General features: G+C 60.1%; 58 protein-coding genes (1 of these 58 only partly in view). 27 read left to right on the forward strand and 31 right to left on the reverse strand.

Annotated elements, in window-relative coordinates:
• Positions 1 to 68: 68 nt before the first annotated feature.
• From GOX63_RS15325 to GOX63_RS15335, 3 genes are all read left to right on the forward strand, one after another.
• Positions 69 to 218 (forward strand): hypothetical protein, encoded by a 150-nt coding sequence (locus GOX63_RS15325; RefSeq protein ID WP_170327198.1) that lies wholly within the window; start codon positions 69 to 71, stop codon positions 216 to 218.
• A 65-nt stretch (positions 219 to 283) separates the two neighbouring features.
• Complete coding sequence (lysA, locus tag GOX63_RS15330; RefSeq protein ID WP_170327197.1) at positions 284 to 1549, forward strand: diaminopimelate decarboxylase; 1266 nt, start codon at positions 284 to 286, stop codon at positions 1547 to 1549.
• 36 nt (positions 1550 to 1585) lie between these two features.
• On the forward strand, positions 1586 to 4129 hold the full coding sequence (locus tag GOX63_RS15335; protein ID WP_367647210.1) for a TIGR02302 family protein: 2544 nt from the start codon (positions 1586 to 1588) through the stop codon (positions 4127 to 4129).
• A gap of 18 nt (positions 4130 to 4147) precedes the next feature.
• On the opposite strand, the gene GOX63_RS15340 is transcribed toward GOX63_RS15335, so the two are convergent.
• Positions 4148 to 4936, reverse strand: coding sequence for a zinc-ribbon domain-containing protein (locus tag GOX63_RS15340; protein WP_170327196.1), 789 nt, complete (start codon positions 4934 to 4936; stop codon positions 4148 to 4150).
• Positions 4937 to 5119: 183 nt separating this feature from the next.
• Between GOX63_RS15340 and GOX63_RS15345 the strand changes: the two genes are divergently transcribed.
• Genes GOX63_RS15345 through GOX63_RS15360 form a run of 4 tightly spaced genes read left to right on the forward strand, consistent with a single transcriptional unit; the run spans position 5120 to position 8025 of the window.
• Positions 5120 to 5797, forward strand: a complete 678-nt coding sequence (locus GOX63_RS15345; RefSeq protein WP_170327195.1) for a cell division ATP-binding protein FtsE — start codon at positions 5120 to 5122, stop codon at positions 5795 to 5797.
• On the forward strand, positions 5794 to 6693 hold the full coding sequence (locus GOX63_RS15350; protein ID WP_170327194.1) for a cell division protein FtsX: 900 nt from the start codon (positions 5794 to 5796) through the stop codon (positions 6691 to 6693). Before GOX63_RS15345 ends, GOX63_RS15350 begins: the two co-directional genes overlap by 4 nt.
• Entirely contained in the window at positions 6693 to 7433 is a 741-nt protein-coding gene (locus GOX63_RS15355; protein WP_170546304.1) for a lysophospholipid acyltransferase family protein, read from the forward strand. Before GOX63_RS15350 ends, GOX63_RS15355 begins: the two co-directional genes overlap by 1 nt.
• Complete coding sequence (locus GOX63_RS15360; protein WP_170546410.1) at positions 7420 to 8025, forward strand: pyridoxamine 5'-phosphate oxidase family protein; 606 nt, start codon at positions 7420 to 7422, stop codon at positions 8023 to 8025. The genes GOX63_RS15355 and GOX63_RS15360 overlap by 14 nt, the downstream gene beginning before the upstream one ends.
• Before the next feature lies 1 nt (position 8026).
• Here the strand turns inward: GOX63_RS15360 and GOX63_RS15365 are convergent, their stop codons facing one another.
• The 11 genes from GOX63_RS15365 to mdh all read right to left on the reverse strand — a co-directional run bounded on the left by GOX63_RS15365 (position 8027) and on the right by mdh (position 21173).
• Complete coding sequence (locus tag GOX63_RS15365; protein ID WP_170327191.1) at positions 8027 to 8875, reverse strand: TerB family tellurite resistance protein; 849 nt, start codon at positions 8873 to 8875, stop codon at positions 8027 to 8029.
• 161 nt (positions 8876 to 9036) lie between these two features.
• Positions 9037 to 10425 (reverse strand): dihydrolipoyl dehydrogenase, encoded by a 1389-nt coding sequence (lpdA, locus tag GOX63_RS15370; RefSeq protein ID WP_170327190.1) that lies wholly within the window; start codon positions 10423 to 10425, stop codon positions 9037 to 9039.
• 73 nt (positions 10426 to 10498) lie between these two features.
• Positions 10499 to 10768, reverse strand: coding sequence for a hypothetical protein (locus GOX63_RS15375; RefSeq protein WP_170327189.1), 270 nt, complete (start codon positions 10766 to 10768; stop codon positions 10499 to 10501).
• Between the two features lie 2 nt (positions 10769 to 10770).
• Positions 10771 to 12276 carry a 2-oxoglutarate dehydrogenase complex dihydrolipoyllysine-residue succinyltransferase gene (odhB, locus tag GOX63_RS15380; RefSeq protein WP_170327188.1) on the reverse strand — a complete coding sequence of 502 codons (1506 nt, stop codon included), beginning with the start codon at positions 12274 to 12276 and terminating at the stop codon, positions 10771 to 10773.
• A gap of 3 nt (positions 12277 to 12279) precedes the next feature.
• Entirely contained in the window at positions 12280 to 15237 is a 2958-nt protein-coding gene (locus tag GOX63_RS15385; RefSeq protein WP_170327187.1) for a 2-oxoglutarate dehydrogenase E1 component, read from the reverse strand.
• On the reverse strand, positions 15234 to 15776 hold the full coding sequence (locus GOX63_RS15390) for a DUF805 domain-containing protein (RefSeq protein ID WP_170327186.1): 543 nt from the start codon (positions 15774 to 15776) through the stop codon (positions 15234 to 15236). Before GOX63_RS15390 ends, GOX63_RS15385 begins: the two co-directional genes overlap by 4 nt.
• Positions 15773 to 16489, reverse strand: coding sequence for a hypothetical protein (locus GOX63_RS15395; RefSeq protein WP_170327185.1), 717 nt, complete (start codon positions 16487 to 16489; stop codon positions 15773 to 15775). The genes GOX63_RS15390 and GOX63_RS15395 overlap by 4 nt, the downstream gene beginning before the upstream one ends.
• Positions 16490 to 16498: 9 nt before the next feature.
• A complete protein-coding gene (gene sucD, locus GOX63_RS15400) occupies positions 16499 to 17380 on the reverse strand; it encodes a succinate--CoA ligase subunit alpha (protein WP_152456828.1) in 882 nt (293 codons plus the stop codon).
• 84 nt (positions 17381 to 17464) lie between these two features.
• On the reverse strand, positions 17465 to 18658 hold the full coding sequence (sucC, locus tag GOX63_RS15405; protein ID WP_170327184.1) for an ADP-forming succinate--CoA ligase subunit beta: 1194 nt from the start codon (positions 18656 to 18658) through the stop codon (positions 17465 to 17467).
• A gap of 221 nt (positions 18659 to 18879) precedes the next feature.
• Positions 18880 to 20070, reverse strand: a complete 1191-nt coding sequence (locus GOX63_RS15410; protein ID WP_302478374.1) for a DUF1963 domain-containing protein — start codon at positions 20068 to 20070, stop codon at positions 18880 to 18882.
• A 140-nt stretch (positions 20071 to 20210) separates the two neighbouring features.
• Entirely contained in the window at positions 20211 to 21173 is a 963-nt protein-coding gene (gene mdh / locus GOX63_RS15415) for a malate dehydrogenase (RefSeq protein ID WP_170327182.1), read from the reverse strand.
• Between the two features lie 160 nt (positions 21174 to 21333).
• On the opposite strand from mdh, the gene GOX63_RS15420 reads away from it, so the two are divergent.
• Entirely contained in the window at positions 21334 to 22089 is a 756-nt protein-coding gene (locus tag GOX63_RS15420) for a sulfite exporter TauE/SafE family protein (RefSeq protein WP_170327181.1), read from the forward strand.
• On the opposite strand, the gene GOX63_RS15425 is transcribed toward GOX63_RS15420, so the two are convergent.
• A complete protein-coding gene (locus tag GOX63_RS15425; protein WP_170327180.1) occupies positions 22086 to 22385 on the reverse strand; it encodes a hypothetical protein in 300 nt (99 codons plus the stop codon). The genes GOX63_RS15420 and GOX63_RS15425 overlap by 4 nt on opposite strands.
• Positions 22386 to 22554: 169 nt before the next feature.
• Between GOX63_RS15425 and GOX63_RS15430 the strand changes: the two genes are divergently transcribed.
• The 11 genes from GOX63_RS15430 (at position 22555) to GOX63_RS15480 (ending at position 30057) form a co-directional block, all read left to right on the forward strand.
• A complete protein-coding gene (locus GOX63_RS15430; RefSeq protein WP_170327179.1) occupies positions 22555 to 23412 on the forward strand; it encodes an HpcH/HpaI aldolase/citrate lyase family protein in 858 nt (285 codons plus the stop codon).
• Positions 23413 to 23418: 6 nt separating this feature from the next.
• Entirely contained in the window at positions 23419 to 23973 is a 555-nt protein-coding gene (locus GOX63_RS15435) for an NnrU family protein (RefSeq protein WP_170327178.1), read from the forward strand.
• A gap of 12 nt (positions 23974 to 23985) precedes the next feature.
• Positions 23986 to 24192 carry a DUF1737 domain-containing protein gene (locus GOX63_RS15440; protein WP_170327177.1) on the forward strand — a complete coding sequence of 69 codons (207 nt, stop codon included), beginning with the start codon at positions 23986 to 23988 and terminating at the stop codon, positions 24190 to 24192.
• Positions 24192 to 25220: a MaoC family dehydratase gene (locus GOX63_RS15445; RefSeq protein ID WP_170546309.1), complete on the forward strand. Its 1029-nt coding sequence runs from the start codon at positions 24192 to 24194 to the stop codon at positions 25218 to 25220. The genes GOX63_RS15440 and GOX63_RS15445 overlap by 1 nt, the downstream gene beginning before the upstream one ends.
• Positions 25221 to 25275: 55 nt before the next feature.
• Entirely contained in the window at positions 25276 to 25938 is a 663-nt protein-coding gene (locus GOX63_RS15450) for a DUF1194 domain-containing protein (protein ID WP_170327175.1), read from the forward strand.
• A 213-nt stretch (positions 25939 to 26151) separates the two neighbouring features.
• Complete coding sequence (sdhC, locus tag GOX63_RS15455) at positions 26152 to 26535, forward strand: succinate dehydrogenase, cytochrome b556 subunit (protein ID WP_170327174.1); 384 nt, start codon at positions 26152 to 26154, stop codon at positions 26533 to 26535.
• Between the two features lie 11 nt (positions 26536 to 26546).
• The gene (locus GOX63_RS15460) at positions 26547 to 26918 is read left to right on the forward strand and encodes a succinate dehydrogenase, hydrophobic membrane anchor protein (RefSeq protein ID WP_170327173.1); all 372 of its coding nucleotides are present in this window, start codon (positions 26547 to 26549) and stop codon (positions 26916 to 26918) included.
• Between the two features lie 25 nt (positions 26919 to 26943).
• Positions 26944 to 28752, forward strand: a complete 1809-nt coding sequence (sdhA, locus tag GOX63_RS15465; RefSeq protein ID WP_170327172.1) for a succinate dehydrogenase flavoprotein subunit — start codon at positions 26944 to 26946, stop codon at positions 28750 to 28752.
• 12 nt (positions 28753 to 28764) lie between these two features.
• The gene (locus GOX63_RS15470) at positions 28765 to 29544 is read left to right on the forward strand and encodes a succinate dehydrogenase iron-sulfur subunit (RefSeq protein WP_170546312.1); all 780 of its coding nucleotides are present in this window, start codon (positions 28765 to 28767) and stop codon (positions 29542 to 29544) included.
• A gap of 137 nt (positions 29545 to 29681) precedes the next feature.
• Positions 29682 to 29828: a hypothetical protein gene (locus tag GOX63_RS15475; protein ID WP_170327170.1), complete on the forward strand. Its 147-nt coding sequence runs from the start codon at positions 29682 to 29684 to the stop codon at positions 29826 to 29828.
• Between the two features lie 37 nt (positions 29829 to 29865).
• Complete coding sequence (locus GOX63_RS15480; RefSeq protein ID WP_170327169.1) at positions 29866 to 30057, forward strand: hypothetical protein; 192 nt, start codon at positions 29866 to 29868, stop codon at positions 30055 to 30057.
• Positions 30058 to 30088: 31 nt separating this feature from the next.
• Here the strand turns inward: GOX63_RS15480 and deoD are convergent, their stop codons facing one another.
• The 3 genes from deoD to GOX63_RS15495 all read right to left on the reverse strand — a co-directional run bounded on the left by deoD (position 30089) and on the right by GOX63_RS15495 (position 33228).
• Positions 30089 to 30802, reverse strand: a complete 714-nt coding sequence (deoD, locus tag GOX63_RS15485) for a purine-nucleoside phosphorylase (protein WP_170327168.1) — start codon at positions 30800 to 30802, stop codon at positions 30089 to 30091.
• A gap of 17 nt (positions 30803 to 30819) precedes the next feature.
• Positions 30820 to 31137: an H-NS histone family protein gene (locus GOX63_RS15490; RefSeq protein WP_170327167.1), complete on the reverse strand. Its 318-nt coding sequence runs from the start codon at positions 31135 to 31137 to the stop codon at positions 30820 to 30822.
• A 123-nt stretch (positions 31138 to 31260) separates the two neighbouring features.
• Complete coding sequence (locus GOX63_RS15495) at positions 31261 to 33228, reverse strand: protein meaA (protein WP_170327166.1); 1968 nt, start codon at positions 33226 to 33228, stop codon at positions 31261 to 31263.
• Between the two features lie 144 nt (positions 33229 to 33372).
• Between GOX63_RS15495 and GOX63_RS15500 the strand changes: the two genes are divergently transcribed.
• From GOX63_RS15500 to GOX63_RS15530, 7 genes are all read left to right on the forward strand, one after another.
• Positions 33373 to 34761, forward strand: a complete 1389-nt coding sequence (locus GOX63_RS15500) for a 1-acyl-sn-glycerol-3-phosphate acyltransferase (RefSeq protein WP_170327165.1) — start codon at positions 33373 to 33375, stop codon at positions 34759 to 34761.
• 112 nt (positions 34762 to 34873) lie between these two features.
• The gene (gene ccrA, locus GOX63_RS15505; protein ID WP_170327164.1) at positions 34874 to 36160 is read left to right on the forward strand and encodes a crotonyl-CoA carboxylase/reductase; all 1287 of its coding nucleotides are present in this window, start codon (positions 34874 to 34876) and stop codon (positions 36158 to 36160) included.
• Between the two features lie 206 nt (positions 36161 to 36366).
• Positions 36367 to 36585: a hypothetical protein gene (locus GOX63_RS15510; RefSeq protein WP_170327049.1), complete on the forward strand. Its 219-nt coding sequence runs from the start codon at positions 36367 to 36369 to the stop codon at positions 36583 to 36585.
• Positions 36524 to 37243 carry a helix-turn-helix transcriptional regulator gene (locus tag GOX63_RS15515; RefSeq protein ID WP_170327163.1) on the forward strand — a complete coding sequence of 240 codons (720 nt, stop codon included), beginning with the start codon at positions 36524 to 36526 and terminating at the stop codon, positions 37241 to 37243. Before GOX63_RS15510 ends, GOX63_RS15515 begins: the two co-directional genes overlap by 62 nt.
• A gap of 84 nt (positions 37244 to 37327) precedes the next feature.
• On the forward strand, positions 37328 to 37966 hold the full coding sequence (locus GOX63_RS15520; protein WP_170327162.1) for an acyl-homoserine-lactone synthase: 639 nt from the start codon (positions 37328 to 37330) through the stop codon (positions 37964 to 37966).
• Positions 37967 to 38026: 60 nt separating this feature from the next.
• Positions 38027 to 39559 carry an ATP-dependent DNA helicase gene (locus GOX63_RS15525; protein ID WP_170327161.1) on the forward strand — a complete coding sequence of 511 codons (1533 nt, stop codon included), beginning with the start codon at positions 38027 to 38029 and terminating at the stop codon, positions 39557 to 39559.
• Complete coding sequence (locus tag GOX63_RS15530; RefSeq protein ID WP_170327160.1) at positions 39556 to 40284, forward strand: SDR family oxidoreductase; 729 nt, start codon at positions 39556 to 39558, stop codon at positions 40282 to 40284. Before GOX63_RS15525 ends, GOX63_RS15530 begins: the two co-directional genes overlap by 4 nt.
• Before the next feature lie 3 nt (positions 40285 to 40287).
• Here the strand turns inward: GOX63_RS15530 and GOX63_RS15535 are convergent, their stop codons facing one another.
• The 13 genes from GOX63_RS15535 to trpS all read right to left on the reverse strand — a co-directional run bounded on the left by GOX63_RS15535 (position 40288) and on the right by trpS (position 51894).
• On the reverse strand, positions 40288 to 41055 hold the full coding sequence (locus tag GOX63_RS15535) for a TIGR02186 family protein (protein ID WP_170327159.1): 768 nt from the start codon (positions 41053 to 41055) through the stop codon (positions 40288 to 40290).
• A 2-nt stretch (positions 41056 to 41057) separates the two neighbouring features.
• Positions 41058 to 41978, reverse strand: coding sequence for a sulfite exporter TauE/SafE family protein (locus GOX63_RS15540; RefSeq protein WP_170327158.1), 921 nt, complete (start codon positions 41976 to 41978; stop codon positions 41058 to 41060).
• Between the two features lie 344 nt (positions 41979 to 42322).
• Entirely contained in the window at positions 42323 to 43333 is a 1011-nt protein-coding gene (locus tag GOX63_RS15545) for an ABC transporter permease (RefSeq protein ID WP_170327157.1), read from the reverse strand.
• Complete coding sequence (locus GOX63_RS15550; protein WP_170327156.1) at positions 43333 to 44430, reverse strand: ABC transporter permease; 1098 nt, start codon at positions 44428 to 44430, stop codon at positions 43333 to 43335. The genes GOX63_RS15545 and GOX63_RS15550 overlap by 1 nt, the downstream gene beginning before the upstream one ends.
• A gap of 1 nt (position 44431) precedes the next feature.
• Positions 44432 to 45961, reverse strand: a complete 1530-nt coding sequence (locus GOX63_RS15555; protein WP_170327155.1) for an ABC transporter ATP-binding protein — start codon at positions 45959 to 45961, stop codon at positions 44432 to 44434.
• 87 nt (positions 45962 to 46048) lie between these two features.
• Positions 46049 to 47047, reverse strand: a complete 999-nt coding sequence (locus tag GOX63_RS15560) for a BMP family lipoprotein (protein WP_170327154.1) — start codon at positions 47045 to 47047, stop codon at positions 46049 to 46051.
• Positions 47048 to 47206: 159 nt separating this feature from the next.
• The gene (locus GOX63_RS15565) at positions 47207 to 47620 is read right to left on the reverse strand and encodes a GNAT family N-acetyltransferase (RefSeq protein ID WP_170327153.1); all 414 of its coding nucleotides are present in this window, start codon (positions 47618 to 47620) and stop codon (positions 47207 to 47209) included.
• Complete coding sequence (tsaB, locus tag GOX63_RS15570; RefSeq protein WP_170327152.1) at positions 47617 to 48201, reverse strand: tRNA (adenosine(37)-N6)-threonylcarbamoyltransferase complex dimerization subunit type 1 TsaB; 585 nt, start codon at positions 48199 to 48201, stop codon at positions 47617 to 47619. The genes GOX63_RS15565 and tsaB overlap by 4 nt, the downstream gene beginning before the upstream one ends.
• Positions 48191 to 48754: a NifU family protein gene (locus tag GOX63_RS15575; protein WP_170327151.1), complete on the reverse strand. Its 564-nt coding sequence runs from the start codon at positions 48752 to 48754 to the stop codon at positions 48191 to 48193. Before GOX63_RS15575 ends, tsaB begins: the two co-directional genes overlap by 11 nt.
• Positions 48755 to 48823: 69 nt before the next feature.
• Positions 48824 to 49417, reverse strand: a complete 594-nt coding sequence (locus GOX63_RS15580; protein ID WP_170327150.1) for a 2-hydroxychromene-2-carboxylate isomerase — start codon at positions 49415 to 49417, stop codon at positions 48824 to 48826.
• 9 nt (positions 49418 to 49426) lie between these two features.
• Positions 49427 to 49882 carry a universal stress protein gene (locus GOX63_RS15585; protein ID WP_170327149.1) on the reverse strand — a complete coding sequence of 152 codons (456 nt, stop codon included), beginning with the start codon at positions 49880 to 49882 and terminating at the stop codon, positions 49427 to 49429.
• 61 nt (positions 49883 to 49943) lie between these two features.
• Complete coding sequence (locus GOX63_RS15590; protein ID WP_170546315.1) at positions 49944 to 50807, reverse strand: branched-chain amino acid aminotransferase; 864 nt, start codon at positions 50805 to 50807, stop codon at positions 49944 to 49946.
• Positions 50808 to 50865: 58 nt separating this feature from the next.
• A complete protein-coding gene (gene trpS / locus GOX63_RS15595) occupies positions 50866 to 51894 on the reverse strand; it encodes a tryptophan--tRNA ligase (RefSeq protein ID WP_170327147.1) in 1029 nt (342 codons plus the stop codon).
• An 86-nt stretch (positions 51895 to 51980) separates the two neighbouring features.
• On the opposite strand from trpS, the gene GOX63_RS15600 reads away from it, so the two are divergent.
• Entirely contained in the window at positions 51981 to 52667 is a 687-nt protein-coding gene (locus GOX63_RS15600) for a rhomboid family intramembrane serine protease (RefSeq protein ID WP_170546318.1), read from the forward strand.
• Here GOX63_RS15600 and murJ read toward each other — a convergent pair whose 3' ends face one another.
• Positions 52668 to 54209, reverse strand: a complete 1542-nt coding sequence (murJ, locus tag GOX63_RS15605; protein WP_170546321.1) for a murein biosynthesis integral membrane protein MurJ — start codon at positions 54207 to 54209, stop codon at positions 52668 to 52670. It lies immediately after the preceding gene.
• Positions 54206 to 56169: the 3' portion of a [protein-PII] uridylyltransferase gene (locus tag GOX63_RS15610; protein ID WP_367647211.1), read on the reverse strand. 808 nt of this gene lie beyond the right edge of the window; 1964 of the gene's 2772 nt are visible here — the last part of the coding sequence; its start codon lies off the right edge, out of view — the gene reads right to left on this strand; its stop codon occupies positions 54206 to 54208. Before GOX63_RS15610 ends, murJ begins: the two co-directional genes overlap by 4 nt.

Consider the following 56169-nt stretch of genomic DNA (forward strand, 5'->3'; position numbering starts at 1 on the left):
AGACTGCCACGCCCCTATCTGCATGGTATGACCGGCCTTGCGCCACCCCCTAAGCATAAGACGATACTATGAAATTTTTCGGCCTGATCCTGTCCCTCGCCGTGCTTGCGGCCTGCGACCCTTCGTACAAACCTCGCCCTGAACCCGAGGCGCATTCGGGCGGGTCTGGCATCTCGGTCTCGGGCTACGCGCGGGTTGGTGTGTCGACAACCAAGTGACGGAACGCTTAGGGCCGTGCAGAATCCATTGATCCGGCGGGCGGTTTTGGTCTAAGCGCGCAGTCATGGATCACTTTCTCTACCGCGACGGCGCGCTTTTCGCCGAGGATGTCCCAATCTCCGAAATCGCAGCCGCGGTCGGAACTCCCTTCTATGTCTATTCGACGGCGACCCTGTTGCGGCATTTCCAGCTGTTCGATGACGCGCTTGAGGGCACTGATCACCTTGTCTGCTACGCGATGAAGGCCGCCAGCAATCAGGCGATCCTGAAAACCTTGGCGCAGGCAGGCGCGGGGATGGATGTGGTCTCGGGCGGGGAGTATCTGCGCGCCAAGGCTGCGGGTGTTCCGGGCGACAAGATCGTGTTTTCGGGCGTGGGTAAAACGGCGGACGAAATCCGCACCGCGCTGACCGGAGGCATCCGCCAGTTCAACGTAGAATCCGAGCCCGAGATGGAAGTGATCAACGCCGTTGCGTTGGAACTGGGTGTTGTCGCGCCGATTACCGTGCGGGTGAACCCGGACGTCGACGCCAAGACCCACGCCAAGATCGCCACCGGCAAGTCCGAGAACAAGTTCGGCATCCCGATCGCCCGCGCGTCCGAGGTTTATGCCCACGCCGCCACCCTGTCGGGGTTGGAGGTGATCGGCATCGACGTCCATATCGGCTCGCAACTGACCGAGTTGGAGCCGTTCGAGCTGGCTTATACCAAGGTCGCCGAGTTGACCGAGCAACTGCGCGCCGAGGGCCACAAAATTCGCCGTCTCGATCTGGGCGGTGGCTTGGGCATTCCCTATACCCGTGCCAATGACGCACCGCCGCTGCCGGTGGAATATGGCGCTCTGATCAAGAAAACGCTGGGCCATCTGGGTTGTGAGATCGAGATTGAGCCAGGCCGCCTGATTGCGGGCAATGCCGGTCTGATGGTCAGCAAGGTGATCTATGTGAAATCTGGCGAGGACCGCGATTTCCTGATCCTTGACGGGGCCATGAACGACCTGATCCGTCCCGCGATGTACGAGGCGCATCATGATATCGTCGCTGTTCAGGAACCCGAGGCGGGCGTTGAGCAACAGCCCTATGATATCGTCGGCCCGGTCTGTGAAACCGGCGATACCTTTGCCAAGCAGCGCAACATGCCACCGCTTGTCGCTGGTGATCTGGTGGCCTTCCGAAGCGCCGGCGCCTATGGTGCGGTGATGGCCAGCGAATACAACACCCGGCCCCTGATCCCCGAGGTTCTGGTGCATGGGGATCAATTTGCCGTAATTCGTGAACGGCCAAGCTTTGACGAAATCATAAACCGCGATACCATACCTACGTGGCTTTGACGCGATAACCGCGCGGGCCTGTTCAGGAGGCCCGCCTTGACCGCAAGACCGACCCTGCCGATCCCAAGACTGTCTCTGTGGCTGACGCACGCAGGGATGCTGGCCGAGCAGGTTTTGCGCGCGTTTTGGCCGTTTTTCACGATTTCCATGGCGATTCTGGCGGCTTTGATGCTTGGGCTGCAGGATCTTGTGGGTGTGGAAATCGTTTGGATTGTCGGCGCATTGGCCCTGTTGGGGCTGCTTGCGGCGCTGGTTCTGGGCGGACGGCGATTCCATGTGCCGTCACGAACCGAGGCGCTGATGCGGCTGGATGCCTCTCTGCCAGGGCGTCCGATTCAAGCGTTGATGGATGATCAGGCCATTGGTGCGATGGATGCGGATTCGGTTGCCCTTTGGCGTGCGCACCAGACCCGTATGGCGCAGCGTGCGGCGCAGGCCGAACCGGTCAAACCTGATTTGCGGCTGGCCGACCGCGATCCTTACGCTCTGCGCTATTCCGCCCTGCTGGCGCTGGTGATCGCGGGGCTGTTCGGGTCGTTCTGGCGCATCGGATCAGTGGCCGAAATGGCCCCGGGCGCAGCCATCGCAGGCCAAGGGCCCAGCTGGGAGGGTTGGGTCGAACCACCGCGCTATACCGGCTTGCCAACGCTTTATCTTGCGGACCAGACCGACCCAACGCTGTCGATCCCTCAGGGCAGCCGCATCACTCTTCGTTTCTATGGAGAGGTTGGCGCCCATAGCTTGACGGAAACTTCCACGCCGTTGGGAACGGAGGGCGCGACCGAACCGGAGCAGGAATTTGTTGTTGAACAGTCAGGTCGGCTCAGGATCGCGGGTCCGTCCGGGCGTGACTGGGCGCTGGATGTGGTTCAGGATACCGCGCCCAGCATCAGTGTCGCGGATGTGGCCGAGGCCGAGGCGGGTGGGCAGATGAAGCTGCCCTTTGCGGCCAGTGACGACTATGGCGTGGTATCCGGCGGCGCCACGATCAGGCTGGACCTCGATGCGGTGGAACGCCGCTATGGTCTGACCGTTGCCCCCGAGGCGCGCGAGGCAATCGAGGTGGAACTGCCCATGCCGATCACCGGTGATCGGGCCGATTTCACCGAGGATCTGATCGAGGATTTCTCGCAGCACCCCTGGGCGCATCTGCCGGTGACAATCACCCTGACCGCACGCGATGCGGCGGATCAGGAAAGTCAGTCCGAACCCTACATGACCAAGCTGCCCGCGCGGCGGTTTTTTGATCCGTTGGCCGCTGCGGTAATCGAACAGCGCCGCGATCTTCTGTGGTCGCGGGACAACGCGCCGCGGGTTGCTCAGTTGCTGCGCGCGGTGTCGCATTTGCCCGAAGGGTTCTTCCGCTCGGACACTGCCTATCTGCACCTGCGCGTCACCCTGCGGCGGCTGGAGGCGTTTACCAAATACGACCTGAAGCCCAAGCAGCAGGAAGAGATCGCACAGGCCCTGTGGGATCTGGCGGTCATCATCGAAGAAGGCACGCTGGCCGATGCGCTGGAACGGATGCGCCGGGCGCAGGAACGTTTGTCCGAGGCGATGAAGAACGGCGCATCGGACGAGGAAATCGCCGAGTTGATGCAGGAACTGCGCGAGGCGACGCAGGACTATTTACGCCAACTGCAGCGCCTGGCGCAGGAAAACGGCGAGTTTGACGAGAACCAGCAAGGTCAGAACGGTGAAACCTTGCAGATGACGCAGGACGACCTGCAGCGGATGATGGACCGCATTCAGGAGTTGATGGAACAGGGCCGCATGGCCGAGGCGCAGCAGGCGCTGGAAGAGTTCCAACAGATGATGGAGAACATGCGCGTCACCCAAGGTCAGGGTCAGGGCCAGCAATCCGAAGGCCAGCAAGCCATGGAGGGGCTGGCAGAAACTCTGCGCGAACAGCAAGGTCTTAGCGATCAGGCCTTCCGCGATCTGCAAGAACAGTTCAACCCGGGCGCACAGGCTGGCGAGAGCGAAGGCAATGAAGGTCGCAGCGGTGGTCTGGGCCGGGGTCAGAGCCACGAGGGTCAAGGTGGTCGGGGGCAAGGGTCCGATCAGGCTGAAGGCAACCAGCAGGGGCAGGGATCGCTGGCCGACCGCCAGCAAGCCCTGCGCGATGAACTGGGCCGTCAGCAGCAAAGCCTGCCCGGCGTGGGAACGCCCGAAGGTGAGGCCGCGCGCGATGCGCTGGGCCGCGCAGGTCGCGCCATGGACGAGGCCGAAGAAGCCCTGCGCAGCGACGATCTGGCCGAGGCCATTGATCGCCAATCCGAGGCGATGGAAGCACTGCGCGAAGGGATGCGGTCACTGGGCGAGGCTTTGGCCCAGAACCAGCAGAACCAGCCCGGCCAAGGTACGCAGGACGGGGACATGCAGGCCAACAACCGTGATCCGCTGGGTCGCAATCCGGGCACCAACGGGTCGATCTCGACCGATGACAACATGCTGCAAGGCGAAGACGTCTATCGCCGCGCCCGTGAATTGCTGGACGAAATCCGCCGGCGGACCGGCGAGACGGATCGTCCTCAGATCGAGTTGGAGTACCTCAAGCGACTGCTGGAGCGGTTCTAGCGCCGCCCCGCAACCGGGTCAGTTCTGCGCTGTGCCCGAGGTTTGCGCCTCGAGCCAGAGCCGCGCCTGATCAACCATCGTCACATAGGGCTTAAGGATAGGTTCGGCCTGCGGAACGGCCTGGCTGATTTCCTGAGCGTTGCTGTAGACTAGCATCAGCACAATTCCGATAACCAGGATCAGGGCAAAACCGCGCATGAACCCACCGGATTTGCGCGGCGCGTTATCCTCTGCCGCGGTGACATCGCTGCGCAGGCTGGAATTGATCGCCTCGACATCCGGCAGCGCGTCCTTCTGGCCCGCATCTTCTGCGATCTCGGTGGCTGTCAGGTCTTTGATGGCACGTTCCGTGTCGGGTTCGGGCGGGGTTTCCAGCGCCAGATCGGGTTGGGTCTCAAGGCTGCCGCCTTCCTGAGCGCGCAGATCGGCCTCGCGGGCGGCCTCTTCCTTGAGGATGTTGGCAACCGCCGGGTCGATATTTCCGGCCGCCGCAGGTTTTTCTTGTTTCACGGCGGCTGCAGGTTCGGGCGTGGGCGTTGGTTTAGGAGGTGGAGCAGGTTTCTTGTCTACTTTCACCTCGGTAACACGCGCAAACGCTGCCTCAGCAGCCTCCGCGGGCTTGGGCTCTGCCTCGGCAGGCGTGTCCTCAACAACAGGCTCGGCCGCCGCAGGGGCAGGCTGATCCGCGTACTTGGCCTGAAACCAGGTATTCTCGCAATTCGAACACTGCACGTCGCGGCCTTCTTCGGGAATGACCTCGTCTGGCACCTCGTACTGGGCGCTGCAATTCGGACATGTAAGACGCATGCTGCCTCCTGGTCGGGCCTCGGACCCGATAGTAGTTTTTTCAGCGATGATATTCCGTTAAAAACTGACCGCAAAGGGTGTTTTCGGTATCGCAGCATAAATGTCACTAATTCAACCCGGTGCAGGCATTGAAACCACCACCGCGCTCGGGCAAGAAGGGCGGCAACTAAGACGGGGGCCCCTGTGATCGAGCTGGAAAATGTCAGCTACACCTATGGTGGTGGTGAATTGCTGAGCAACGTGTCCCTGCAGTTGCAACCGGGATCGTTTCACTTTTTGACCGGCCCATCGGGTGCAGGTAAGACCACGTTGCTTAAGCTGTGTTATGGCGCGTTGTTGCCCACTTCCGGGCGGCTGAACGCGTTTGAACAGGATGTCGCCGGGCTGGACCGCGACCACATGGCCCTGCTGCGTCGCCGGATCGGAGTCGTGCATCAGGATTGCCGATTTCTGGATCACATGACCGTGTCCGAAAACGTCGCCCTGCCGTTGATGGTATCCGGGCAGGCCGAGACTGCGAAGCGAGAGGATTTGAGCGAGCTGCTGTCTTGGGTGGGTCTGGGCGCGCGCCTGGATGCCCACCCGCCGGAATTGTCGGGTGGCGAACGTCAACGTGCTGCCCTCGCCCGTGCAGTGATCCTGTCGCCCGATGTGGTGTTGGCGGATGAACCCACCGGCAATGTGGACTGGGAGATGTCGCAACGCCTGCTGCGCCTGCTGGTCGAGTTGAACAAGATGGGCAAGACCGTTCTGATCGCCACCCATGACCTGAGCCTGATCCGCGCCGCCAAAAGCCAGGTGCAGGCGCGTGTGCTGCGGATCTCGCAACGTCAGGTGCAGCTTGCGGGGGCGGATCTATGAGCAAGGGTATGATCCGGAACCTGTTGCAACGGGATGCGCGCGCCGACCGGGTCGTGCCACCCACCGGTTATACCGCGCATCTGACCCTGTTCGTGTCAGGCGCGATGGCCTTTCTGGCGGTGTTTGCGCTGGCGTTGTCGCTGGCCTCGGGGCGGTTGGCGGATCGCTGGGCGAGTGAACTGGCCGGGGCCGCGACCCTGCGCATCAATGCCCCCGCCGACCAGCTTGCGGCCCAAACTGAGGCCGCCCTGGCTGTGCTTGGCCAGACTCCCGGCGTCGCCTCGGCCCGGGCGCTGACGACCGAGGAGCAAGCCGCGCTGCTGTCGCCTTGGTTCGGCCCCGATCTGCCGCTGGACACGCTGCCCATACCGCAACTGATCGAGATTATCGAAGGTGATCCCGGGCTGGACGCGACTGGCCTGCGCTTGAGGCTAGGGGCCGAGGTGCCGGGCGCGGTTTTGGACGACCACACCCGATGGCGCGAGCCACTGGTGGATGCGGCGATGTCGCTGCGGCGGTTGGGTTGGGTCTCGATCCTGCTGATCGGTGTCGCTACGGCGGCGATGATCACGCTCGCCGCCAATGCCTCGCTCGCCGCCAATGCCCAGATTATCGAGGTGCTGCGCCTCGTCGGTGCCCGCGACAGCTTTATCGCCCGCGCCTTTGTCCGCCGCTTTACCTATCGCGCGTTTTTTGGTGCGGTTGTCGGGGTTTTGTTGGGCATGACTGGGGTGCTGCTGCTGCCCGAAGCCTCGGACGAGGGGGGCTTTCTGACCGGTCTGGGCTTTCAGGGGGCAGGCTGGCTACTGCCCGCGTTGATCCCCGTGCTGGGTGCCGCCGTCGCCTTTCTGGCCACCTGGACCGCTGCCAGCCGCAAATTGAAGGAGCTTTCGTGATGACCACAGCGTTTCAATGGGTTCGTTCGCTGATCTTCATGATCGTAATCTATGCTTGGATGCTAATCCTGGGCATCGTGTTTGCACCTTATGCGCTGCTGACCAAGCGCGGTGCGCTGCAAGCTTGCAAGACCTATGCCCGCACGACCATGTGGCTGGCCCGCTGGATGGTCGGTATCCGCACCGAGGTCCGCGGCACAGTGCCCATGGATGAGGTGGTCGTCGGTGCCAAGCACCAGTCTTTCCTCGATATCATCATGATTTTCGATGCGGTGCCGCATGGCAAGTTCATCATGAAAAGGGAACTGCTCTGGACCCCGGTTATCGGCATGTATGCGCGCCGCCTTGGTTGTATCCCGGTTGATCGCGGTAAAAAGGGTGCGGCTGTGGCCAAGATGGTCAAGGACGTCTCGAAGGAATTCACGGAACCCGGCCAGTTGGTCATCTACCCGCAGGGCACCCGCGTAGCGCCGGGGGTGCATCGTCCCTACAAGGTGGGCACGGCGGTTCTGTATGAAGGCCTCGGGTTTCCCTGCGTTCCGGTGGCGACCAACGCCGGTGTTTTCTGGCCGCGCACGGGCGTTTTGCGCAAACCCGGGCTGGCAATTGTCGATTTCCTCGACCCGATCGAACCGGGCGTTGGCCGCAAGGACTTCCTGCAACGGCTGGAAAACGTGATCGAGACACGCTCTGACGCATTGATGAAAGAAGTGGGGTTTGACCCGGATGGTATTCATTGAAGATATCGAAACGCTCGAAGGGCTGTATGGCACACCCGGAGCGCCCTCTTTGCGCAAGGTGGCGCATAGCCTGACGCCGCTGTATCGCAAATGGATCATGACCTCGCGGCTGTGCATTCTAAGTACGGTCGGTCCTGAAGGCACTGATGGCAGCCCACGCGGGGATGATGGCCCGGTAGTGATGGAGCTTGATGCCGACACACTGGCCCTGCCGGATTGGCGTGGCAACAACCGTCTGGATTCCCTGCGCAATATCGTGCGGGACCCGCGTGTGGCGCTGATGTTTCTGGTGCCCGGGTCCAACAATGTCGTGCGTGTAAACGGAAAGGCGCGGCTGACGGCGGACGCCGACCTGCGCGCCCGGTTCGAGAAGAACGGCAAACAGCCGGCCACCGTTGCGGTCATCGAAATTTCCGAGATCTACACCCAATGCGCCCGCGCGATGATGCGTGCCCGCACCTGGAGCGCGGGCGACGAAAGTGCCGACCTCCCCACCATGGGCGAAATACTTGCCGAGGCGAGCGCCGGCGAAGAAGGCGGCGCGCGTTACGATTCCGATTGGGGGGCACGCGCCGCAAAGACCATGTGGTAAATCAGGCCGGCTTGGCGTTCATGGCCTGAAACATCGTCATGAACTCGTCCACATTGATCCCCAGCCCGCGCGCCAGTTTCTGAGCGAAAAGGGCCTCATCATCATCCATATTGCCGTCTGCGGCTGCGATCATCAGCGTGGCCTGCAGCACCATGCGTTTCTGATCCGAGGTCAATCCGGTGCCAAAAGCGGCGAACTGTGCCTCGGTCGGCTTGGCCTCGGCCATGTCGAACATGCGGCGGATGCGGGCCTCGTCAAAAGTCTCGCCGGTCATCTGCTTGGCAATATCGGCCATCAATGCAATCTCGGACGGGTCCAGCGTTCCATCCGCCTTTGCGGCGTGGCACATCGCATCCATCGCCCGCAAGGCCGCCGGATGTACATCGCCCATCTGTGCATGCCTCTGCGCCGTGCGCTTGGCTTGGCGAGCGGATTTCACTACAGCTACTAGCAAGAACACCGCAATGGCACCCAAACCCCAATACCCCGAGATCATGTCGGCGATTGACATCGAGGGTTGATCCGGCAGGTCCGCAGGGTAAGTCCCCACCACTTTGCCCATCGCCAGCTGCTCGGCATTGATCGAGTAGTAGCTGTCGCTGTCACAGTTGTTCGGGGCCATGACATAGCCGATCGAACTGCGCCACACGCCCGCGAACATGATGTGAGTCTTTTTGGTCAAATGGCACAGCGCCAGCGGTTGACCGGAATTGTCCGTGACATCGGTCGGCGTAACAAGGCTCATCTGTTCGGCTGTGCCCCAGACGCCACCGGCACGGCCCGCTTGCGCGTCCTGACCTGAGAACATGGTGAATAACAACGCTACAGCGCAGAGAAGGGCGAACCGCATATCAACCTCAAAAAATGTTACGTTTCAACCGTCTGTGCCGGTTCAGGTCCGGCAATCACGGTTGATTGATCAACTTATACGGTAACAAAACTAAGGCGATGCAACGGCAGAAAAAAGGCGGGCTGCTGGGCCCGCCTTTCTGGTTTCCTTTTGCAGCTGGATCAGCTGTGGATCGGACCGTCGCCGCAGGCCAGCGCAGCCTCGCGCACCGCTTCCGAATAGGTCGGGTGGGCGTGGCAGGTCAGAGCCAGATCCTCGGCCGAGGCACCGAATTCCATTGCGACGCAGACCTCGTGGATCAGGTCACCGGCTGCCGGGCCGATGATGTGGCAACCCAGAATGCGGTCGGTCTCCTTGTCGGCCAAAATCTTGACGAAACCGTCGGCGGCAAAGTTAGCCTTGGCGCGGCCATTGCCCATGAACATGAACTTGCCGACCTTGTAATCGCGGCCCGCGGCCTTGAGCGTTTCTTCGGTTTCGCCGACATTCGCCACTTCGGGCCATGTATAGATCACGCCCGGAATGACGCCATAGTTCACGTGGCCATGCTTGCCCGCGACCTGCTCGGCGGCGGCCATGCCTTCGTCCTCGGCCTTGTGCGCCAGCATCGGGCCTTCGGTGACGTCGCCAATGGCATAGATGCCCGGCACGTTGGTCTGCCAGTCGGCGCCAACCTTGATCTGACCGCGCGGGGTCATCTCAACGCCCAAGGCTTCAAGCCCCAGCCCGTCCGAGAACGGCTTGCGGCCGGTGGCGACCAGAACGGTGTCGGCGTCGATCACGTGCTCGCTGTCATCCTTGCGCAGTTTGTACGTGACCTTGGCCTTGGTCTTGGTGGCCTCAGTCTTTTGCACCGCCGCGCCCATGACGAATTTCAGGCCCTGTTTCTTGAGGATGCGCTGGAAGGTCTTCTGCACCTCGGGGTCCATGCCCGGAGTGATCACGTCGAGGAATTCGATCACGGTGACCTCGGCCCCCAGTCGCTGATAGACCGAGCCCAGTTCCAGGCCGATCACACCTGCGCCGATGACCACCATCTTTTTCGGGATCTTGCCCAGTGACAGCGCACCGGTCGAGGTCACGACGACCTTTTCGTCCACTTCAACACCCGGCAGCGAGGCCGGCTCGGACCCCGACGCGATGATGATGTTCTTGGCCGAGTGGACCTCATCACCCACCTTCACCTGACCGGCAGCGGGGATCGAGCCCCAACCCTTGAGCCAGTCGATCTTGTTCTTCTTGAACAGGAACTCGATGCCCTTGGTGTTGCCCTCGATGGTTTCTTCCTTGTAGGCCTGCATCTGTTTCCAGTCGACCGAGGGGCTTTTGCCCTTCAGACCCATCTTGGCAAAGTTGTGCTCGGCCTCATGCAGCTGATGGCTGGCGTGCAGCAGTGCTTTGGACGGGATACAGCCCACGTTCAGACAGGTGCCGCCCAAGGTTTCACGCCCTTCGACAACGGCGGTTTTCAGGCCCAGCTGGGCGCAGCGGATGGCGCAGACATAGCCGCCGGGGCCGGCGCCGATTACGATGACGTCATAGTTTGCCATTATACTCTCCTAAATCGACCGGATGGACCGGTGGCTGCATGATCCAGTGTGACCGGATCATGCGATGCTTTCTTCAAACCGGTTCCAGCAGCTTGATCGTGATATGCGCAATGCCGCCCCGTTCGTGGTGCATCGCCAGCTCTTCCGAGCCGAAAAACGCCCGCGCCTTGTCCAGGTTCGTAACCTCGAACATGGCGATGGCATGGTCACGCTGGTCCGGGTCGCGCCAGACGTGCAGGTCGCGGATGCCCGCGGCCTTGCGCATCGGTTTGTCCTCGCGGAACACTTTCAGCCAGGCATCGAAATCGGCCACATCGGCCTGCCACAATACATGCGTTGCCATGATTACAGATCCATCAGTAGGCGGCGCGGATCTTCCAGCGCCTCTTTTACACGTACAAGGAATGTCACGGCGCCTTTGCCGTCAACGATCCGGTGGTCATAGGACAGCGCCAGATACATCATCGGACGGATCACAACCTGACCGTTGATCGCCATCGGACGGTCCTGAATCTTGTGCATCCCCAGAATACCCGACTGCGGGGGGTTCAGGATCGGCGACGACATCAGCGAGCCGTAAACACCACCGTTCGAGATGGTGAAGGTGCCGCCCTGCATTTCGGCCATGGACAGCTTGCCTTCGCGCGCGCGCTTGCCCTTCTCGGCAATGGCTTTCTCGATCGCTGCGAAGGACATGCTGTCGGCATCGCGGATGACCGGAACAACTAGGCCGGTGGGCGTACCGGCGGCAACGCCCATGTGGACGAAGTTCTTGTAGACGATGTCGGTGCCGTCGATCTCGGCGTTCACTTCGGGCACTTCCTTCAGCGCGTGGCAGCAGGCCTTGGTGAAGAAGGACATAAAGCCCAGACGCACACCGTGCTTCTTCTCGAACTGGTCCTTGTACTGGTTGCGCAGGGCCATCACCTCGGTCATGTCCACCTCGTTATAGGTGGTCAGCATCGCAGCGGTGTTCTGGCTGTCTTTCAGGCGCTTGGCGATGGTCTGGCGCAGCCGGGTCATCTTGACCCGTTCCTCACGCGCCGAATCCGCGGCGGCGACTGGCGCGCGCGGTGCAGGCGCGGGGGCTGGAGCGGCAGCAGGAGCCGGAGCGGCAGCGGTTGCCACTGCTCGGGCCACGTCCTCTTTCATGATGCGGCCATCGCGACCGGTGCCGGTGACCTGATCGGCGGACAGACCGGCCTCGGCCATCGCTTTTTCGGCCGACGGCGCATTGGCTACGTCTTTGCCTGTGGCTACTGCTGCCGGGGCGGCTGCGGCCGGAGCTGCGGCAGGGGCGGCAACAGCGCCCGCGCCGGAGATTACGGCCAGTTTAGCCGAGGCATTCACCGTGGCCCCTTCCGGAGCCACGATTTCCGCCAGAACGCCAGCGGCTGGGGCAGGAACCTCGACCGAGACCTTGTCGGTTTCCAGCTCACACAGCATTTCGTCCTGCGCGACGGCATCGCCAACCTGTTTGAACCAGGTTGAAACGGTGGCTTCGGTGACCGACTCGCCCAGGGTGGGCACCATCACATCGACGCTGCCTGCGCCTGCGGCCGGGGCGGCCTCGGCTGCGGGGGCAGCAGCGGCAGGGGCGGGGGCGGCACCTTCGCCAGCGGCGATGGTTGCCAGCAGGGCATCGACGCCAACGGTTTCACCTTCTCCGGCAACGATCTCGCCCATCACGCCCGCTGCGGGCGAGGGAACTTCGACGGTCACTTTGTCGGTTTCAAGCTCACAGAGCATCTCGTCCACGGCCACGGCATCACCGGGTTTCTTGAACCAGGTCGCAACCGTGGCTTCGGTAACAGATTCGCCAAGCGTGGGAACACGAACTTCAATGGTCATCGTTTACTTTCCTTCGATGCTCAGCGCTTCGTTCACGAGCGCCTCTTGTTGGGCTTTGTGTTGGCTGGCCAGACCCGTGGCGGGCGAGGCCGAAGTGGCGCGACCGACATAGAGCGGCCGTGTGTGTTTGGCACCGATGCGGGTCAGCACCCATTCGATATTGGGTTCGATAAAGGTCCAGGCGCCCTGGTTCTTGGGCTCTTCCTGACACCAGACCATTTCGGCCCCCTTGAAACGCTCAAGCTCATTGATCAGCGAGTGGGCGGGGAAGGGGTAGAACTGCTCGATCCGCATCAGGTAGACATCGTCGATCCCACGGGCGTCGCGTTCTTCCAGCAGGTCATAGTAGACCTTGCCGGAACACATCACGACCCGTTTGATTTTGTCGTCCTTGACCAGCTTGGTCTCCGAATTGCCCTGTTGCGCATCGTCCCACAGCACCCGGTGGAAGCTGGAACCGGTGGTGAACTCATCGGCCGTGCTGACTGCCAGCTTGTGGCGCAGCAGCGATTTCGGGGTCACCAGGATCAGCGGCTTGCGGAAGGTGCGGTGCAGCTGACGGCGCAGGATGTGGAAATAGTTCGCAGGCGTCGTACAGTTCGCCACGATCCAGTTGTCCTGACCGCACATCTGCAGGAACCGCTCCAGACGCGCCGAGGAGTGCTCGGGGCCTTGGCCTTCGAAACCGTGCGGCAGCAGGGTCACCAGACCGGACATCCGCAGCCATTTGCTTTCGCCCGAGCTGATGAACTGGTCGAACATGATCTGTGCACCGTTGGCGAAGTCGCCAAACTGCGCCTCCCACAGGGTCAGCGCGTTCGGTTCGGCCAGCGAATAGCCGTATTCGAAACCTAGAACCGCGTATTCCGACAGCATCGAGTCGATCACTTCGTATTTCGACTGGCCTGCACGGATGTTGTTCAGCGGGTAGTACCGCTCTTCGCTTTCCTGGTGGACAAAGCCCGAGTGACGCTGGCTGAACGTGCCGCGCGTCGCGTCTTGACCGGACAGACGCACCGGGAACCCTTCGGTCAGCAGCGAGCCAAAGGCCAGCGCTTCACCGGTGGCCCAGTCAAAGCCCTTGCCGCTGTCGAACATCTGTTTCTTGTGGTCCAGCAGGCGGCCCACGGTCTTGTGCAGGGCGATATCCTCAGGCGCGTGCGTCAGCGCGTTGCCGATCTCGGCCATGGTTTTCGGCGTGATCGCGGTTTCGCCGCGCACGTATTCCTCTTTGTTCTTGTCCAGATGCGACCAACGCCCGTCCAGCCAGTCGGCCTTGTTGGGCTTGTAGTCTTTGCCGGCCTCGAACTCATCGTTCAGATGCGCCTGGAAGGCAGCTTTCATGTCCTCGATCTCGCCCTCCGGGATCAGGCCGTCTTTGACCAGACGTTCTGTGTACAGCGACAGCGTGGTCTTATGCGTCTTGATCTTCTTGTACATGATCGGGTTGGTGAACATGGGCTCGTCACCCTCGTTGTGACCAAACCGGCGATAGCAGAAGATGTCGATGACCACGTCCTTGTGGAACTTCTGACGGAACTCGGTCGCAACCTTGGCGGCGTGAACCACGGCCTCGGGGTCGTCACCATTCACGTGGAAGATCGGCGCCTCGACCATCAGCGCAATATCGGTGGGATATGGGCTGGAGCGCGAGAAGTGCGGCGCGGTGGTAAAGCCGATCTGGTTGTTGACCACGATATGCATGGTGCCGCCGGTCTTGTGACCGCGCAGACCGGACAGGCCAAAGCCTTCGGCCACAACACCCTGACCGGCAAAGGCCGCGTCGCCGTGCAGCAGGATGCCCATCACTGCGGTACGGTCGGTGTCGTTCAACTGATCCTGCTTGGCGCGGACCTTGCCCAGCACCACCGGGTTCACCGCCTCAAGGTGCGAGGGGTTTGCGGTCAGCGACAGGTGCACGCTGTTGCCATCAAACTCACGATCGCTGGAGGCGCCGAGGTGGTATTTCACGTCGCCCGATCCATCCACGTCTTCGGGCTTGAAGCTGCCGCCCTGGAATTCGTTGAAGATCGCGCGATAAGGTTTGCTCATCACGTTGGCGAGGATGTTCAGACGGCCCCGGTGCGGCATCCCGATGACGATGTCCTTGATCCCCAATGCGCCGCCGCGCTTGATGATCTGCTCCATCGCGGGGATCAGCGCCTCACCGCCGTCCAGACCGAACCGCTTGGTGCCCATGTACTTGACGTGCAGGAATTTTTCGAAGCCTTCGGCCTCAACCATCTTGTTCAGGATCGCCTTGCGGCCTTCCTTGGTGAACTGGATTTCCTTGCCGTATCCCTCAATCCGCTCTTTCAGCCACGCGGCCTGTTCGGGATCAGAAATGTGCATGTATTGCAGCGCGAAGGTACCGCAATAGGTCCGTTTCACGATCTCCACGATCTGGCGCATCGAGGCCATCTGCAAGCCCAGAACGTTGTCGATAAAGATCGGCCGGTCCATGTCGGCTTCGGTAAAGCCATAGGTTTTGGGGTCCAACTCGGGGTGCGTGCTGGCGGCGCGCATACCCAGCGGGTCCAGATTGGCGGCCAGATGGCCCCGGATCCGATAAGCCCGGATCAGCATCAGCGCCCGCAGGCTGTCCAGCACCGCACGCTTGACCTGATCTTCGCTGACCTGAACGCCCTTGTCCGCAGCCTTGTCCTTGATCTTCTTGCCCGCCGCTTTGGCGTCGATCTCGGCCCATTCGCCGGTCAGCGCACCGGTCAGATCATCCGCCGGCATCGGCGGCCAGTCGGTCCGCGCCCAGGACGGCCCCTCGGCCTCGCGCTGAACGTCTGGCGTGGCGTCACCCATGGCCTTGAAGAACTCGGCCCAGGCGGCATCCACCGCGCCGGGGTTCTTGGTGTACTGGGCATAAAGCTGCTCCAGATACTCGGCATTGTGCCCCTGCATAAAGCTTGAGGCGTGAAACGCGGAATTGGGCGTATGTTCGGTCATTGGGCTACCTCATATGGGTTGGGACCGTATTGGTTGGTGCCTGGTTGAGACGGGCGGGTCAGCCACCACAGAACCAGGAGGGGCGACACAAACAGGATCAGCAGTGTCGGAAGAACGACCAGCAAAGTGGCGCGAGTGAACAGGATGTCCAGATTGCCACCATGCTGGAAATGCGAAGCAAGGCCGATACCAAAGACCAGAACAGCAAAGGCCCCGACAATCAGCAGGATCGGCAGCAGAGCGTATAGCCCGCTGCGCCCGGTATCATGCATCCGCCGCCATGCGACGGCCAGATGCGGGAAGAACACGATCAGGGTCACAATGCTCTGGACCGGTGCCGAGGACGTGGCGGTGACGGATTTCACCTCATCGCTCTGGCTGACCGAAACCTGCGTGAAGAACTGCGCGTCGATGATCCCAGCGATGAAGCTCCAGATCACGATGAACAGGAAAAAGAACCAATATTCGGGCCGTGAGGCACGACCCGAGAAGGTGAAGAACTTGGAGAAACAGGTTCGGATGGCGTCGGAGAAGGTCATGAATCCCCCGCTTGGTACGTGTAGGAGTATCCGGTTCCAAAACCTGTTACATAGTTAAGCCATTCCAAGTCCTTGACCTCAAGTATGTGTGCATAAGGTGCATGAATGGAAGTGCTGTGAGTGATCTGAGGATATGGCCAATCAAGTTTCGGGTTTCTCGTGCGTTCCGAGATCACCTGCGATGTGCCAGACGGGTTTCTTTTCAATTCCGGTCGGCTAAAGGCGCTTCCGAGCTCACGAGAGGCTTTGCCCTGCCCAAAGATTGCAGTGCAAGAGCTTTTGTATTCCACAAAGTCTGCTTTGAAATGCTGGCCCGCGCCCCCGAAATCAACAAGAATAAGAAGCGCGGAAGTGCCGGAGGAAAAAGCCACGTTGTGAGCTTGATCGTTCAAGGGTGCTTGACCAACTTCAGGGAGGTGGCAATCCATGGCAAACCCTCCGCAGAAGGTTCCGTTTGGATCGTCTGGGTCAATCTCGTCCGACTTGAGAAAAGGCAACCCAATCCAAACGGTTCGGTCGACTACTTTTTCAGCCTCCGCGCCTTTGACTCGCTTCCAACCCAAGCCTTCTGCTCGCTCCACAAGGTCTGTAATGGAGGAGTAGCGAGCCTCGCACATATCAATTGTCGCAATGGCGGACACTTCTTCTGCCGCAATTGGTGCTGCCAAAAGAAAAGAAGCTAGCGCGAGAATTGAAACTCTAGCGAGGCTCATCAACGTTACTTACCCAATCGCTTCCAGCACAGCCTCACCCAGCTGAGCCGGGCTTTCGGCCACAACGATACCGGCCGAGCGCATGGCTTCGATCTTGTCCTCGGCACCGCCTTTGCCGCCGGCGACGATCGCGCCCGCGTGGCCCATTCGGCGGCCCGGAGGAGCCGTGCGGCCGGCAATGAAACCGGCGGTCGGCTTTTTGCGGCCCTTTTTGGCCTCATCCGCCAGGAACTGCGCAGCTTCTTCTTCGGCCGAGCCACCGATTTCACCGATCATGATGATCGACTCGGTTTCGTCATCCGCCAGGAACCACTCCAGCACGTCGATATGCTCGGTGCCTTTGATCGGGTCGCCGCCGATGCCCACGCAGGTGGACTGGCCCAGACCCACATCGGTGGTCTGCTTGACGGCCTCATAGGTCAGGGTGCCCGAACGTGACACAACGCCGACCGAGCCGCGCTTGTGGATGTGGCCGGGCATGATGCCGATCTTGCAGGCATCCGGCGTGATGACGCCGGGGCAGTTCGGGCCGATCAGGCGCGATTTGGAACCTTCCAGCGCGCGCTTCACCTTCATCATGTCCAGAACCGGGATGCCTTCGGTGATGCAGACGATCACTTCCATCTCGGCATCAATCGCTTCGAGGATCGAGTCGGCCGCGAAGGGCGGCGGAACATAGATCACCGAGGCGTTGGCTTCGGTCACATGCTTGGCTTCGTGGACCGAGTTGAACACGGGCAGGCCCAGATGCTCCATCCCGCCTTTGCCGGGGGTCACGCCGCCGACCATCTTGGTGCCATAAGCGATGGCCTGTTCAGAGTGGAATGTGCCCTGCGAGCCGGTAAAGCCCTGACAGATCACTTTGGTGTTTTCGTCGATGAGGACTGCCATCTGGCGTTCTCCTTTGTTAGGCGGGCCTCAGCCTGCCAGAATTCTTCGGAAAGGCGGAACAAGGCCCGCCCCGCGGAATTGGGATTAGCCTTTGACGGCCTTCACGATCTTCTCGGCACCGTCTTTCAGGTTGTCCGCCGCGATCACGTCCAGGCCAGAGGTGTTGATGATCTCTTTGCCCTTCTCGACATTCGTACCTTCCAGACGCACGACCAGCGGAACTTGCAGGCCAACCTCTTTCACCGCGGCGACAACGCCCTCGGCGATGACGTCACAGCGCATGATGCCGCCGAAGATGTTGACCAGAATGCCTTTGACGTTCGGGTCCGAGGTGATGATTTTGAACGCTTCGGTGACTTTCTCTTTGGTCGCTCCGCCACCTACGTCGAGGAAGTTGGCAGGCTCGGCGCCGTACAGCTTGATGATGTCCATGGTAGCCATTGCCAGACCGGCGCCGTTCACCATGCACCCGATCTCACCATCCAGCGCGATGTAGTTCAGGTCGTACTTGGAGGCTTCCAGTTCCTTGGGGTCTTCCTCGGTCGTGTCGCGCAGCTCGGCGATGTCGGGGTGGCGGTAAACCGCGTTGCCGTCAAAGCCCAGCTTGGCGTCCAGCACCTTGAGGTCGCCGCCTTCGGCCACGATCAGCGGGTTGATTTCCAGCATCTCCATGTCCTTCTCGACGAAGGCTTGGTAGAGCTGACCCATCAGCTTGACGCACTGTTTGACCTGCGGGCCTTCCAGACCCAGCGAGAAGGCGATGCGACGGCCGTGATAGGGCTGATAACCGGTGGCCGGGTCGACCGAGAAGGACAGGATTTTCTCGGGCGTGGCTTCGGCCACTTCTTCGATGTCCATGCCGCCTTCGGTCGAGCAGACGAACGAAATGCGGCTGGTCTGGCGGTCTACCAGCAAGGCCAGATACAGTTCACGCTCGATGCCGGAACCGGCCTCGATATAGATGCGGTTGACCTGCTTGCCCGCGGGGCCGGTCTGATGCGTGACCAGCGTGCGGCCCAGCATCTTCTTGGCTTCTTCGGCAGCCTCTTCAACCGACTTGGTCAGACGGACACCGCCCTTTTCACCGGCATCGGCCTCTTTGAAAGAACCCTTGCCGCGGCCACCCGCGTGAATTTGGGCTTTGACAACCCACAGAGGGCCATCCAGTTCACCGGCTGCGGTTTTGGCTTCCTCGGCGCGCAGAACCGCGCGACCTTCGGAGACCGGAGCGCCATAGCTGCGAAGAAGAGCTTTGGCCTGATATTCGTGAATGTTCATCGAAACTGTCCTGTCTGACTACGATTACACCGTTATAGAGATGTCTATGGGGCATTTATAAAGGGTTTTTTTACGCCAGTGCGGTTTTTGGCGAAGATTTTCAACATTTGTGATCACAGGTTTTTTGGGTGTGATCACAAACCCGCAGATCAGTCCCGTCGGCATGACAATCTAGGGTCTGCGCGGTTGCCAGCTTTGCGAATCTTGCAAATTGGCCGGCGTTAGTGGCATTCGAACATGAATTCGGTCTGCGCCCATTCTCGTGCTTTCAAATGCTCAGGTCTGATCCACCACGTCATGATACCAACATCGCCGGGCCACAGCGACCCGAAACTGTCATAGGTCAGCTGCAGAAGCAGCAGTTGATTGAGGCGTTCGTAAACACCGGCTTGAACCATTCTGCCCTGACCAAACATCTGGTGGCGCTCTGGATCGTCGCCCGGGGCGAGTTCGTGATTGTTGATGTGTTCCCGCACGGGTTCTGGCAGAGCCAGCCAGGCCTCATCGCCGCCAGTTACCGCATGTCTCACGGTGTCACGCGCCAGTTTCTCAGCTCCGCCCAGTCCAACGGAATAGAGGCTTCGAGTGTCAGGTGCAAACCTACGGAACTCTTCGTCGAGCCTCTCGGTTGATTGCCAAAGACGTTTACGGTCTTCGTCGTGCAACTCTGCCCAAGCAGGTTGTTCCTGAGACCAAGACCACAAATCCAAGACGAATTTGCGAAACGGCTTATACCCCTTTGTCCAGCGTAACGGCGCATGCTTGATCCAAGCGCGTTGCGCCCGGGATTTCATAGTGTCCGGTATAATCTGCGCCAATAGAGTTTCGCGGCACGCGGAAAGTTCCCGTATGAGATGCCCGGCTAGTATCTTAACACTGGCATGCCAAACAAACCCGGTTTCCCTTAGCGCGGCATCAGGGGCGAGTTTGTGTTCGATCAAGAGGTCCACCAACCGTGGTCTGCAAAACTCAGGGTTGGCAGCTTCCAACTCTAACGGGTCGTTGCCATCGTCGTCGACCTCCTCCTCATAGGGGGCAGAGTGGAATTCTACGGGCCAGCACGGCAGAGTATGGACCACGCACAGCGGATTGTCGTGCTTCAGAAGGCTTCGCCCGTAATATTCCCCAAATGCGTGTGGCGTTCGCGCGGGTGGCTGCCGAAGTGAACCTGCAGTTCCAAGATATACGACACTGCCGTGTTGGTTTTGGACAGTATCGCAGAAAAACAGAAGCAAACCTGTTTGTGGTAGACCTGTATCAGGGCGCAACGCGGTTACAGTTTCCAGATCTATCTGGGCACAGAAGGTAAGGGGTACGCCAGCAGGTGTGCGCGGCCAGGGATGTTCGCCCAGCATTGGCAGACCCCCTATATAGCTGTCCGTTTCGTTCCAGTTCACACAGCCAAGGGGCATCCTTGACACGACGATGGGGTCAATTTTTGGCAAGTCAATTCTCGGTAAGATCGTGGCGAGAATGGTAGGCAACTACGTAGAAACGAAAAGAGCGCCCGAAAGGGCGCTCTGGAAACGTTGCATTTTCAACGCATTGAGCTTTAAGCCAGCGAGCTGTCGATGCCTTTGCACGCTTCGATCAGGCCCTTTACAGCGTTGACCGAGTTGTCGAAACCGGCCTGCTCTTCTTCGTTCAGCTTGATGTCGACGACACGCTCGATGCCGCCCGCGCCGATCACGGTGGGCACGCCGACATACATGCCTTCGACACCCAGTTCGCCATCGCAATAGGCGGCGCAGGGCAGAACGCGCTTCTGGTCTTTCAGATAGGCTTCGGCCATTTCGATTGCCGAAGTGGCAGGCGCATAGAAGGCCGAACCGGTTTTCAGCAGGCCAACAATCTCGGCGCCGCCGTCACGGGTGCGCTGTACGATGGCGTCCAGCTTTTCTTGCGTGGTCCAGCCCATCTCGACCAGATCGGGCAGCGGGATACCGGCAACGGTCGAGTAACGAACCGACGGCACCATGGTGTCGCCGTGGCCGCCCAGAACGAACGCGGTCACGTCGCGCATCGAAACGTTGAACTCTTCCGACAGGAAGTGGGCGAAACGGCCCGAGTCCAGAACGCCTGCCATGCCGCAGACCTTGTTGTGCGGCAGGCCCGAGAACTCACGCAGAGCCCAGACCATCGCGTCCAGCGGGTTGGTGATGCAGATGACGAACGCATCGGGTGCATTGGCGGCGATGCCTTCGCCGACCGACTTCATGACCTTCAGGTTGATGCCCAGCAGGTCGTCGCGGCTCATGCCCGGCTTGCGCGGCACACCTGCGGTCACGATGCAGACGTCGGCGCCAGCGATGTCCTCATAGGACTGGGTGCCTTTCAACTTGGCATCGAAACCTTCCGAGGGACCGGATTCAGCGATGTCCAGCGCCTTGCCTTCCGGGGTGCCTTCGGCGATGTCGAACAGGACAACGTCACCAAGTTCTTTCATTGCTGCGAGGTGGGCGAGCGTGCCGCCGATCTGACCTGCGCCGATCAGCGCGATCTTGGGTCTGGCCATTTGGAAAATCTCCGGTCGGTTTTGAAATCGCGGTTGTGCTAGTCGGTAAATGGCTTTCGCGCAAGGGTTATGCCGCGTGGCATACGACCGCATACCGTTTGTATGGTGCCAGGGTTTGCGCTAAACGGCCTGATAGACAAGCCTATTCACGGGATGCCACATGTTCGAATTGGACCTGATGTTTTTTGCTGTGGCGATCCCTGCGGTGATCTTTGCCGGCATCTCGAAGGGTGGGTTCGGCTCGGGTGTGGCGTTCGCGTCGTCGTCGATTCTGGCGCTAATCCTCACGCCCGGACAGGCGTTGGCGTTGATGCTGCCGATCCTGATGGTGATCGATGTGGCCACCCTTGGCCCATACTGGAAACGCTGGAGCTGGCCGGATTCACGCCTGTTGATCCTGGGCGCTGTGCCGGGTGTTGCGCTGGGCGCGTGGCTGTATCGCGCGACGGATGACGACCTGTTGCGGTTGTTGATCGGAGGGATCTCGGTCGGTTTCGTGATCTGGCATATGGCGCAGAGCAAGGGCCTGATCCGTGGGTTTGCCAACCGCCTGCCATCCCCAGCCGGGCTGTTCGCAGGTCTGGTCGCGGGCTTTACCAGCTTCGTCAGCCACGCGGGCGGTCCGCCTGCCGCCGTGTACCTTTTGTCTCAACGCCTGTCGAAAACCGAGTTTCAGGCGTCCACTGTGCTGGTCTTCTGGGTCATCAATAGCGCAAAGTTCATACCCTACGCCTATCTCGGCCTGTTCACCTGGCACACGGCGCTGGCGGATCTTCTTCTGACCCCCTTCGCCATCCTCGGCGCATGGTTGGGCGTCCGGGCGCATTTCATGCTGTCCGAGCGCCTGTTCTTCGGCATCGCCTATGTGCTGCTGACCATGACCGGCAGCAAACTGATCTGGGATGCGCTGACCTAGACGTTGGGGGGCAGCGCCTCGGCCATCTGCTCAAAGGCCTGTCCCGTGGCGATCAGGCAGGTCATTCCGTCGGGCAGGGTTACAGTGATGGTCCAGCTGCCTGTCTGGTCCGAGGCATAGACCTCCATCACTGCACCCTGCCGGGCAATGCCAATGCCGCGGCGTGTCTCGCCATAGGTCTCGGCCAGCCGTTTCACCACATCCTCGCGCGGGGCGCAGGTGCGGGCCTGTACCTGTTGCGCGGCCAGAACCATGATTCCAAGGCCCATCGTCATTTTGAAAAGCGTCTTTTTCATCTCTCACCCCTTTCGATTCCATCTGCAAACAGGGTGCGGGTGGGGTGCAGAAATCTGGTTAAAACTCCGCGCGTTGCGCCACGTATGCTGCGTTGCGGCAAATTTCCTCTTGAACTTTCCGGCAAAAAATGGCCCATTCCGCGCAACATTCTTTCAAAGGGAGAGGCCAATGGACCCCCGTCAGCGCCCCTATCGTTCCGTTCTCTATATCCCCGGCTCACGTGACCGGGCGCTGGATAAGGCGCGTAGCTTGCCGGTGGATGCGATCATCTTTGACCTCGAAGACGCGGTCTCGGCCGACGAAAAGCCCAATGCGCGTGAAACTCTCAAGGCGGCTCTGGCAGCCGGGGGCTATGGTTCGCGGGTCAAGATCGTTCGCATCAACGGGCTGGATACCGAATGGGGCCGCGCCGATGCCGAAGCGGTGCGCGAGATGGATGCGGATGTGGTGCTGCTGCCCAAGGTAAACTCCGCCGCCGACGTGGACGCGCTCGCGGAAATCACCGGTGACATGCCGATCTGGGCGATGATGGAAACCCCGCGCGGGATGCTGAATGCGGCCGAGATTGCCGCGCACCCGCTGATGGCTGGTTTCGTCATGGGCACCAATGATCTGGCCAAGGAGTTGCAGACCCGCTTCCGCCCGGATCGGTTGCCGATGATGACCTCGCTGGGACTGTGCCTGCTGGCCGCCAAGGCCGAAGGTCTGATCATTGTCGATGGGGTCTATAATGCCTTCAAGGATGGCGAAGGTCTGGCCGCTGAATGTGAACAAGGCCGCGATATGGGCTTTGACGGCAAGACCCTGATCCATCCGGCACAGGTGGATATAACCAATGCAGCCTATGCCCCATCGGATACCGAAATCGACCTGGCCCGCCGCCAGATTGCGGCCTTTGAAGAGGTCGAGTCGCAGGGGCAGGGTGTCGCTGTCGTAGACGGGAAGATTGTTGAAAATCTGCATGTTGTAACTGCCCGTGAAATTCTGGCAAAAGCGGAGGCAATTTCAGCTTTGCAAGCGGGGTAAGCCAGCATGGGCTTTGTTCTTCTGATCCTTGGGGTGGCGCTTTGGTGGGCCGCTCATCTGTTCAAACGTGTGATGCCGGCGCAGCGCGCGGCCATGGGCAATGGTGGCAAAGGCGCGGTGGCGCTGGCGCTGGTTGCGGCAGTGCTGCTGATGATCTTCGGCTATCGCATGACCGATTTCATCCATGTCTGGTCGCCGCCTTCCTTCATGATCCACATCAACAACCTGCTGGTGCTGATCGCCATCTTCATGATGAGCCCCGCTGGTCAGAAGGGCCGCCTGCTGAACAAGATGCGCCACCCGATGCTGGCCGGTTTCCGGGCATGGGCCTTTGCGCATCTGTTGGTGAATGGCGATCTGGCGTCGATCATCCTGTTCGGTGGTCTGTTCCTGTGGGCCATGGTCGAGGTGGTTGTGATCAACCGCGCTGAACCCGAGTGGACCCCGGCTGAACCCGGCACCTATGGCAAGGACGCGATGTTCTTTGTGGCCTCGATCGTGCTGTTCGGGATCATCGGCTACATTCACGGGCTGGTCGGCCCGTCTCCGTTCCCGTCGTAAGGATCTGGCACAATGGCAAAACTCTATCGTCTGTTGACCGAAGAAGACACATCCGCCTTCTGCCACAAGGTGTCGGATGCACTGGCAAAAGGGTGGGAGCTGTATGGCGACCCGTCCTATGCCTATGACGAAAACAGTCGCATGATGCGCTGTGCGCAGGCCGTGACCAAAGAGGTCGAGGCCGACTATTCCCCCGAAATGAAACTGGGACAGCAATAATGGCAAAAACCAATCCGGGCCGCTTTTTCGAGGATTATTCCGTCGGGCAGGTGTTGCATCACGCAGTGCCGCGCACTGTGACCGACGGCGAGCGTGCGTTGTATCATGCGCTCTATCCGGCGCGGCACGCGCTTTATTCTTCGGACGAGTTCGCCCGGAATTGTGGTCTGCCGCAAAGCCCGATCGACGATTTGGCGGCGTTCCACATAGTGTTTGGCAAAACCGTTCCTGATATCTCGCTGAACGCGGTTGCCAATCTGGGTTATGCCGAGGGGCGTTGGCTGAAACCGGTCTATTCCGGTGACACGCTGCGGTCCGAGTCCGAAGTGATCGGGGTCAAACAGAATTCGAACGGCAAGACCGGAGTGGTCTGGGTGCGTACGCGCGGCCTGAACCAGCGCGACGAGGTGGTGATCGAATATGTGCGTTGGGTGATGGTGCGCAAAGCGAATATCGACGCCCCTGCGCCCGAGGCGGTGGTGCCGGACCTGAAACAGGTGCTGGAGTCGGGCGATCTGGTTGTGCCCGAGGGCTTGGATTTCTCGAACTATGATTTTGTTCAATCCGGTGAGACCCATCGTTGGGGCGATTACGTGGTCGGTGAAACCATTGACCACGTTGACGGTGTGACCGTCGAAGAGGCCGAGCATATGCTGGCCACTCGTCTGTGGCAAAACACGGCCAAAGTGCATTTTGACCTGACCTTCCGCCCCGACGGCCGGTTGATCTATGGCGGGCACGTGATTTCGATGGCGCGAGCCCTGTCGTTCAACGGCCTGGCCAATGCGCAGATGATTGTAGGCCTGAACGGCGGTGCACACGCCAACCCGTGCTTTTCAGGCGATACGATCAAGGCCTGGTCCGAGGTTCTGGACAAGGCCGAAACCAGCGTGCCCGGTGTGGGCGCCATCCGTCTGCGACTGGTCGCCACCAAGGGCGGCGCGCCCTTCGAGCTGAAGGGCGAAGATGGTCGGTATAAGCCCGAGGTTCTACTGGACCTGGACTATTGGGCGTTGATGCCGGTCTGACATCACCCCACATTGATTTGATCGCAGCCTGCGACATTCATGCTAGGCTGCGGTCATGGTCCTGATCCGCTCACTTGCTGCTTGCCTTTTTCTGACGCCGCCCGCACTGGCCTGCGATCTTGCGTTGGCCTTGGCGGTGGATGTGTCCGGGTCGGTCGATACAAGCGAATACCGCATTCAGATGGATGGTCTGGCTGCCGGTCTGCGCGATCCTCTTGTGTCCGAGGCGTTGGTGCGCGGGCAGGCGCAGTTGATGCTGGTGCAGTGGACCGGAGCCTCACGCCAGAAGATCACGATACCGTGGACCCGGATCGACAGTTTCGACACGCTCGAACGGTTTGCCGATCAGGTCGCCGCCGACCGCCGGGTCTGGCGCAACTTCTCGACCGCGATCGGTGAGGCGCTTGAAATGACCCTGTCCAGCTTTGACGAAGTATCCGACTGCACGCGGCATCTGATCGACATCTCGGGCGATGGGGTTTCGAACGAAGGGGTTGAGCCGACAGAGGTCCACGGCGTGCTGCGCAACCGGGGTATCACGGTCAATGCCATCGCGATCGAGGAAAGCGAACCCGACCTGACCGCCTATTTCTTTGAGAACGTCATTGTGGGCGAGGGGGCATTCGTTGTCTCGGCCGCCGGTTTTGCGGACTATCCTGAACGGATCCGAAAGAAGCTTTTGCGCGAAGTAACGCAACAATCCGCCGCTTTAAAGTGAGTGCTGCAGATTCGTGATCACAATGATCGCAACCTTGGGACGCTAACATTGATTTAGCTATATAAGTTTTGTGATCACGGTAATATTTTGTGTGATCACAATTTTCCGAAATCTGCGATTTTGTCCCCATTTTACCTGTTTTTGCGCTCGCAGCACGTGACAGATTGGCAAAAACAGGTAAAACGACGGGTAGCCAACGAAAGAGGAGCCGACATGGCCGATGTCAATCGGGGCAACCGCCCGCTCTCGCCACATATTATGATCTATCGCCCCCAGATGACGTCCATGTCTTCGATCATGGTTCGCTTGACCGGGATCGGGGTGTTCGCCGTTGCAATTCTGGTCGTCTGGTGGCTGCTGGCCGCATCGACGTCGGAAAGCGCATTTGCGGGGATCGATGGGTTTCTGCGCAGCTGGTTCGGCGACCTCATCCTGACGGCTGCGACCTGGGGGTTGTGGTATCACACCTTGGGCCGTCTGCGACATGTCATCTGGGACTTCGGCTACTGCCTTGACATCGAAACCGCCGAGAAACTGGGGCTGGGCATGTTCGTTGGTGCGACCGTCCTGACCCTGATCACCGTACTTGTGGTTTAAGGAGACGGCACATGCGATATCTGACTGACCGCAAGCGCGCGCAGGGTCTGGGCGCAGGTAAATCCGGCACACTCACCCATTGGCGGGTCATGGTTCGGGCAATGATCCTGACCGTGTTGATTCCGATTTTCATCTTCACATTCGGTGCCGGCATTGGCGGAACCCACGAAGAGGTGGTGGCCTATTTCAGCCGTCCGTTCCCGGCGATTGTCACGGCGCTCACGCTGATCGTGGGTCTGCTGCAACTGATGTACGAGGCGCAGGAAGCGATTGAGGACTATGTGCACGGGGTGCTTGAGAAAGTCTCTCTCGCGGCAATGTGGGCCCTGGGCTACACGCTGATGGCGGCCGGGCTGTTTGCCCTGGTCAAGCTGGCCCTGTGATGATGCGTGGTAAGGAACAATAACAATGACAGCAGCATATGAATATGAAACCCACGAATACGACGTCGTTGTCGTAGGTGCTGGTGGTGCAGGTCTGCGGGCGACGCTGGGCATGGCAGAACAGGGCCTGCGCACGGCTTGCGTGACCAAGGTTTTCCCGACCCGCTCGCATACTGTCGCGGCACAGGGTGGTATCGCCGCATCGCTTTCCAACATGGGCCCCGACCACTGGCAGTGGCACATGTACGACACTGTCAAGGGCTCGGACTGGCTGGGTGACACCGACGCGATGGAATACCTCGCCCGTGAGGCACCCAAGGCCGTCTATGAGTTGGAGCACTACGGCGTGCCCTTCAGCCGGACCGAAGAAGGCAAAATCTATCAGCGTCCCTTCGGCGGCCACACCACCGAGTTCGGCGAAGGCCCCGCAGTGCAGCGGACCTGCGCCGCCGCTGACCGGACAGGCCACGCGATCCTGCACACGCTGTATGGTCAGTCGCTGAAGAACAACGCCGAATTCTACATCGAATATTTCGCCATCGACCTGATCATGTCCGAGGACGGGCAGTGTCAGGGTGTCGTCTGCTGGAAGCTGGACGACGGCACAATGCACGTCTTCAACGCCAAGATGGTGGTGCTGGCGACTGGCGGTTACGGCCGCGCCTACTTCAGCGCGACGTCGGCCCATACCTGCACCGGTGACGGTGGCGGTATGGTGGCCCGCGCGGGTCTGGCGCTGCAGGATATGGAGTTCGTTCAGTTCCACCCGACCGGCATCTACGGTTCGGGTTGCCTGATTACCGAAGGCGCGCGTGGTGAGGGTGGTTACCTGACCAACTCCGAAGGCGAGCGTTTCATGGAGCGTTACGCGCCCCAGTACAAGGACCTCGCGCCGCGCGACTATGTCTCTCGTTCGATGACCATGGAGATCCGAGAAGGTCGTGGCCATGGTGACAATGGCGACCACATCCACCTGAACCTCAGCCACCTTCCGGCCGAAGCTCTGGCGGAACGTCTGCCGGGGATTTCGGAATCGGCTCGTGTTTTCGCAGGTGTCGACGTCACCAAGGAACCGATCCCGGTTCTGCCGACCGTGCACTATAACATGGGCGGTATCCCAACGAACTATTGGGGTGAGGTTCTGAACCCCACCGCCGACAACCCGACCGGTGTTGTGCCGGGCCTGATGGCTGTGGGTGAAGCGGGCTGTGCCTCGGTCCACGGTGCGAACCGTCTGGGTTCTAACTCGCTGATCGACCTTGTGGTGTTTGGCCGCGCGGCTGCGATCCGAGCGGGTGAGGTTGTTGATGCTAAGGCGCCGAACCCGGTTCTGAACCAGGCGTCGGTCGACAAGGCGTTTGATCGCTTTGACGCTGTGCGCAACGCCAGCGGCGCGATCCCGACTGCCGATCTGCGGCTTGAGATGCAGCGGACAATGCAAGAAGACGCAGCTGTGTTCCGGACCGCCAAGACCATGGCCGAGGGCGTCGAGAAGATGACGGTTATCGCTGCTAAAATGGACGACCTGAAGGTTACCGACCGCTCGCTGGTCTGGAACAGCGACCTGATGGAATCTCTGGAACTGACCAACCTGATGCCAAGCGCTCTGGCCACCATCGTCGGGGCTGAGGCGCGCAAGGAATCCCGCGGTGCCCACGCGCACGAGGACTTCACCGAGCGTGATGACGAAAACTGGCGCGTTCACACCGTCAGCCGGGTTGAGGGCAACAAGGTAGACCTCAGCTATCGCCCGGTCATCGTTGACCCGCTGACCACCGAAGACGAAGGCGGCATCAGCCTCAAGAAAATCGCGCCCAAGGCGCGGACGTTCTAAGGAGAGGAACTTATGGTACAACTGACCCTCCCCAAGAATTCGCGCATCACCACGGGCAAAACCTGGCCCAAGCCGGAAGGCGCGATCAATGTACGGAAATTCCAGATCTATCGCTGGAACCCGGAAGACGGCAAAAACCCGCAGCTCGACACCTATTTCGTCGACATGGACAGCTGCGGCCCGATGGTTCTGGACGCGCTGATCAAGATCAAGAACGAGATTGATCCGACCCTGACGTTCCGTCGGTCGTGCCGTGAAGGCATCTGTGGCTCTTGTGCGATGAATATCGACGGGATCAACACGCTGGCCTGTATCTATGGCATGGATGAGATCAAGGGAGATGTGAAAGTTTACCCGCTGCCGCATATGCCGGTGGTCAAAGACCTGATCCCTGATCTGACCCACTTTTACGCTCAGCACGCATCCATCATGCCGTGGCTGGAAACCAAGACCAACCGCCCTGTGAAAGAGTGGAAGCAGTCGATCGAAGACCGCAAGAAACTGGATGGCCTCTATGAATGCGTGATGTGCGCCAGCTGCTCGACCTCGTGCCCGAGCTACTGGTGGAACGGTGACCGTTACCTTGGGCCCGCGGCTCTGCTGCACGCCTATCGCTGGATTATTGACAGTCGCGATGAGGCCACGGGCGAGCGTCTGGACGAGTTGGAAGATCCGTTCAAGCTGTATCGTTGCCACACGATCATGAACTGCGCCAAGACCTGCCCGAAAGGTCTGAACCCGGCCAAGGCGATTGCCGAGATCAAGAAGATGATGATCGACCGCGGCGTCTAAGCGACGCCAAAAAGACGGCACTTGCCGCGTTGCGGCAGGTGCATGACGAGTTTGCAAAACTATGCAATGCAAACTGTCCTGTTCAGGTCTAACTTGCCTGCAGGGAGGAGTGATGGAACCGAAACGGGATCGCTCCGATGCAAGAACAAAAAGCAGAAAACACCAAAGCAGCCGAAGCTCTGGCTTTATTGGAACAGGCTTGGGCCTATTACACGCCAGAGGCGGTGCAGGTTTCCGACGAGCAGCACGAACCTGAATTGTTCGAATACGCAAACGCAGCCTGACGCTTGAATTTGCGCAGAGATTGGGCAATGCATAGACATGCCCATTCTGTTTCTTTTACTGGCCGCCGGCGTGTTCGCCTATTTCATCTGGCGGTCGCGGACGTCCTCTTTGACGCGCGACTGCCGATGGCGGCAGCACCGTAAGGAAGGTGTCTGGATCTGCGCCTATTGCGGGGCGCGGCAAGAGGGGGTGACCTCTCCGACAACCTGTCTGCAGGGCAATCAGTAAACAACAGGGCGATGTCACGCCCTGTTTTTGTTTATGCGGCGTCGGGAAAAGCTGCCTGCAGGGCAATCTCGACCATGTCGCCAAAGCTGCTTTCGCGCTCCGACGATGGCAAAGCCTCACCCGTCAGCAGGTGATCGGACACGGTCAGAACGGCCAGAGCCCGGCATTTGTGGCGCGCGGCGAGGATGTAAAGCTCGGCGGCCTCCATCTCGACCCCCAGAATGCCGTGCCGCACCATCTGTTCATTCAGATCGGGGCGTTCGTCGTAGAAGACGTCCGACGAATAAATCCCGCCGACATGAGTGGGTGTGCCTTTGGCTTCGGCAGCCTTGGCTGCGGCCTGCAGCAGGCCCCAATCGGCGCAGGGGGCGAAGTTCAGCTCTTTCAGGATGCCGCGCGATGGCGTGCTGAGCGTAGTCGACGTCATCGCCAGAATCACATCGCGGATTTTGACGCTGTCCTGCATTGCTCCGCACGACCCGATGCGGAGCAGGGTTTTGGCGCCATAATCGCGGATCAGTTCGTTGGCATAAATCGACAGGGACGGCATCCCCATGCCGCTGCCCTGAATGGTGACCGGGTTCCCCTTCCAGGTTCCGGTATAACCCAGCATGCCGCGCACGTTATTGACCAGTTCCGCATCCTGCAAAAACGTCTCGGCCGCCCATTTCGCCCGATACGGATCGCCGGGCATTAAAACGGTTTCAGCGATTTCACCTTTTTCAGCACCAATATGAATTGTCATATTCGACCCATTTTCCGTCAGATTTCCAAATCTGCGATATCAGCGCCGGCATTCAATGCCTCGTGAACCCATTGCGGTTTGCGTCCACGGCCTGACCAGGTTTGTTCCGGGTTGGCCGGATTTTTATATTTCGCTCTGGTTTTTGCGCTTTTGGACGGCTTGGCTGCGCCATCCGAGAGTTCCGAAAGAGAAAACCCAAATTCCGCTGCGGCTTTTTCTGCGGCTTGCAGCGCCTCTTTACGCTCGCGCTTTTCCGCGCTTTTGAGTGCAGCTTCTACCTGGTCACGCAATTCCAGCAGTTCTTTGCGCGACATTTTCTCAAGGCTGATCGCCATTTCTTTCTCCATTCCGAAAAACGCCACGAATGGGCGTAATAGTCCACCGTATTTCCAAATCCGGTTTTTATCCATCCCTTACTAAAGGGCAATAGATTTGAAGGTGAAAATGGAAATGCGTCGTTATTCGGCCGCAATATTCTGTGGATCGACCAGAGTCACGATATCGCCCATGATTGCATTAAGCTCAAAATTCTTGGGTGTATAGATTTTGGAAACACCCATTGCTTTGAGTTTAGCTGCGTCTTCATCGGGAATGATCCCTCCAACGATCACGGGAACATCGTCCAGACCGGCCTCGCGCAGGCGGGTCATGACATCCTGCACCAACGGGATATGGCTGCCGGACAGGATCGACAGGCCGATCACGTGGGCTTTATCTTCAATCGCGGCTGCAATGATTTCTTCGGGCGTCAGGCGGATACCCTCATAGCTGATATCCATGCCGCAATCGCGAGCGCGGAAGGCGATCTGTTCGGCGCCGTTCGAGTGACCGTCGAGACCCGGTTTGCCGACCAGGAATTTCAGACGGCGGCCAAGCTTGTCGCTAACCGCATCGACGGCGGCGCGCAGGTAGTCCAATCCTTCGGTCTTGTTCGAGACCGACCCGGAAACGCCGGTCGGGCCGCGATAGGTGCCGTAAGCCTTGCGCATTTCCTCGGCCCATTCGCCAGTTGTGACGCCAGCCTTTGCAGCGGCAATCGACGGCTCCATGACATTCGCTCCGGTCTGCGCTGCTTCGCGCAGCGCGTCCAACGCAGCCGAAACAGCCGCGTCGTCCCTCTCTGACCGCCACTCGTTCAACCGGGCGATCTGTTCCTGTTCCACCGCTGGGTCGACGACCATGATGCCGCCATCCTCGGTCTGCAGCGGTGAGGGTTCACCCTCGGTCCATTTGTTTACGCCGACAACGACGGTTTCATTGCGTTCGATCCGGTTCAGACGTTCGGCATTCGAATCGACCAGACGCGATTTCATGTATTCGATCGAGGCGACCGCGCCGCCCATTGAATCCAAGTTCGCCAGTTCGGCCCGTGCGCCTTCTTTCAGTTCCTCGACCTTGGCATCCACGGCCGGGTTGCCATCAAACAGGTCGCCGTACTCCAGCAGGTCGGTCTCATAAGCCAGGATCTGTTGCATCCGCATCGACCATTGCTGATCCCACGGGCGGGGCAGGCCAAGCGCCTCATTCCATGCGGGAAGCTGCACCGCGCGAGCCCGCGCCTTTTTCGACAGGGTTACAGCCAGCATTTCGATCAGGATGCGGTAGACGTTGTTTTCCGGCTGCTGTTCAGTCAGACCCAGCGAGTTCACCTGCACCCCATAGCGGAAGCGGCGGAACTTGGGGTCTTCGACGCCGTAGCGATCTTTCAGAATCTCATCCCAAAGGTCGACAAAGGCGCGCATCTTGCACATCTCGGTGACGAAACGGATACCGGCGTTCACGAAGAACGAAATCCGGCCGCAGAGCGCCGGGAAATCCTCGGCGGGGACGCGGGGGCGCAGTTCGTCCAAAACGGCGATGGCGGTGGCCAGCGCATAGGCCAATTCCTGTTCCGGCGTCGCACCGGCCTCTTGCAGGTGATAGGAACACACGTTCATCGGGTTCCATTTCGGCACGTTGGTGTAGCAATACTCGGCCACGTCCGCGATCATCTTCAGCGATGGTTTCGGCGGGCAAACGTAAGTACCTCGGCTGAGATACTCCTTGATCAGGTCGTTCTGAACCGTGCCCTGCAGCTTGGACACATCCGCGCCCTGTTCCTCGGCCACCGCGATATACAGCGCCAGCAGCCACGGTGCCGTAGCGTTGATCGTCATCGAGGTGTTCATCTGCTCCAACGGAATCTGGTCGAACAGAACCCGCATGTCGCCCAGATGGCTGATCGGCACGCCCACCTTGCCGACCTCACCCCGCGCCAGCGTATGGTCGCTGTCATACCCGGTCTGAGTCGGCAGATCGAAAGCCACCGACAGGCCCGTCTGACCCTTGGCCAGATTCCCGCGATACAGCGCGTTCGACGCTTTGGCGGTGGAATGACCGGCATAGGTTCGGATGAGCCAGGGGCGATCTTTCTGCGTCTGCGTCATAGCGGGTCCTCATGCATTGCGTGGGCAAGAAAATTACGTTCATGGGTTCTAAAGCGCAATTTTCGGGATATGTCAATTCGCTGCGTCGCGGCATATATGGTTCTTCAGATTGTAGGTGCCACGGTTTGGTGGCAGGGTGCGCGCATGACTCAGACCGTGGAACTTCCGCTTTGGCTGTTTTTGCTGATCCTGGTGTTTGCCGCGGTCACGCTGGCTTCGCATTTTCTTTTCCCATCGGTGCGCTGGTTTTTTCGCCGTCGCCTTGAGCGCGCCGTCAGGCGCCTGAACACACGCCTGCAACGGCCGATCCAACCGTTCAAACTGGCACGGCGGCACGACATGATTCAGCGGCTGATCTATGACCCGCAGGTCGGGCAGGCCGTTCAGAATTTTGCGCGCGAGGAACGTGTCCCCGAGGCCGTGGCCTTTGAAACTGCCCGCCGCTATGCGCGCGAGATCGTTCCGTCCTTTTCCGCTGTGGCATATTTCAGCGTCGCCATTCGTTTGACCCGGATGCTGAGCAATGCGTTCTATAATGTGCGGCTCAGCTACATGGATGAGCAGGCACTGAGGGAAATCGACCCCGATGCCACCGTCGTGTTCGTCATGAATCACCGCAGCAACATGGACTATGTGCTGGTCACCTATCTGGCGGCGCAGCAATCGGCCTTGTCCTATGCAGTGGGCGAGTGGGCGCGGGTCTGGCCGCTCAGCCGCCTGATCCGGGCAATGGGGGCTTACTTTATCCGCCGTAAATCGGGCAGCGAGCTGTATCGGCAGGTGCTGGCCTGTTACGTGCGCCACGCGACCGAGGCGGGGGTGACGCAGGCGATGTTCCCTGAGGGCGGCCTCAGCCTGACCGGCGCGCTGGCGCGACCCAAGCTTGGTCTGCTGAAATACATTATCGACGCAAGCGACCCCGACGGGCGCGACGTGGTCTTTGTGCCGGTTGCCCTGAATTATGATCGGGTACTTGAGGATACGATCCTGACCAAGGCGGCCCTGGGCAATGAACGCCGGTTTCGCGCCCGGATCGGGGTGATCACGTGGTGGATCCTCAAACAGATCGGGCGACGACTAGTTGGACGCTATCAGCGATTCGGCGTGGCCTCGGTGCGGTATGGGCGGCCTGTTTCACTGCGGGCTTTCCGGGCGGATCACGACGCCAACCTGATGACGGATTTGGCGCGCGATCTGATGGTAGGCATCAAGGCGGCGATTCCATTGGTTCCGGGACCCGCTGCGTGCTGGCTGGTGCGCGAGAAGGGTGAGATCCCCGAAGAAGACGCCGTGCAGTTGATCGATCAGCTTTTGCGACGCAACGGAACAACCGAGCCCTTGGAGCGCTCGGCAATCGAGGCGAGTATCCAGCAATTGGTCGATCGGCGTATCCTGAAACGCGAAAACGGGAAAATATCCTCGACAGGTCAAAGGGTTGACCTTCTGGACTATTACGCAGCCTCGGCGCCAGTGGACGCGAAAACGGCTCTTGCTGCGCCCGCAAAAGAAATTTCTGCGCCCGCTGGGTCATAAAATTACAAAATACACTCAAAATATGTTGCAATATTTCTCTGCGGCCAATATCTCATCGGGTAGAGCACGCGATTCTGCATCGCGGCAATGAGTTTGAATAAAGGAGGCCAACATGGCTCTGGACACCGACAGCGGTATCGCGACTTACGACGCGCCGGAAAAAGACCTCTATGAGATGGGTGAAATCCCTCCGATGGGGTTTGTGCCCAAGAAAATGTACGCATGGGCGATCCGTAAAGAACGCCACGGCGAGCCGGACACCGCCATGGTGCAAGAAGTGGTGGACGTCCCCGAACTGGACAGCCACGAGGTTCTGGTGTTGGTGATGGCCGCGGGCGTGAACTACAACGGTGTCTGGGCCTCGCTGGGCAAGCCGATCTCGCCGTTTGACGGCCACAAGGCCCCTTATCACATCGCCGGTTCGGATGCGTCGGGCATCGTCTGGGCGGTAGGTTCGAAAGTGACCCGTTGGAAAGTCGGTGATGAGGTTGTCATCCACTGCAACCAGGATGATGGCGACGACGAAGAATGCAACGGTGGCGACCCGATGTATTCGCCCAGCCAGCGGATCTGGGGTTATGAGACGCCGGACGGATCGTTCGCGCAGTTCACCAACGTTCAGGCGCAGCAGCTGATGCCGCGTCCCAAGCATCTGACCTGGGAAGAAAGCGCCTGTTACACGCTGACGCTGGCAACGGCCTACCGGATGCTGTTCGGTCACGAACCGCACGACCTGAAGCCGGGTCAGAACGTTCTGGTCTGGGGCGCATCGGGTGGTCTGGGCTCTTATGCAATCCAGCTGATCAACACCGCAGGCGCCAACGCGATTGGTGTGATTTCGGACGAAAGCAAGCGTGACTTCGTCATGGGGCTGGGCGCCAAGGGCGTTCTGAACCGCAAGGACTTCAACTGCTGGGGTCAGCTGCCTACGGTGAACACGCCGGAATATGCCGAGTGGTTCAAAGAAGCCCGCAAATTCGGCAAGGCCATCTGGGACATCACCGGCAAGGGTGTGAACGTCGATATGGTGTTCGAACACCCGGGCGAAAGCACCTTCCCGGTCTCGACCTTCGTGGTGAAAAAGGGCGGCATGGTCGTGATCTGCGCCGGCACAACCGGCTATAACCTGACCTTCGACGTGCGCTACATGTGGATGCACCAGAAGCGCCTGCAGGGTTCGCACTTTGCGCACCTGAAACAGGCAGCCGCCGCCAACCAGCTGATGGTCGAGCGCCGTCTGGACCCCTGCATGTCGGAAGTGTTCTCGTGGAATGAACTGCCCGAGGCGCACATGAAGATGATGCGCAACGAGCATAAGCCGGGCAACATGTCGGTTCTGGTTCAGGCCCCGCAGACCGGTATGCGTACTCTGGAAGAGGTTCTGGACGCCCGCGGTTGAATCGCAGGTAAATAAATCTCAGGCGCCCGCGAATCGGCTTGTCGGTTCGCGGGCGTTACTTTGTGGTCAATAGGTTTATTCTTTTCAGTGCGTTACCATCGTTAACCCCGCTGTTTTTGGGGAGTAGAAACCAGTGAATAGCCTAAAAAACATTGCACATGTTATGGTTGTGTTAACCCTTCGTTAACCGTTTCGGAGAGACCCTGATGGCGCAGAATGAGTGGATACTGGACGTGTTGTCGGACCTCAACGCCTTCGCTGTTGAGAACGGTTTGATCGCGCTGGCCGAGCAGTTGGATGACACCAAGCTGATCGCCGCAGCCGAGATCGCGTCCAAGAAGGCTGAGGTACGGACGCCGGCGGATGGGAACAAAACTCGATATGAGCCAAGTCCTGGAGGACTTGGAAAACACCAGCACGCTTGAAGAACTAAGCACCGTTGCTGTCCGGTTGCGCGACAGGCTGAAGGTCGAACACCTCATATACCATTGGGTCGATGGCGCCGGAGATCAATACGGCTATACGACCTATCCCGATGCCTGGGCCGAGCGCTATCAAGAGAGAAATTATCACCGGATCGATCCTGTCATTCTGGGCTGTTTCCAGCGGTTCCACCCGGTCGATTGGAAAACGCTGGATTGGTCCAGCAAGGTGGCCAAGGCTTTCCTGAAGGACGCGCAAAGTCATGGGGTTGGAAATCAAGGTTATTCGATCCCGATCCGAGGACCGAAGGGGCAATTTGCCTTGTTCACCCTGAACCATACTTGCGACGATGAAGCATGGCAAAAATTCATCGACCGGTATGGTCGCGAACTGATTCTTATCGCGCATTACTTCAACCGCAAAGCGCTGGAATTCGAAAGTGATCGTCAGCCCGATTCCTCACGTGGCCTATCGCCGCGTGAAGTGGATGCGATGACCCTGCTTGCACTGGGCTACAGCCGGGCGCAGGTTGCCCATTCGCTATCCATTTCCGAGCATACGCTGCGCGTTTACATCGAAAGCGCCCGCGCCAAACTTGGGGCGCAGAACACCACCCACGCCATCGCCACGGCGCTCAGCCGGGGATTAATAGTGGTTTAACAGGCGTACGCCGCACGAACGGGAAATTAACCGTGACTTTGTACCCCCTTCGTTCCTGCACAGGACGACAAGGGGAAAAAAGTCATGTTGCGCTATCTGTTTGCTGATGAGCTTTACAAGTTTCCGGACTTGGCCGACGGAATGTTCCGGGACCGCGCGGATCAGTTCAAAACCCGGCTGGGCTGGGATGTCCACGTCAATGAAAAAGGAGAGGAGCGGGATCAGTATGACGACCTGAACCCCCTGTACGTGATCTGGGAAGAAGAGGATGGCAGCCACGGCGGTTCCATGCGCGTACTGCCGACCACCGGACCTGTGATGGTGAACGAGGTGTTTGGGCATCTGACCGGGGGCAAGCCGATCTGCAGCCCTCTGATCTGGGAGGTGACACGCTTTTGTCTATCCCGCAGGGCCAGCCCGCATACGGCAGGGGCGATCATGCTCAGCGGTGGTGAGATGATGGAAGGGTTCGGCCTGACGCATATCGCCGGCGTCTTTGATGCGCGCATGATCCGGATTTACCGGTTGATCGGGTCTTCGCCTGTCGTTTTGGGCACCGAAGGCAAGGGACGCGATCAGATTTCGGTGGGGCTGTGGCCCTATTCGGCCGAGGATTGCAACCGTGTCGCCGTACGTGCGGGCATCCAGCGCGAGCTGTCTCGGCTGTGGTTCAAGACCGCCTTTGGCACCGGACGGCAGCATCGATTTGCCCTGTCGGCCTGATCGCACGAAAACCCCAATCCCTCTCTGGTGATAGCGGGCGCGGCCCTGTAGGGTCGCGCCATGTCTATGCCCCCCGTGACCTTTTCCGAAGATCAGGCCGCCGCCTATGACAGCATTGCCGAGATGCTGCGATCAGCCGGTGTTGACCTGGACGATGACGCCCTTCTGAAGCTGCCGGGGGCGGGGAAATCCGGTGTCATGGCGGTGATCGGCAAGGCGGGCTCGGGCAAAACCTTGCTGCTGGCCGAGCTGTACAAGGCGTTGGCCGAAACTGGCGTGCAAATCGTCTCGGGTGATTTCGAAAGCCGCAAGGCGAAGGAAAAGCGCAGTCTTGCAATTCTGGCACCCACCAACAAAGCGGCCAGCGTTTTGCGCCTGCGGGGCGTGCCTGCGACGACCATTCACCGCATCCTTTACACGCCGGTTTATGACCCGGAATACGAACGCATCGCCGAATGGCTGGCGGGTAACGACGAACGCCCCGAGATCGAAGGTCTGACGGATGAGGCGCTGGACCGCGCGGCGGCGTTTTATGAAAACAACAAGTCCATCCCCGGTGCGCTGGCCGCTGCTGGTTTGCGGGGCTCGGATTTCATCACCGGCTGGAAACGCCGGGATGAGCCGCTGGATATCGGCTTCGTCGATGAAGCCTCGATGCTTGATGACCGCCAGTTCGAGGACCTGCAAGAAATCTTTCCGACCCTGCTGCTGTTTGGCGACCCGGCCCAGCTGGCCCCGGTCAACCAATCCGGTAGCATGGTGTTTGAGGCTCTGCCCGAGCCGCGCAAGCAGATCCTACATCGGGTTCACCGGCAGGACGCGGATAACCCGATCCTTGATCTTGCCCACGCGCTGGCCGACCCGCAAATGGGGTTCGAGGATTTCGAACGCCTGATCGAACAAACCGCCCGGCAGGACGACCGCGTGATCTGGGGCCAGCGGGTCGAGGTTGATCTGATGGCGCGCAGCCCGGTTCTGGTCTGGCGCAACGCCACTCGTATTCGTCTGATACAGGCGTTCCGGCATGTGCACGGCGCGCCGGATACCGAGTTGCTGGAAGGCGAGCCGCTGATCTGCGACGGGATTGAGCTGCCGCTGAAACACCGTAAGAAACGGCTGGACCTTGAGGCGCGTGGGCTGATCAAGGGCGCCCAAGTCATCTATTTGGGGCTGGGGCGCAAGCCCGGGTTCTCGCGTCTGCACGTGATGGGGGCCGAGGACCCGCAGGTCAGCGCCGCCTCCATCGTCAAGATCGAGAAGCCGGATGAGGAAGAACCCTTCATCCCTTTTGCCGCTCGCATGGGCGCGACCTTTCTGCATGGCGCAGCGGTGACCATCCACAAGGCGCAGGGCTCGCAATGGGATACGGTGCAAGTCTTTGCGCCGGACATTTACGCCGCCGCCCGCATGGGCCGGACCGAGGCCGGGCAACCGCTGTGGAAGCGCCTGGCCTACGTGGCCATCACCCGCGCACAAGAGCGCCTGATCTGGGTGGTGCGCAACCGTTTGGCTAAGCCTACCCATCCGTTGCGGGTGGACGACCTGCGTGCCGTCCCGGCGGCATCGCTGACATTGGAGGCCGAAGAGACATGAGCACCATCATCGTAACCGGCGCAAGCTCGGGCATCGGCCGGGCCACAGCGGAACTGTTCCTGGCCGAGGGCTGGACGGTTGGCCTGCTGGCCCGTAGTGCGGATAAACTGCACCAGATGGCCTCGGGCCACGACACTGCCATCCCGCTGGTCGCGGATGTGACCGATCCGGATGCGGTTCAGACCGCGTTCCAAACCTTTCAGGACAAGACAGGCCGTCTGGACGTTCTGTTCAACAATGCAGGCATTTTCGCGCCCGGTGGCACGATTGATGAGATTGCGCTGGAGGACTGGTACCAAAGCGTCAACGTCAATCTGAACGGCATGTTCCTGAGTGCGCGCGAGGCGTTTCGGATTATGCGCCATCAGTCGCCCCAAGGTGGGCGCATCATTAACAACGGCTCGATTGCTGCCTATGTGCCGCGGCCAAACTCGGTGCATTACTCGGCCACGAAACATGCCATCACCGGTCTGACACGCAGCCTGTCTCTGGACGGGCGCGACTTCGGTATCGCCTGTGGTCAGATTGATATCGGCAATGCGCGCACGCAGATGGTCCAGGGGCTGGTGGATGCAGCCGTCGAGGCCGGGCAGCAGCCCGACCCGACCATGGCCGTCGAGGACGCGGCGCGCTCGGTGCTGCATATGGCTAACCTGCCGCCCGAGGCCAATGTGCAGTTCATGACCGTGATGGCCACGACGATGCCCTATATCGGCCGCGGGTAGAGGTCAGTTTTCGCGCAGCAAGCGGAACGCAGTGGACGCGCCCCATCCGGCTGCAATGGCGATGACAAGCGACATCAGCCCGTACCAGACCGGTTGCTGGCGGGACAGGTTATAGAGGAACCTCTCCAACCCCACCTTGCGCACGTCGATTGTAGTCTCGAGCTGCGAGACGACCTCTCTGCCGCGGGTCAGGAAAATACGCGCCCTGTAGTCGCCCTCGGTCAAGTCGGCGGGCATTGCGATTGAGGTCCGGAACAGGGTTTGTTCATCAACCGCCACGGTGTTTTCACGGATCGAATACAGTCCCTCATCTTCGCGGATACGCACCACGGCATCCGCAAATGATTGCGCTCCACGGATATGCATCGCCGCCCCGACCGAGCGGATGGCCCGTTCGATCGAGATGCGATAACGCAGGTCTTCGGTATCCGAGAGGATGTCGCCCAACGGCCCGCTGGTGGCAACGGCGTAAAAGCTGGGGGCAAGGTCGACCAGAACGCTGTCGGTATTGACCCAGATCCCAAGTTTGCGTGCCTTGCGCCGGACCATCACCGGGCTGGACGGCCCGGCCACGGCCACGATCACCTCAAGCGGCGGACCGGGCGGAATGGGTGTTTCCCGTTTGACGGCCCCAAAGATCAGAATCTCCGAGCCATCAAAGGTCGCGGTGATGGCAACGCGATCCTGGCTAAGACCCAGCACAACCTGCTCGTCCAACGCAAGGGCAGGGGTGCAGCACAGGACCAGCAGGGCAATCAGGCGTTTCAGCATGATCAGTGGCCCCCTTCGCTGCCGAGAGAGTAGAGCTCGGACGGTTCGATCAGCAGGTCCAGCGCCAGCTTGCCGCAGACCACCAGAACCAGGGCAGCCAGAAGTACTCGCAGCTGCTCGGCCGGCATCCGTGCGCCGATCACCGTGCCGATCTGTGCGCCCACGACACCCCCGACCAGCAACAGAACCGCCAGAACGATATCGACCGTATAGTTCGTAGTGGCGTGCAGCATGGTGGTGAACGCCGTCACGAAGATGATCTGAAACAGCGAGGTGCCAACCACGACCTTGGTGGGCATGCCCAGCAGGTAGATCATCGCAGGTACCATGATAAAGCCGCCGCCGACCCCCATGATCGCCGATAGAACACCGACGCACAGGCCAACCATCATCGGCGGAATGACCGAGATATAGAGGCCCGAGGTGCGAAAGCGCATCTTGAACGGCATGGCATGAACCCAGCCGCGCTGACGTCGTTTTGCGGGCGCTCCGCCGCCCTTTTTGGCTTTGCGCAGCGCCCGCAGGCTTTCAATGAACATCAGGCTGCCAACTACGCCAAGGAAGACGACGTAACACAGCGTCACCAGCAGATCGACCTGGCCCAGGCTTTTGAGATAGTTGAACACCACCACGCCAAGGGCCGCGCCCATTAACCCCCCGGTTAACAGGACCGTGCCCATCCTCAGGTCCACCGTCCTTCGTCGGAAATGCGCCAAGACGCCGGAAAAGGACGAAGCGACGATCTGGTTGGCTTCGGTTGCGACGGCGACGGCGGGGGGGATGCCGATGAAAAACAGCAGCGGCGTCATCAGGAACCCGCCGCCCACGCCGAACATGCCGGACAGGATACCGACCATCCCGCCCAGCCCCAACAGCAGAAAGGCATTGACGGAGACTTCGGCGATAGGAAGGTAAATCTGCATATGGAATTACCGGATGAGAGCGGCCGTGCCACCGTGGGTGACTTGGACTGTCTCAAACCATAGGGGTGAGGCGTTTATGCGGCGCGCCAGGGAAAAATCCCACGGCCACATGGCGAATATCGTACGCTCGGGTAGACACCCGATTTTCCGATTTGGCTGAAGAATAGGACGACACCCGGAGGGCGGGCGTTCTTGTGTTTCCGGCACCCTGATGTGGGACAATCCGATCTGGGCTATCACAGGAAACACTCTCATACCCCTTTAGAGCGGTTGCCGCATGCAAAATCAACTCTGCATGCGGCACTGCGGCGAACTGGACCGACAGGTGTTCGGAACTGGACCTGTCAGCGCTCTTTCACATATGGCTCGCCACCGGCGCGCGGTGGCACGGCTTTACCGACGAACCCGGCCAGAATGACCACCGTCAGGATATAGGGCAGGGCGTCCATGACCTGCACCGGGATGACCACGCCACCCAGATCTATGTTCTGGAACCGCAGTGCAATCGCCTGCAGCAGACCGAACAGAAGACAAGCCCACATTGCGTGCCAAGGCCGCCATTTCGCAAAGATCAGCGCGGCCAGGGCGATGAACCCGCGACCGGCAGTCATTTCCTTGACGAAACCGGCCTGCAGGGCGGTAGCCAGATAGGCCCCCGCGATCCCGCACAGCACGCCGCAAATGGCGACGGCGGCAAAGCGCAGACCGACGACGGACACACCAGCGGTATCCACGGCTGCCGGGTTTTCACCAACGGCACGAAGACGCAGGCCGAACCGGGTGCGGTACAGAATCCACCATGTCAGCGGAACCATTAGGAACGCGACATAGACCAGAATGGAATGACCGGAAATAAGTTCGGAGTACACCATGTGAACTGAATTGGCGTCGGACATCAGTTCAGAAACCGGTTGCCCAGTTAGTTCAGCATCTTCGGGGCCGATTGCATAAGGGAACTCTGCGGATTCGAATCGAGCTTCGCCGAAGAGAGAAGGCGTACGCCCGCCCTGTTTGAACCAACTTTGTGCGATCAACACGGTAAGGCCAGATGCAAGGAAATTGATCGCGACACCTGAAATCAACTGATTGCCTCTGAAGGTGATCGAGGCCAGCCCGTGCAATCCTGACAGAGCCAGCGAGGATGCGATGCCTGCCAACAGGCCCAACCAGACCGACCCGGTCACAGCGGCCACGGCGGCCGAGAAAAAGGCCGACATTAGCATCTTGCCTTCAAGGCCAATGTCGAAAATGCCCGCACGTTCGGAATAGAGCCCCGCCAAACAGGCCAGCAGCAGCGGCGTGGCCAGACGGATCGTCGAATCGAGGACTTGGATGAGGGTAAGGAAAAACTCCATCACTCTGCCCCCTTCTTCCGTAGGCTCAGGAACAGCTTTTCAAGCGGCATCCTGACCATGTTGTCCAACGCTCCGGTAAACAGGATCACCAGCGCCTGAATGACCACGATCAGCTCACGCGGGATCGAGGTCCACAACGCCAGCTCGGCGCCGCCCTGATAGAGGAAGCCGAACAGAAGCGCCGCCAGGAACACACCAAACGGATGCGACCGCCCCATCAGCGCAACGGCGATACCGATAAAGCCTGCGCCTTCGGTCGAGTTGAGGACCAGACGTTCCGCCTCACCCATAACGTTGTTTATAGCCATCATGCCGGCGAGTGCGCCTGAGATCAGCATCGCGACGATGGTGATGCGAACCGGCGAAATACCTGCGTAGACCGCGCCGGTTTCCGAATGGCCGTAGGCGCGAATTTCATAGCCCAGCCGCGTTCGCCAGATCAGTGCCCAGACGACGAAACAGGCCAGAACCGCCACAAAGAACGAGATATTTGCAGGCGCACCCCGGAACACCACGTTTTCAGCGGTCGAGAACATCGATTGGAAGGTCGGCAGATGCACCGCCTCGGGGAAACGTGCCGTTGCGGGGTCTTGCGAGCCTTGCGGGCGCATCACGTTGACCAGCATATAGTTCAGGAAGGCCGCCGCGATGAAGTTGAACATAATCGTGGTGATCACGATATGGCTGCCGCGTTTGGCCTGCAGATAGGCCGGGATCGCGGCCCAAGCGGCACCGAAAAGGGCCGCTGCAAGCCCGGCGCCCAGCAGAGCGATACTCCAATGCGGCCACGGGATGTAAAGGCAGACCATGGCAACGCCAAGCCCGCCCAGCATCGCCTGACCTTCACCACCGATGTTGAACAGGCGGGCGTGGAAGGCTACGGCCACCGCAAGCCCGGTGAACATGAAGTTGGTCGCGTAATAGAGCGTGTATCCCCAGCCATAGGTCGACCCCAACGCGCCGGTGACCATCAGGTTCACCGCCTCGACCGGGTTCTCACCGATGGCGAGGATCACCAGCGCTGAAAGGATTGTGGCCAGTATCAAGCTGATCAGCGGGATCAGAACGACATCGGCCCATTTGGGCATTTTATCCATGTTACGCGGCCTCTCCCGCAACACCGGCCATCAGCAGGCCCAGTTCTTTTTCATCTGTCTCATGGGGCAGGCGTTCGCCCATGATATGTCCGTCAAACATCACCGCGATCCGGTCGGACAGCGAGAAGATTTCCTCAAGCTCCACCGAGACCAGCAGGATCGCCTTGCCCTGATCGCGCAAGGCGACGATCTGTTTGTGAATGAACTCGATCGCGCCGATGTCCACACCACGGGTGGGCTGGCCGACCAGCAGCAGGTCCGGATTGCGTTCAATCTCGCGCGCGACGACGATTTTCTGCTGGTTGCCACCCGAGAAGCTTTTGGCGGTCAGCCAGCCATTGGGCGGGCGCACATCGAATTTCTCGATCTTGGCTTCGGTGTCGGCGCGCAGGGCGGCGTTGTCCATGAAGATACCGCGCTGATAGGCGGGGTCGCGGTGATACCCGAAGGCCACGTTCTCCCATGCGTGGAAGTCCATGATCAGCCCTTCGCGCTGGCGGTCCTCGGGTACGTGGGCGATGTGTTGCGCGCGCCGCGCCTGACCGTCAGACCCATGTCCGCTGAGCGCCAGGGGCGCACCGTTCAGCTTGATCGAGCCCTGACCCGGACGCATCCCGCCCAGCACCTCAAGCAGTTCCGACTGACCATTGCCCGCGACACCGGCAATGCCGACGATTTCTCCGGCCCGTACGGTCAGATCGATGCCTTTGACCCTCTCGACACCCGCTGAATCGAAGACGCGCAGGTTTTCGACCTCGAGAATGGGTTTGCCGGGCTTCGCAGGCACCTTGTCGACTTGCAGCAGAACCTTGCGGCCGACCATCAGTTCGGCCAGTTCTTCGGGGCTGGTCTCAGCCGTCTTGACCGTCGCAGTCATCTGTCCGCGCCGCATCACCGAAACCGTATCGGTGTTTTCCATGATCTCGCGCAGTTTATGCGTGATCACGATGATCGTTTTCCCTTCGGCCCGCAGTCGGTCGAGGATGCGGAACAGCTGATCCGCCTCGGCCGGGGTCAGAACGCCGGTGGGTTCATCAAGGATCAGGATCTCGGCCTTGCGGTACAACGCCTTCAGAATTTCGACCCGCTGCTGCATCCCCACGCCAATCTCGTCGATGCGTTTGTCGGGGTCGACGAAAAGCTCGTATTCTTCTTCCAGTTCTTTCAGCTCTTTGCGGGCCTTGGCCAGAGACGGGGCCAGCAGCCCGCCGTCCTCGGCACCCAGAACGATGTTTTCCAGAACGGTGAAATTCTCGACCAGTTTGAAATGCTGGAACACCATCCCAATGCCAGCCGCAATCGCGGCCTGACTGTCAGGGATATCGGTCTTGGTGCCGTTGATCCAGATCTCGCCTTTATCGGCTTTGTAAAACCCGTAGAGAATGCTCATCAGCGTGGACTTGCCCGCACCGTTTTCACCGATGATCCCGTGGATCGTGCCGGGGGCGACGCTGATGGAAATGTCTTTGTTGGCCTGAACCGGCCCAAAGGCTTTGGAAATCCCTTTGAGCTCAATGGCGGGGACGGTCATGTCTTGTCCTCAGATTGCCGAAGGGCCGCGCGGACAGCGCAGCAGAGTGGATGCGAGGCGGAGGTCAAACCCCCGCCCCGCGCGATATCAGAACTGCAGTGCCGGGCAGCTGTCGTTCTCGTAATAGCTGACAACGTTTACGTTGCCGTCGATGATGTCCTGACGAGCTTTTTCAACGGCTGCTTTCATCTCATCCGAGACCAGCGCGGCGTTGTTTTCGTCCATCGCAACACCAACACCGTCTTCGGCCAGACCCATGGCAAACACGCCGGTTTCCAGGTTGTCGCCTGCATTCATCGCGTCGTAGACGGCGACGTCAACGCGCTTCAGCATCGAGGTCAGAACCTTGCCCGGGTGCAGGTGGTTCTGGTTGCTGTCCACGCCGATCGACAAGATGCCTTCGTCGGCTGCGGTTTGCAGAACACCTACACCGGTGCCGCCAGCCGCGGCATAGACCACGTCGGCGCCCTGGCTGATCTGTGCCTTGGTCAGCTCGGAACCCTTAACCGGGTCGTTCCACGCCGCCGGAGTGGTGCCGGTCATGTTTGCAACCACGTTGATATCCGGGTTCACCGCTTTGGCGCCTTGCGCGTAGCCGCAGCCGAAGTGGCGGATCAGCGGGACATCCATACCGCCGATGAAACCAATGGTGCCGGATTCCGAGGCCATGGCGGCCATCATGCCAACCAAATACGAGCCTTCATGCTCGGCAAAGCCAACCTGACGCAGGTTCGGTGCGTCCAGCCAGTTCACGTCGACCACGACAAATTTGGTGTCGGGGTAATCAGCCACAACCGTGCTGAGCGGATCGGCCATTGCGAAACCCATGGTGATGATCGGGCTCAGACCAGCTTCGGCAAAGCGGCGCAGGGCCTGCTCGCGCTGGGCTTCGGACTGTAGTTCGATCTCACGGTAGGTGCCGCCTGTTTCTTCGGCCCAACGCGACGCGCCGTTATGCGCGGCTTCGTTGAACGACTTGTCGAACTTTCCGCCCAGGTCAAAGATCAGGGCCGGTTCGGCCAGCGCCGCACCAGCAGTCAGCGCGACGGCGGCGGCAGCGCCCATCAAGGATTTCATCAGGGTCATTTCATACTCCCGTTTGTTATTGTCGGTCGGGGCCAAGATAGCCCCGTTTACCCACTGTGAGCGAGCATAACTGTTGTGATGGCGGGAATTAAGGGCGTTTGCAACCGGTGCGGTCAACTGATTTTTGACCGAATGGTCGGAAAAATACAACCTTGGCGCTCAGACCAGGTTGCATTCCATGACGATGGCGTCGATTTTTTCAGCGTTTTCACGTAAATAGTAGCCCTTGCGCAGGCCGCAGGGCGTGTATCCACACTGCTCATACAGGGCAATGGCGGGGCTGTTGTCTGACGCGACGTCCAGAAAGGCGCGGGTTGCGCCCAGATTACGGGCCTTCGCGTGCCATTCTCTCATTGATTTCAGCGCCAGACCCTGCCGTTGATGGCTGGGATGGGTCGCGATTGTCAGCAGTTCCGCCTCATCCGCTATGACTTGGAACAAGGCAAAAGATTCAGTGTTCCCAACAACATGGGTGAACCGGTTGTCCAGCAGATCGGCGAATTCCCGATCCGTCCAAGGGCGCGACTGGGTAAAGGCCGCCGCGTGGGTTTGGGCCAGGTCCTGCGGGGTCATCCGTCCAGCAATGCGGGGGGCGTGTCTTTTGACGGGGCGGCATCTGCGGGCCGCACATACAGCGGGGCCGGGGGAGTTGTGACGCTCTGCCAGTTTTGCGCCGCCAGCCGGGCGATGGCCCGCACCTGAGCGTCTGCATCGTCGTTCAGGATCAGGCCCCCGAGTGATTCTGCCTGCTCCTGCGCTATTAGCGCCGGATCTTGCCCGTGCAGCGCGACATAGAACTGTTCGCGCGGGGCGCGGATTGCGGGCAGCCCGTCCCCGGTTGCGGCCAACGCGTCGAAGCCCGAAACGCCTACGGCCGGAATTCCAAGACCCAAGGCCAATCCCCGCGCGGCAGAGACCGAGATACGGATGCCGGTGAAATTCCCAGGACCGATCCCAACGCCGATGGCCGTCAGGTCGCGCCAGGTACAGTCCGCTTCGGCCAGAACCTCTTCCAACAGCGGCATCAGCCGCTCGGCCTGACCGCGCGACATGGACTCGGTGCGGGATACAAGGATGCTGTCACCCCGTAACAAAGCGGCCGCGCAATGCGCGGCCGATGTATCAAATGCCAGAATCAGCGGATCAGACGGCAACGGGGCGCACCTCGGTCACCTCTGGGATGTAGTGGCGCAGCAGGTTCTCGATCCCCATTTTCAGTGTCAGGGTCGAGGACGGGCAGCCCGCACAGGCGCCCTGCATGTGCAGGTAAACAACACCCCGGTCGAACCCGTGGAAGGTGATGTCACCCCCATCCTGAGCCACCGCCGGACGCACGCGGCTGTCCAGCAGGTCTTTGATCTGATTGACGATTTCCGCGTCTTCACCAGTGTGTTCGGCATGGCCCGAAGCGGCCTGAGCGTCCGAGCCCAACACCGGCTGACCGGACTGGAAATGCTCCATCACTGCGCCGAGAATGGCGGGTTTGATGTGATCCCACTGAACGTCGTCAGATTTGGTTACGGTCACAAAGTCATTGCCCAGGAAAACGCCGGTCACACCGTTGACTGCGAAGATGCGCTTGGCCAGGGGCGATCTCTCGCCGGCTTCCGCCGAAGGGAAGTCTGCGGTTCCGGCCTCCAGAACGATCTGGCCGGGCAGGAATTTCAGCGTTGCGGGGTTCGGCGTGGATTCGGTCTGGATGAACATGTCACGGCTCCGTTTCAGTTGTGACTGATATGCGGGCCCGCGCCGGGGAAGTCAAGATTTGGAACCGTTCTAAATTTCGCCCGCCAGTTGCATGGCTTCATCCAGCCGGTCATCGCCCCAGAACAGTTCGTCCCCCACCAGAAAGCTGGGTGCCCCGAAAATCCCCGTGGTCTGGGCCGTCTTTGTCTGTTCAATCAGGGCCGCCTTGATGTCCGGGTCCTGACAGCGGGCGAGTGTTTCGGCCGGCAGGCTGGCCTGCGACAGGCAATCGACCAGCACATCGTCGTCCGAGATGTTCAGACCATCGACAAATTCCGCGGCATAGACGGCACGGACAAACGCAGCCCTTTGCGGTTGGGCATCCATCGACAACACAAGCCGCGCGGCCTTTAGGCCGTTTTGAGGAAAGGGATCAGGCCGGGAGAACGGCAGGCCGCGCCGGGTCGACAACCGCTCCATATCCCGCCACATATAGCGCCCTTTGGCCGGGTAGATGTTGAACGGGGAATTGTCCCAGCCTTGCGCAGCGAAAATAGGCCCCAGCAAAAAGGGATGCCATTCGACAGAAACCCCGTGCTGGGCCGCCAAATCCTCGATCCGCACCGCGCTTAGGTAGGAATAGGTCGAGGCGAATTCGAACCAGAACTGGATGCTGCGCGACATAAGACTGCCTCAGGTGATCTCTTCCAGCTTTTCCTTGCTCAGGTCGCCGGGGACGATGGTGATTGGGATCGGAAGGCTGCCCGAATTCTTGGTCAACTGGGTCACCAGCGGCCCAGGGCCTTTCTTTTCTACGCCTGCACCCAGCACCAGCACGCCGATCTCGGGGTCGGATTGCACGTGTTCGATGATTTGCGGAACCGGGTCGCCTTCGCGGATCGCCAGTTCCGGGTCAACGCCCTGCTTGTCGCGCATCCATTTTGCGAACACCTCGTAGTGGGCGTGGATACGCTCGCGCGATTCTTCACGCATGGTTTCGGCCACACCGATCCAGTGGTTGAACTCATCCGGCGGGATGACCGACAGGATTGTCACACCGCCCCCGGTATGGGCAGCACGCATGGCGGCAAAGCGCATCGCGTTCAGGCATTCGCGACTGTCATCCAGAATGACAAGAAATTTGCGCATGAAGTGTCCTCAGTTGTTTCAGGCGATCATGCCTGACCAGATGCGCGCTGGCAACCAGAGCCTAACGCGTGCTGGTTGCCCAATCCCAATACAGCTCGCGTGCGCGGCGGGCGACGGGGCCGACCTGATATTGGGTGTCCTCCAGCGCGGTGACCGGGGTGATCTTGCTCATGTTGCCGGTCATGAAGACCTCATCCGCCTTGTGGAAATCGTCAAAGCTGAGGATGGCTTCGTGCACAGTCACGCCGTCGGCGCGCAGGTTCTTGATATGGCGCGCGCGGGTGATACCGGCCAAAAAGGTGCCATTGGGGGTGGGGGTGAACACCTCGCCGTCGCGGACCATGAAGATATTTGCGGTTGCGGTTTCGGCTACATGGCCAAGGGCATCAGCAACCAGCGCGTTGGAAAACCCGTTCGAGCGGGCCTCTTGCAGCATCCGTGCGTTGTTGGGATAGAGGCAGCCGGCCTTGGCGTTCACCACCGAGGATTCCAGAACCGGGCGGCGGAATCGCGTGTATCCCAGCGTGACCGATGCGGTTTCGGGGGCCATCGGAATCTCTTCCAGACAGATCGCAAAGCCGGTGCTGTTTTCCAGGGGAACGATGGCAGTCGCGTCGCCGTCGATTCCCCAGTACATCGGGCGGATGTAAACGGCTGAGTCGGGGCTAAACGCTTGCAACCCTTCGCGAACGATCTCGACCATTTGTTCAGTGGTTACGCTGGGCGTCAGCATCAGCGCCTCGGCGGACCGGTTTACGCGGGCGCAGTGCGCCTCAAGATCCGGGGCCATGCCTTCGAAATAACGCGCGCCGTCAAAGACCGACGATCCCAGCCATGATCCATGGTCGGCGGCCCGCATGATCGGGGCGTTCCCGTCATGCCACTGACCTTCGAAATAGGTGCGGATGTTCTTGCCGACTGCCATGACGCCCTCCCAAGCTTTGCGCAAACCTAGGAAGGCGGTGAGGTAAGGTCCAGAGCAATCAGCCCTGTTTTGCACCAACCATGCCCACGATTTCGTAGGTCTGCTGCAGGATCGGGGCGGCAATCGCCCGCGCTTTTTCCGCGCCTTTGGCCAGAATCTGGTCAATCTCGGCCTGTTCCCCCATCAGGCGGGCCATCTCAGACGAGATCGGTGCCAGTTTCGCAACCGCCAGCTCGGCCAGCATCGGTTTGAATTCACCGAATTGCTTGCCGCCGACATCGGCCAGAACCTGCTCGGCCGTCTGGTCGCTGAGCGCGGCGTAGATGTTTACCAGATTGCGTGCCTCAGGGCGGTCCTCTAGGCCATCGAGCTCCGAGGGCAGAGCATCCGGGTCCGTCTTGGCCTTGCGGATTTTCTTGGCGATCGTGTCGGCGTCATCGGTCATGTTGATGCGGCTCATGTCCGACGGGTCGGATTTCGACATCTTCTTGGACCCGTCGCGCAGGCTCATGACACGCGTCGCGGCCCCTTCGATCACAGGTTCAGTGATCGGGAAGAAGTCGACGCCATAATCATGGTTGAACTTGATCGCGATGTCGCGGGTCAGCTCAAGGTGCTGTTTCTGGTCGTCGCCCACCGGTACGTGAGTCGCGTGATAGGTCAGAATGTCGGCGGCCATAAGCGAAGGGTAAGCGAACAGGCCCAGCGAGGCGTTCTGCTGGTTTTTGCCCGCCTTGTCCTTCCACTGGGTCATCCGCTGCATCCAGCCCATGCGGGCGACGCAGTTGAAGATCCACGCCAGTTGGGCGTGCTCGGGCACCTGGCTTTGGTTGAACAGGATCGACTTTTCCGGGTCGAGCCCGGCGGCGATGAAGCCCGCGCAAAGCTCACGCGTCGAATGTGCCAGTTCCTTGGGGTCCTGCCAGACGGTGATCGCGTGCAGGTCGACCATGCAATAGATGGTCTCCATATCAGGCTGCTGCATATCCACGAACCGCTTGAGCGCACCCAGATAGTTGCCAAGGTGCAGGTTTCCCGAAGGCTGGATGCCGGAAAACACGCGCGGTGTGAACTGGGTCTCGGTCATCGAAGGGAACTCCCGTCTGGAAAAATCAGCCCCCGTCGCTTACCCATGAGGCCAAGGGACGTCAACAGCCGCGAAAGGCCAGCCCAATGAGCAGTGAGAATTATACACCCGCCGTGAACCCTCTGCCGCCCGTTGTGATGGCTTTGGTGCTGTTCATCATTGGGATCGAGATAGCCTTCACCCTTGGCGCGCGCGGGTTGGTCGGCGGACCATCGGCGGTGGGTTGGCGGCTGGATGCGTTGCAGAGCTATTCCTTCTCGCCCGACATCTTCAACTGGATGATCGAGAACGGGCGCTGGCCGTTTGAACATGTAATCCGTTTCGTGACCTACCCGTTCGTATCCGGCAACTTCACGCAGGCCGTCTTTGTCTGCGTTTTCCTGCTGGCCATGGGCAAAATGGTGGCCGAGGTCTTTGGCGGGTTCCAGATGCTTGTCATCTTTGTGCTGTCCGGCGTGGGCGGCGCGCTGGCTTATGCGCTGCTGTTGGACCCCAGCTATCCGCTGGTCGGGGGGTTCCCTCCTGTCTATGGGCTGATTGGTGCCTTCACGTGGCTGTTGTGGCGCCAGCTGTCACTGGTCGGCGAAAACCAACACCGCGCCTTTAGTCTGATCGCGGCACTGATGGGCATTCAGCTTGTCTTTGGTCTGATTTTCGGAGGCACCTCGGACTGGGTGGCCGATCTGGGCGGGTTTGTGACCGGGTTCGGTCTATCCTTCATACTGGCCCCGGGCGGCTGGGCACGGATCGTGCGGCGTATCCGCCGCGACTGATCATGAGCGGCGCAGGGCCTTTTTGAATTCGGACACTTCGAACGCGCCGAACAGGTGGCCGAGGAAGAAATAACTGGCCGCAGCAACCTTGATCAGAAGGATCAGCGCCAGATAGCGCCAGCCGGGCAGCTGGAAGGTCCAGCCGAACAGGTGAATGGCGGCATAGAGCACAACGCCCATTCCCAACGATGCCGCCACGATGCGCCATGCCCGGCGTTTGAAGCGGGCATCGAACCGCGCCTCTTCGCCCATGCGGCGTGCACCAATGGCCAACAACGCGACCATGGCCCACCCGGCGGTCGAGGCCGCAATGGCAGGGGCAATCCACCCCACCAGAGGATAAAGGCCAAAGGCCAGACCGGCATTCACGATCATAGCGACAATGGCATAGTGGAACGGGGACCTCGTATCCTCGCGTGCGAAGAACAGAGGTTGCAGCAGTTTTTGCAGCATGAAGGCAGGCAGTCCGATGCCATAGACAGCCACCGCCAGCGCCGTGGCCGTGGTGTCTTCGGCACTGAACTGGCCGCGCTCGAACAGGACCGAGACGATCGGGTTGGGCAGTACCACAAAAGCCACGGTTGAGGGGATGGTCAGCAACAGCGTGAACTCTCCGGCGCGGGAAAAGGCGTTGCGGGCACCGTCCTTATCCCCGGCCCGCAGACGTCGCGACAGATCGGGCAGCAGCACGATACCGACCGCAATGCCCACCACTCCCAAAGGCAATTGATACAGCCGATCCGCCGCGAACAGCCAGCTAACCGCCTTTTCGGTTTTCGAGGCCACCAACTGCCCCACCACCAGATTGACCTGCGTGACGCCCATAGCGAGCGCTGCGGGAACAGCGATGCGCACCATGCGGCGCATTTCGGGGCTGAGTTTCGGCAGGCCGGGGCGGATGCGAATACCGGCGCGTTCGGTGGCGACCCAGACCAGCGCCAGCTGCGCGATACCCGCCAGCGGTATGACGGCGATCAGCCACCGGATCACATCGCCGCCCATTGCCGCCGCGGCAATCAGGGCGGTGCAGGCAAAGATGTTCAGCAATACGGGTGCAGCGGCGGCGGCAGCAAAGCGTCCGGTGGCGTTCAGAACGCCCGAAAACAACGCCGCCAGCGACATGAACAGGATGTAGGGGAAGACAACATAGCCATAATCGACCGCCAGATCGAACCGTTCGTCGCCATAGAACCCTTCGGCGGTGATCCAGACCAAAGCGGGCATGAACACCATCGCCAGCCCGACCAGCGCCAGAACGGCCACGGCCAGCAGGTTGAACGCGTCCTGCGCAAAGCCCTCGGCGTTTTCATCCCCCTCCAGCCGTTTGGAGAACATCGGCACAAAGGCCGCGTTGAACGCGCCTTCGGCAAAGAAGCGGCGGAACATGTTGGGCAGGCGGAAGGCGGCGACAAAGGCATCCATAACCGGCCCCGGCCCGATATAGGCGGTCAGCAGGATTTCCCGCAGGAAGCCCAGAATACGGCTGGCCAGAGTCCAGAACCCGACCGTGAACAGGCCTGAAAACAGCCGGATCTGCTTCATGAGGCCGCGCGCTCGGCGCCTTCGGTGATGGCCTTGCGCAGCTTGCCTTCAAGCGTGCGCTGCTTGCTTTCCGAATGGTATTTCAGTCCGAACATGTCCTTGACGTAGAACGTGTCCACCACCTGCTCGCCATAGGTCGCGATCACTGCGTTGGCGATATAGACATTGGCCGCGGCCAGCGTGCGCGTCAGATCATACAGCAGACCGGGGCGGTCTCGGGTATCGACCTCGATGATCGTATAAATCTCGGACCCGTCATTGTCGAAGGTGATATGGGTCGGCACGTTGAAGGCGCGCTCGCGCTTCTTGATTTTGTCGCGCGATTTCAGCGCCTCGCGGGCGACGACCTCCCCTTTCAGCGTCTTGTGGATCATCTGGGTCAGACGCGGCAGGCGGCTGGCTTCGAACGGGTGGCCTTCGGCATCCTGAATCCAGAATGCGTCGGTCACGTAACCGTCCTTGGTGGTATAACTGCGCGCATCCACCACGTTGGCCCCGACAAGGGCCAGAGCCCCCGCGATCCGTGCGAAAATCCCCGGATGGTCGCCCATCGCGAAACAGGCCCGCGTGGCGTCGCGGTCTTCGTCGGGATGCAGGCGGATTTCCATCTCACCCGGGTCGCCGCTATGTTCCAGCGTCCGCAGCATCTCGGCAAATTCAACATGGGTCGACAGGTTCAGACCCTGCCAATAGGGCGGATAATGTCGCCCGGTCTCGGCCTTGAGGTCGGCTTTGGACCACTCAGCCAGTTCGGCGCGCAGGGCCTTTTTGGCTTCGGTACCACGATTGGCGCGGTTGAGGTCCTCCATCCCGGTCTCAAGCGCACGTTTGGTTTCGGCGTGCAGGGCGCGCAGCAGGGTGGCTTTCCAGTTGTTCCACGTATTTGGTCCGACGCCACGAATGTCGCAAACCGTCAGCACCGTCAGCAGGTCCAGCCGCTTGACCGTTTTCACTGCCTTGGCGAAATCGCGCACCGTGCGCGGGTCCGAGATGTCGCGTTTTTGCGCCATATCCGACATCAGCAGGTGATAGCGCACCAGCCATTCCACGGTTTCCGAATCCGCCTTGTTCAGACCCAATCGAGGCGCAACCTTGCGGGCGATCTGCGCGCCGAGGATCGAGTGATCTTCGGGCCGCCCCTTGGCGATATCGTGCAGCAGCAAGGCGACATACAGTACCTTGCGATTGACGCCGCCTTTCAGGATCGACGAGGCCAGTGGCAGCGATTCCACCAGCTCTCCGCGTTCGATCTGGTTCAGGTTCACGATGCACTGGATGGTGTGCTCGTCCACCGTATAGCTGTGATACATGTTGAACTGCATCATCGCCACGATGTGTTCGAACTCGGGCAAAAAGGCCGAAAGAACCCCGAGTTCATTCATCCGCCGCAGGGCGCGTTCGGGGTTGCCATGTTTCAGCATCAGATCAAGGAAGATACGCTGCGCTTCCTTGTTTTCGCGCATCTCTTCGTCGATCAGGTGCAGGTTGGCCGTGACCAGCCGCATTGCGTCCGGGTGGATGAGCATGCCCGTCCGCAATCCTTCTTCGAACAGGCGCAGCAGGTTCAGCTTGTCGGCCAGAAATGTATCAGGGTCGGCGATGTCCAGACGGCCATGTACCACTTGGTACCCGGCTTTCACGCGGGGGCGGCGGCGAAAGATGCGTTCAAGCAGGGCGGCACCCTTCATATGGGTCGCTTCAAGCTTGGTCAGAAAGATGCGCGTAAGCTCCCCCACCCGCGTGGCCTCACGGAAATAGCGCTGCATGAAGACTTCGACGCCGCGACGTCCGGCGCGGTCCTCGTACCCCATGCGGGCTGCGACCTCGACTTGCATGTCAAAGGTCAGCTGTTCCGTGGCGCGCCCGGTGACCAGATGCAGGTGTGACCGCACCGCCCAGAGGAAATCCTCGGCCTTCACAAAGGTCTCGAACTCGTCCGGTGTGAACAGGCCCAGCGGCA

Origin of the sequence: Ruegeria arenilitoris (assembly GCF_013031355.1) — a bacterium.
GTDB classification, from domain to species: domain Bacteria; phylum Pseudomonadota; class Alphaproteobacteria; order Rhodobacterales; family Rhodobacteraceae; genus Ruegeria; species Ruegeria arenilitoris_C.

Bases quoted from the DNA above. Each gene is read 5' to 3' on its own strand.
- GOX63_RS15325 (WP_170327198.1), top strand. From the start codon at position 69: ATGAAATTTTTCGGCCTGATCCTGTCCCTCGCCGTGCTTGCGGCCTGC.
- lysA (WP_170327197.1), top strand. From the start codon at position 284: ATGGATCACTTTCTCTACCGCGACGGCGCGCTTTTCGCCGAGGATGTC.
- GOX63_RS15340 (WP_170327196.1), bottom strand. From the start codon at position 4,936: ATGCGTCTTACATGTCCGAATTGCAGCGCCCAGTACGAGGTGCCAGAC.
- GOX63_RS15350 (WP_170327194.1), top strand. From the start codon at position 5,794: ATGAGCAAGGGTATGATCCGGAACCTGTTGCAACGGGATGCGCGCGCC.
- GOX63_RS15355 (WP_170546304.1), top strand. From the start codon at position 6,693: ATGACCACAGCGTTTCAATGGGTTCGTTCGCTGATCTTCATGATCGTA.
- GOX63_RS15360 (WP_170546410.1), top strand. From the start codon at position 7,420: ATGGTATTCATTGAAGATATCGAAACGCTCGAAGGGCTGTATGGCACA.
- GOX63_RS15365 (WP_170327191.1), bottom strand. From the start codon at position 8,875: ATGCGGTTCGCCCTTCTCTGCGCTGTAGCGTTGTTATTCACCATGTTC.
- lpdA (WP_170327190.1), bottom strand. From the start codon at position 10,425: ATGGCAAACTATGACGTCATCGTAATCGGCGCCGGCCCCGGCGGCTAT.
- GOX63_RS15375 (WP_170327189.1), bottom strand. From the start codon at position 10,768: ATGGCAACGCATGTATTGTGGCAGGCCGATGTGGCCGATTTCGATGCC.
- odhB (WP_170327188.1), bottom strand. From the start codon at position 12,276: ATGACCATTGAAGTTCGTGTTCCCACGCTTGGCGAATCTGTTACCGAA.
- GOX63_RS15385 (WP_170327187.1), bottom strand. From the start codon at position 15,237: ATGACCGAACATACGCCCAATTCCGCGTTTCACGCCTCAAGCTTTATG.
- GOX63_RS15390 (WP_170327186.1), bottom strand. From the start codon at position 15,776: ATGACCTTCTCCGACGCCATCCGAACCTGTTTCTCCAAGTTCTTCACC.
- GOX63_RS15395 (WP_170327185.1), bottom strand. From the start codon at position 16,489: ATGAGCCTCGCTAGAGTTTCAATTCTCGCGCTAGCTTCTTTTCTTTTG.
- sucD (WP_152456828.1), bottom strand. From the start codon at position 17,380: ATGGCAGTCCTCATCGACGAAAACACCAAAGTGATCTGTCAGGGCTTT.
- sucC (WP_170327184.1), bottom strand. From the start codon at position 18,658: ATGAACATTCACGAATATCAGGCCAAAGCTCTTCTTCGCAGCTATGGC.
- GOX63_RS15410 (WP_302478374.1), bottom strand. From the start codon at position 20,070: ATGCCCCTTGGCTGTGTGAACTGGAACGAAACGGACAGCTATATAGGG.
- mdh (WP_170327182.1), bottom strand. From the start codon at position 21,173: ATGGCCAGACCCAAGATCGCGCTGATCGGCGCAGGTCAGATCGGCGGC.
- GOX63_RS15420 (WP_170327181.1), top strand. From the start codon at position 21,334: ATGTTCGAATTGGACCTGATGTTTTTTGCTGTGGCGATCCCTGCGGTG.
- GOX63_RS15425 (WP_170327180.1), bottom strand. From the start codon at position 22,385: ATGAAAAAGACGCTTTTCAAAATGACGATGGGCCTTGGAATCATGGTT.
- GOX63_RS15430 (WP_170327179.1), top strand. From the start codon at position 22,555: ATGGACCCCCGTCAGCGCCCCTATCGTTCCGTTCTCTATATCCCCGGC.
- GOX63_RS15435 (WP_170327178.1), top strand. From the start codon at position 23,419: ATGGGCTTTGTTCTTCTGATCCTTGGGGTGGCGCTTTGGTGGGCCGCT.
- GOX63_RS15440 (WP_170327177.1), top strand. From the start codon at position 23,986: ATGGCAAAACTCTATCGTCTGTTGACCGAAGAAGACACATCCGCCTTC.
- GOX63_RS15445 (WP_170546309.1), top strand. From the start codon at position 24,192: ATGGCAAAAACCAATCCGGGCCGCTTTTTCGAGGATTATTCCGTCGGG.
- GOX63_RS15450 (WP_170327175.1), top strand. From the start codon at position 25,276: ATGGTCCTGATCCGCTCACTTGCTGCTTGCCTTTTTCTGACGCCGCCC.
- sdhC (WP_170327174.1), top strand. From the start codon at position 26,152: ATGGCCGATGTCAATCGGGGCAACCGCCCGCTCTCGCCACATATTATG.
- GOX63_RS15460 (WP_170327173.1), top strand. From the start codon at position 26,547: ATGCGATATCTGACTGACCGCAAGCGCGCGCAGGGTCTGGGCGCAGGT.
- sdhA (WP_170327172.1), top strand. From the start codon at position 26,944: ATGACAGCAGCATATGAATATGAAACCCACGAATACGACGTCGTTGTC.
- GOX63_RS15470 (WP_170546312.1), top strand. From the start codon at position 28,765: ATGGTACAACTGACCCTCCCCAAGAATTCGCGCATCACCACGGGCAAA.
- GOX63_RS15475 (WP_170327170.1), top strand. From the start codon at position 29,682: ATGCAAGAACAAAAAGCAGAAAACACCAAAGCAGCCGAAGCTCTGGCT.
- GOX63_RS15480 (WP_170327169.1), top strand. From the start codon at position 29,866: ATGCCCATTCTGTTTCTTTTACTGGCCGCCGGCGTGTTCGCCTATTTC.
- deoD (WP_170327168.1), bottom strand. From the start codon at position 30,802: ATGACAATTCATATTGGTGCTGAAAAAGGTGAAATCGCTGAAACCGTT.
- GOX63_RS15490 (WP_170327167.1), bottom strand. From the start codon at position 31,137: ATGGCGATCAGCCTTGAGAAAATGTCGCGCAAAGAACTGCTGGAATTG.
- GOX63_RS15495 (WP_170327166.1), bottom strand. From the start codon at position 33,228: ATGACGCAGACGCAGAAAGATCGCCCCTGGCTCATCCGAACCTATGCC.
- GOX63_RS15500 (WP_170327165.1), top strand. From the start codon at position 33,373: ATGACTCAGACCGTGGAACTTCCGCTTTGGCTGTTTTTGCTGATCCTG.
- ccrA (WP_170327164.1), top strand. From the start codon at position 34,874: ATGGCTCTGGACACCGACAGCGGTATCGCGACTTACGACGCGCCGGAA.
- GOX63_RS15510 (WP_170327049.1), top strand. From the start codon at position 36,367: ATGGCGCAGAATGAGTGGATACTGGACGTGTTGTCGGACCTCAACGCC.
- GOX63_RS15515 (WP_170327163.1), top strand. From the start codon at position 36,524: ATGGGAACAAAACTCGATATGAGCCAAGTCCTGGAGGACTTGGAAAAC.
- GOX63_RS15520 (WP_170327162.1), top strand. From the start codon at position 37,328: ATGTTGCGCTATCTGTTTGCTGATGAGCTTTACAAGTTTCCGGACTTG.
- GOX63_RS15525 (WP_170327161.1), top strand. From the start codon at position 38,027: ATGTCTATGCCCCCCGTGACCTTTTCCGAAGATCAGGCCGCCGCCTAT.
- GOX63_RS15530 (WP_170327160.1), top strand. From the start codon at position 39,556: ATGAGCACCATCATCGTAACCGGCGCAAGCTCGGGCATCGGCCGGGCC.
- GOX63_RS15535 (WP_170327159.1), bottom strand. From the start codon at position 41,055: ATGCTGAAACGCCTGATTGCCCTGCTGGTCCTGTGCTGCACCCCTGCC.
- GOX63_RS15540 (WP_170327158.1), bottom strand. From the start codon at position 41,978: ATGCAGATTTACCTTCCTATCGCCGAAGTCTCCGTCAATGCCTTTCTG.
- GOX63_RS15545 (WP_170327157.1), bottom strand. From the start codon at position 43,333: ATGGAGTTTTTCCTTACCCTCATCCAAGTCCTCGATTCGACGATCCGT.
- GOX63_RS15550 (WP_170327156.1), bottom strand. From the start codon at position 44,430: ATGGATAAAATGCCCAAATGGGCCGATGTCGTTCTGATCCCGCTGATC.
- GOX63_RS15555 (WP_170327155.1), bottom strand. From the start codon at position 45,961: ATGACCGTCCCCGCCATTGAGCTCAAAGGGATTTCCAAAGCCTTTGGG.
- GOX63_RS15560 (WP_170327154.1), bottom strand. From the start codon at position 47,047: ATGACCCTGATGAAATCCTTGATGGGCGCTGCCGCCGCCGTCGCGCTG.
- GOX63_RS15565 (WP_170327153.1), bottom strand. From the start codon at position 47,620: ATGACCCCGCAGGACCTGGCCCAAACCCACGCGGCGGCCTTTACCCAG.
- GOX63_RS15575 (WP_170327151.1), bottom strand. From the start codon at position 48,754: ATGTTCATCCAGACCGAATCCACGCCGAACCCCGCAACGCTGAAATTC.
- GOX63_RS15580 (WP_170327150.1), bottom strand. From the start codon at position 49,417: ATGTCGCGCAGCATCCAGTTCTGGTTCGAATTCGCCTCGACCTATTCC.
- GOX63_RS15585 (WP_170327149.1), bottom strand. From the start codon at position 49,882: ATGCGCAAATTTCTTGTCATTCTGGATGACAGTCGCGAATGCCTGAAC.
- GOX63_RS15590 (WP_170546315.1), bottom strand. From the start codon at position 50,807: ATGGCAGTCGGCAAGAACATCCGCACCTATTTCGAAGGTCAGTGGCAT.
- trpS (WP_170327147.1), bottom strand. From the start codon at position 51,894: ATGACCGAGACCCAGTTCACACCGCGCGTGTTTTCCGGCATCCAGCCT.
- GOX63_RS15600 (WP_170546318.1), top strand. From the start codon at position 51,981: ATGAGCAGTGAGAATTATACACCCGCCGTGAACCCTCTGCCGCCCGTT.
- murJ (WP_170546321.1), bottom strand. From the start codon at position 54,209: ATGAAGCAGATCCGGCTGTTTTCAGGCCTGTTCACGGTCGGGTTCTGG.